Annotated in this window: 55 protein-coding genes and 1 riboswitch (2 of these 56 only partly in view); of the genes, 30 read left to right on the top strand and 25 right to left on the bottom strand. The window is 73.5% G+C overall.

The genetic code is table 11. From position 1 onward, the window contains the following. From ACI789_RS11845 to uvrB, 3 genes are all read right to left on the bottom strand, one after another. Positions 1-309, bottom strand: partial view of a TerC family protein gene (locus ACI789_RS11845; RefSeq protein WP_457009192.1) — the start only. The gene continues 819 nt to the left of window position 1, outside the view; only the first 309 of its 1,128 coding nucleotides appear in the window; its start codon is at positions 307-309; its stop codon lies beyond the left edge, outside the window. 321 nt (positions 310-630) lie between these two features. Next, entirely contained in the window at positions 631-984 is a 354-nt protein-coding gene (locus ACI789_RS11840) for an MmcQ/YjbR family DNA-binding protein (protein ID WP_457009190.1), read from the bottom strand. Between the two features lie 86 nt (positions 985-1,070). After that, the gene (uvrB, locus tag ACI789_RS11835; RefSeq protein ID WP_456917233.1) at positions 1,071-3,188 is read right to left on the bottom strand and encodes an excinuclease ABC subunit UvrB; all 2,118 of its coding nucleotides are present in this window, start codon (positions 3,186-3,188) and stop codon (positions 1,071-1,073) included. Between the two features lie 442 nt (positions 3,189-3,630). Between uvrB and glgX the strand changes: the two genes are divergently transcribed. From glgX to ACI789_RS11820, 3 genes are all read left to right on the top strand, one after another. Beyond that, complete coding sequence (gene glgX / locus ACI789_RS11830) at positions 3,631-5,745, top strand: glycogen debranching protein GlgX (protein WP_457009188.1); 2,115 nt, start codon at positions 3,631-3,633, stop codon at positions 5,743-5,745. Positions 5,746-5,801: 56 nt separating this feature from the next. Continuing rightward, positions 5,802-8,120: a malto-oligosyltrehalose synthase gene (treY, locus tag ACI789_RS11825; protein WP_457009186.1), complete on the top strand. Its 2,319-nt coding sequence runs from the start codon at positions 5,802-5,804 to the stop codon at positions 8,118-8,120. Between the two features lie 319 nt (positions 8,121-8,439). Further along, positions 8,440-8,582, top strand: a riboswitch (cyclic di-AMP (ydaO/yuaA leader). Between the two features lie 2 nt (positions 8,583-8,584). Beyond that, a complete protein-coding gene (locus ACI789_RS11820; RefSeq protein ID WP_457009184.1) occupies positions 8,585-9,163 on the top strand; it encodes a transglycosylase family protein in 579 nt (192 codons plus the stop codon). 20 nt (positions 9,164-9,183) lie between these two features. Here ACI789_RS11820 and ACI789_RS11815 read toward each other — a convergent pair whose 3' ends face one another. Beyond that, entirely contained in the window at positions 9,184-11,592 is a 2,409-nt protein-coding gene (locus ACI789_RS11815; RefSeq protein WP_457009182.1) for a hypothetical protein, read from the bottom strand. Positions 11,593-11,713: 121 nt separating this feature from the next. Here ACI789_RS11815 and treZ point away from each other — a divergent pair, with 121 nt between their 5' ends. Both treZ and ACI789_RS11805 read left to right on the top strand, forming a co-directional pair. Next, entirely contained in the window at positions 11,714-13,465 is a 1,752-nt protein-coding gene (gene treZ / locus ACI789_RS11810) for a malto-oligosyltrehalose trehalohydrolase (RefSeq protein WP_457009180.1), read from the top strand. Position 13,466: 1 nt separating this feature from the next. Next, positions 13,467-14,219, top strand: coding sequence for a dihydrofolate reductase family protein (locus ACI789_RS11805; RefSeq protein WP_457009178.1), 753 nt, complete (start codon positions 13,467-13,469; stop codon positions 14,217-14,219). On the opposite strand, the gene ACI789_RS11800 is transcribed toward ACI789_RS11805, so the two are convergent. Further along, positions 14,189-14,542 carry a type II toxin-antitoxin system VapC family toxin gene (locus tag ACI789_RS11800; protein ID WP_457009176.1) on the bottom strand — a complete coding sequence of 118 codons (354 nt, stop codon included), beginning with the start codon at positions 14,540-14,542 and terminating at the stop codon, positions 14,189-14,191. The genes ACI789_RS11805 and ACI789_RS11800 overlap by 31 nt on opposite strands. A 236-nt stretch (positions 14,543-14,778) precedes the next feature. Between ACI789_RS11800 and ACI789_RS11795 the strand changes: the two genes are divergently transcribed. From ACI789_RS11795 to ACI789_RS11775, 5 genes are all read left to right on the top strand, one after another. Further along, a complete protein-coding gene (locus ACI789_RS11795; protein WP_457009174.1) occupies positions 14,779-15,141 on the top strand; it encodes a peroxiredoxin in 363 nt (120 codons plus the stop codon). 86 nt (positions 15,142-15,227) lie between these two features. After that, entirely contained in the window at positions 15,228-16,307 is a 1,080-nt protein-coding gene (locus ACI789_RS11790; protein WP_457009172.1) for an ATP-dependent DNA ligase, read from the top strand. A 233-nt stretch (positions 16,308-16,540) separates the two neighbouring features. After that, the gene (locus ACI789_RS11785; protein ID WP_457009170.1) at positions 16,541-18,097 is read left to right on the top strand and encodes an alpha/beta hydrolase; all 1,557 of its coding nucleotides are present in this window, start codon (positions 16,541-16,543) and stop codon (positions 18,095-18,097) included. Between the two features lie 48 nt (positions 18,098-18,145). Beyond that, on the top strand, positions 18,146-19,213 hold the full coding sequence (locus tag ACI789_RS11780; RefSeq protein WP_457009168.1) for a DNA polymerase domain-containing protein: 1,068 nt from the start codon (positions 18,146-18,148) through the stop codon (positions 19,211-19,213). A gap of 678 nt (positions 19,214-19,891) precedes the next feature. Continuing rightward, positions 19,892-20,725, top strand: a complete 834-nt coding sequence (locus tag ACI789_RS11775; protein ID WP_457009166.1) for a mycofactocin-coupled SDR family oxidoreductase — start codon at positions 19,892-19,894, stop codon at positions 20,723-20,725. Between the two features lie 302 nt (positions 20,726-21,027). Here the strand turns inward: ACI789_RS11775 and fahA are convergent, their stop codons facing one another. The 7 genes from fahA to ACI789_RS11740 all read right to left on the bottom strand — a co-directional run bounded on the left by fahA (position 21,028) and on the right by ACI789_RS11740 (position 29,083). Next, a complete protein-coding gene (fahA, locus tag ACI789_RS11770; protein ID WP_457009165.1) occupies positions 21,028-22,212 on the bottom strand; it encodes a fumarylacetoacetase in 1,185 nt (394 codons plus the stop codon). Further along, positions 22,209-23,432 (bottom strand): cupin domain-containing protein, encoded by a 1,224-nt coding sequence (locus ACI789_RS11765; RefSeq protein ID WP_457009164.1) that lies wholly within the window; start codon positions 23,430-23,432, stop codon positions 22,209-22,211. Before ACI789_RS11765 ends, fahA begins: the two co-directional genes overlap by 4 nt. 56 nt (positions 23,433-23,488) lie before the next feature. Next, complete coding sequence (locus tag ACI789_RS11760) at positions 23,489-25,372, bottom strand: FAD-dependent monooxygenase (protein ID WP_457009162.1); 1,884 nt, start codon at positions 25,370-25,372, stop codon at positions 23,489-23,491. Between the two features lies 1 nt (position 25,373). Then, positions 25,374-26,720 carry an MFS transporter gene (locus ACI789_RS11755; RefSeq protein ID WP_457009160.1) on the bottom strand — a complete coding sequence of 449 codons (1,347 nt, stop codon included), beginning with the start codon at positions 26,718-26,720 and terminating at the stop codon, positions 25,374-25,376. Positions 26,721-26,820: 100 nt separating this feature from the next. Next, entirely contained in the window at positions 26,821-27,771 is a 951-nt protein-coding gene (locus ACI789_RS11750) for a LysR substrate-binding domain-containing protein (RefSeq protein WP_457009158.1), read from the bottom strand. A 209-nt stretch (positions 27,772-27,980) separates the two neighbouring features. After that, positions 27,981-28,151 carry a hypothetical protein gene (locus ACI789_RS11745; protein WP_457009156.1) on the bottom strand — a complete coding sequence of 57 codons (171 nt, stop codon included), beginning with the start codon at positions 28,149-28,151 and terminating at the stop codon, positions 27,981-27,983. A gap of 353 nt (positions 28,152-28,504) precedes the next feature. After that, on the bottom strand, positions 28,505-29,083 hold the full coding sequence (locus ACI789_RS11740) for a TetR/AcrR family transcriptional regulator (RefSeq protein WP_457009154.1): 579 nt from the start codon (positions 29,081-29,083) through the stop codon (positions 28,505-28,507). 270 nt (positions 29,084-29,353) lie between these two features. On the opposite strand from ACI789_RS11740, the gene ACI789_RS11735 reads away from it, so the two are divergent. From ACI789_RS11735 to dacB, 8 genes are all read left to right on the top strand, one after another. After that, entirely contained in the window at positions 29,354-30,703 is a 1,350-nt protein-coding gene (locus tag ACI789_RS11735; protein WP_457009152.1) for a flavin monoamine oxidase family protein, read from the top strand. Positions 30,704-30,731: 28 nt separating this feature from the next. Beyond that, entirely contained in the window at positions 30,732-31,028 is a 297-nt protein-coding gene (locus ACI789_RS11730; protein WP_457009150.1) for a hypothetical protein, read from the top strand. 86 nt (positions 31,029-31,114) lie between these two features. Then, a complete protein-coding gene (locus ACI789_RS11725) occupies positions 31,115-32,617 on the top strand; it encodes an APC family permease (protein ID WP_457009148.1) in 1,503 nt (500 codons plus the stop codon). 88 nt (positions 32,618-32,705) lie between these two features. Beyond that, positions 32,706-33,536 carry an SDR family NAD(P)-dependent oxidoreductase gene (locus ACI789_RS11720; protein WP_457009146.1) on the top strand — a complete coding sequence of 277 codons (831 nt, stop codon included), beginning with the start codon at positions 32,706-32,708 and terminating at the stop codon, positions 33,534-33,536. A 27-nt stretch (positions 33,537-33,563) separates the two neighbouring features. Beyond that, positions 33,564-34,334 (top strand): SDR family NAD(P)-dependent oxidoreductase, encoded by a 771-nt coding sequence (locus ACI789_RS11715; RefSeq protein WP_457009144.1) that lies wholly within the window; start codon positions 33,564-33,566, stop codon positions 34,332-34,334. A 32-nt stretch (positions 34,335-34,366) separates the two neighbouring features. After that, the gene (locus tag ACI789_RS11710) at positions 34,367-35,203 is read left to right on the top strand and encodes a MoaF C-terminal domain-containing protein (protein ID WP_457009142.1); all 837 of its coding nucleotides are present in this window, start codon (positions 34,367-34,369) and stop codon (positions 35,201-35,203) included. Positions 35,204-35,409: 206 nt separating this feature from the next. Then, positions 35,410-35,763, top strand: a complete 354-nt coding sequence (locus tag ACI789_RS11705; RefSeq protein WP_457009140.1) for a hypothetical protein — start codon at positions 35,410-35,412, stop codon at positions 35,761-35,763. Positions 35,764-36,792: 1,029 nt separating this feature from the next. Further along, complete coding sequence (gene dacB / locus ACI789_RS11700; protein WP_457009138.1) at positions 36,793-38,325, top strand: D-alanyl-D-alanine carboxypeptidase/D-alanyl-D-alanine endopeptidase; 1,533 nt, start codon at positions 36,793-36,795, stop codon at positions 38,323-38,325. Positions 38,326-38,399: 74 nt separating this feature from the next. On the opposite strand, the gene ACI789_RS11695 is transcribed toward dacB, so the two are convergent. Beyond that, positions 38,400-39,761: an FAD-dependent oxidoreductase gene (locus ACI789_RS11695; protein WP_457009136.1), complete on the bottom strand. Its 1,362-nt coding sequence runs from the start codon at positions 39,759-39,761 to the stop codon at positions 38,400-38,402. Between the two features lie 85 nt (positions 39,762-39,846). On the opposite strand from ACI789_RS11695, the gene ACI789_RS11690 reads away from it, so the two are divergent. Beyond that, positions 39,847-40,485, top strand: a complete 639-nt coding sequence (locus tag ACI789_RS11690) for a TetR/AcrR family transcriptional regulator (RefSeq protein ID WP_457009134.1) — start codon at positions 39,847-39,849, stop codon at positions 40,483-40,485. Positions 40,486-40,639: 154 nt separating this feature from the next. Here ACI789_RS11690 and ACI789_RS11685 read toward each other — a convergent pair whose 3' ends face one another. The 9 genes from ACI789_RS11685 to ACI789_RS11645 all read right to left on the bottom strand — a co-directional run bounded on the left by ACI789_RS11685 (position 40,640) and on the right by ACI789_RS11645 (position 46,844). Further along, positions 40,640-41,167 carry an anthrone oxygenase family protein gene (locus ACI789_RS11685; RefSeq protein WP_457009132.1) on the bottom strand — a complete coding sequence of 176 codons (528 nt, stop codon included), beginning with the start codon at positions 41,165-41,167 and terminating at the stop codon, positions 40,640-40,642. 8 nt (positions 41,168-41,175) lie between these two features. Beyond that, on the bottom strand, positions 41,176-41,670 hold the full coding sequence (locus ACI789_RS11680) for an SgcJ/EcaC family oxidoreductase (RefSeq protein ID WP_457009130.1): 495 nt from the start codon (positions 41,668-41,670) through the stop codon (positions 41,176-41,178). Between the two features lie 253 nt (positions 41,671-41,923). Continuing rightward, positions 41,924-42,403, bottom strand: coding sequence for a DoxX family protein (locus ACI789_RS11675; RefSeq protein WP_457009128.1), 480 nt, complete (start codon positions 42,401-42,403; stop codon positions 41,924-41,926). After that, complete coding sequence (locus ACI789_RS11670) at positions 42,400-42,630, bottom strand: DUF7455 domain-containing protein (RefSeq protein WP_457009126.1); 231 nt, start codon at positions 42,628-42,630, stop codon at positions 42,400-42,402. The genes ACI789_RS11675 and ACI789_RS11670 overlap by 4 nt, the downstream gene beginning before the upstream one ends. Positions 42,631-43,104: 474 nt before the next feature. Further along, entirely contained in the window at positions 43,105-43,743 is a 639-nt protein-coding gene (locus ACI789_RS11665) for an isochorismatase family cysteine hydrolase (protein WP_457009124.1), read from the bottom strand. A 155-nt stretch (positions 43,744-43,898) separates the two neighbouring features. Further along, a complete protein-coding gene (locus ACI789_RS11660; protein WP_457009122.1) occupies positions 43,899-44,735 on the bottom strand; it encodes a DUF2382 domain-containing protein in 837 nt (278 codons plus the stop codon). Between the two features lie 124 nt (positions 44,736-44,859). After that, positions 44,860-45,195 (bottom strand): STAS domain-containing protein, encoded by a 336-nt coding sequence (locus ACI789_RS11655; RefSeq protein ID WP_457009120.1) that lies wholly within the window; start codon positions 45,193-45,195, stop codon positions 44,860-44,862. 109 nt (positions 45,196-45,304) lie between these two features. Further along, positions 45,305-46,081 (bottom strand): TetR/AcrR family transcriptional regulator C-terminal domain-containing protein, encoded by a 777-nt coding sequence (locus ACI789_RS11650; RefSeq protein WP_457009118.1) that lies wholly within the window; start codon positions 46,079-46,081, stop codon positions 45,305-45,307. 175 nt (positions 46,082-46,256) lie between these two features. Further along, positions 46,257-46,844, bottom strand: a complete 588-nt coding sequence (locus tag ACI789_RS11645) for a dihydrofolate reductase family protein (RefSeq protein ID WP_457009116.1) — start codon at positions 46,842-46,844, stop codon at positions 46,257-46,259. A gap of 246 nt (positions 46,845-47,090) precedes the next feature. On the opposite strand from ACI789_RS11645, the gene ACI789_RS11640 reads away from it, so the two are divergent. The 8 genes from ACI789_RS11640 (at position 47,091) to ACI789_RS11605 (ending at position 52,038) form a co-directional block, all read left to right on the top strand. After that, the gene (locus ACI789_RS11640) at positions 47,091-47,261 is read left to right on the top strand and encodes a hypothetical protein (RefSeq protein ID WP_456919153.1); all 171 of its coding nucleotides are present in this window, start codon (positions 47,091-47,093) and stop codon (positions 47,259-47,261) included. A gap of 259 nt (positions 47,262-47,520) precedes the next feature. Further along, positions 47,521-48,465, top strand: coding sequence for a LysR substrate-binding domain-containing protein (locus ACI789_RS11635; RefSeq protein WP_457009114.1), 945 nt, complete (start codon positions 47,521-47,523; stop codon positions 48,463-48,465). Beyond that, entirely contained in the window at positions 48,462-49,562 is a 1,101-nt protein-coding gene (locus ACI789_RS11630; RefSeq protein WP_457009112.1) for a mandelate racemase/muconate lactonizing enzyme family protein, read from the top strand. Before ACI789_RS11635 ends, ACI789_RS11630 begins: the two co-directional genes overlap by 4 nt. 26 nt (positions 49,563-49,588) lie before the next feature. Next, the gene (gene catA, locus ACI789_RS11625; RefSeq protein ID WP_457009110.1) at positions 49,589-50,440 is read left to right on the top strand and encodes a catechol 1,2-dioxygenase; all 852 of its coding nucleotides are present in this window, start codon (positions 49,589-49,591) and stop codon (positions 50,438-50,440) included. Then, entirely contained in the window at positions 50,437-50,736 is a 300-nt protein-coding gene (catC, locus tag ACI789_RS11620; RefSeq protein ID WP_457009108.1) for a muconolactone Delta-isomerase, read from the top strand. The genes catA and catC overlap by 4 nt, the downstream gene beginning before the upstream one ends. Positions 50,737-50,972: 236 nt before the next feature. Continuing rightward, positions 50,973-51,200 (top strand): hypothetical protein, encoded by a 228-nt coding sequence (locus ACI789_RS11615; protein WP_457009106.1) that lies wholly within the window; start codon positions 50,973-50,975, stop codon positions 51,198-51,200. 65 nt (positions 51,201-51,265) lie between these two features. Continuing rightward, complete coding sequence (locus ACI789_RS11610; RefSeq protein WP_457009104.1) at positions 51,266-51,538, top strand: YciI family protein; 273 nt, start codon at positions 51,266-51,268, stop codon at positions 51,536-51,538. Positions 51,539-51,636: 98 nt separating this feature from the next. Then, positions 51,637-52,038, top strand: coding sequence for a hypothetical protein (locus ACI789_RS11605; protein ID WP_457009102.1), 402 nt, complete (start codon positions 51,637-51,639; stop codon positions 52,036-52,038). Between the two features lie 25 nt (positions 52,039-52,063). Here the strand turns inward: ACI789_RS11605 and ACI789_RS11600 are convergent, their stop codons facing one another. Beyond that, complete coding sequence (locus tag ACI789_RS11600; RefSeq protein WP_457009100.1) at positions 52,064-52,279, bottom strand: hypothetical protein; 216 nt, start codon at positions 52,277-52,279, stop codon at positions 52,064-52,066. Positions 52,280-52,529: 250 nt separating this feature from the next. Between ACI789_RS11600 and ACI789_RS11595 the strand changes: the two genes are divergently transcribed. Then, positions 52,530-52,733: a cold-shock protein gene (locus ACI789_RS11595; protein ID WP_012948038.1), complete on the top strand. Its 204-nt coding sequence runs from the start codon at positions 52,530-52,532 to the stop codon at positions 52,731-52,733. Between the two features lie 65 nt (positions 52,734-52,798). Here ACI789_RS11595 and ACI789_RS11590 read toward each other — a convergent pair whose 3' ends face one another. Continuing rightward, positions 52,799-53,260, bottom strand: a complete 462-nt coding sequence (locus ACI789_RS11590) for a hypothetical protein (RefSeq protein WP_457009098.1) — start codon at positions 53,258-53,260, stop codon at positions 52,799-52,801. 83 nt (positions 53,261-53,343) lie between these two features. Then, positions 53,344-53,994 (bottom strand): hypothetical protein, encoded by a 651-nt coding sequence (locus ACI789_RS11585; RefSeq protein WP_457009096.1) that lies wholly within the window; start codon positions 53,992-53,994, stop codon positions 53,344-53,346. Positions 53,995-54,170: 176 nt separating this feature from the next. Between ACI789_RS11585 and ACI789_RS11580 the strand changes: the two genes are divergently transcribed. Together ACI789_RS11580 and ACI789_RS11575 are read left to right on the top strand one after the other, a co-directional pair. Continuing rightward, positions 54,171-56,312 (top strand): histidine kinase, encoded by a 2,142-nt coding sequence (locus ACI789_RS11580; protein WP_457009094.1) that lies wholly within the window; start codon positions 54,171-54,173, stop codon positions 56,310-56,312. Continuing rightward, positions 56,309-56,670, top strand: partial view of a response regulator gene (locus ACI789_RS11575; protein ID WP_457009092.1) — the 5' portion only. The gene runs 334 nt beyond the window's last position; only the first 362 of its 696 coding nucleotides appear in the window; its start codon is at positions 56,309-56,311; the stop codon falls past the right edge of the window. The genes ACI789_RS11580 and ACI789_RS11575 overlap by 4 nt, the downstream gene beginning before the upstream one ends.

Genomic DNA, 56,670 nt, shown 5'->3' with positions numbered 1-56,670 from the left:
CACCTTCTGCTGCAGTTCCCGGGGCACCGCGAAGCTGCTCATGATCAGGACGAAGACGAACAGGTTGTCCACCGAGAGGCTCTTCTCGGTGATGAAGCCGGCGAAGTACTCACCGCCGTACTGGGGTCCGGCGAACCACAGCACGAGCAGCCCGAACACGACGGCGATGCCGACGTAGACCGCCGACCAGGTGGCGGACTCGCGCAGGGTGGGTGCGTGCGGCGTGCGCACGTGGCCGACGAAGTCGAACACGAGCATGCCGACGATGGCGGCGACGGTGATCGCCCAGATCCAGAAAGGGACGTCCACGGGTGATTTCCTCCGGTACTGGCAGACGTGTCAGTGCCGGAGGTCTCTCCCGCCGCGGGCGCGACCGGCAGGACCGGAGATCCCCGAGAGACCCCGTGATGACGACCCCGCCGCGTAGGGATACTCCCCTCCACGTGCGGACCCGGGTCCGGGCAGGCGGCATCGCCGGCTCGCACCGTGGGTCCACACAGGGGACGAACGAGCGGCCGACGGAGTTCCCGTCGCCCGGGGGTGAGCCCGGTCACCGCTCGAGCGCCCACGCCGGCGGGTCCGGGCCTCACGGCGGTCAGGGCACCGTGGGCGTCACCGGTCCCGCGGGTGTCAGGGTGCGATGGGCCGCCGGCTCCGGGGCAGCGCGGCGACGACCGCGTCGTACGACGTGTCGACGAGCTCCCGGACCTCGTCGTCAGGGACCGTGCCGGTCCAGTCGACGGCGTTCCAGCCGTAGCGCCCGATGTAGGAGCTGGCCACGATCGCGCCCGGATGGCGCTCCCGCCACTCCGCCGCCTCGGCGGCGTCGCGGCCGCACTTCACCCCGACGGTGCCGGTGTCCAGGCCGATGAAGGCGAAGGCCTTGCCGCCCACCTTGGCGACCAGCTCCGCCTCGCCCCAGGGGTAGGTCTCCTCCGCCCCCGGCTTGGCCAGGCAGTACTCGACCAGCTCGTCGCGCTCCACGGCGTCCCCTCGTGACGGACTGGAACGGTCCCACTTCAGGGTCCCGCGCCGAGCTCGCGAGGCGTGGGGGGAAGCGGGGTCCCTCTTCAGGCGTGCGCGGCGTCGAGCTGCCGCAGCTCCTTCTTCAGCTCGGCGAGCTCGTCGCGCAGCCGGGCGGCGACCTCGAACTGCAGTTCGCGGGCGGCGGCCAGCATCTGGTCGTTCACCTGGGCGATGAGGTCGGCCAGCTCGTTGCGCGGCAGGCCCTGGACGTCGATCGACCCCGCCTTGGCCTTGCCCTTCTTCGAGGACAGGCCCGGCACCGGCGACTTGCCGCGGGACTGCTGCCGGCCGGAGCCGCCGATGAGCTCGGCAGCCTCCGCGTCCTCGGCCTCGCGGTAGATGCCGTCGAGGATGTCGACGATCTTCTTCCGCAGCGGCTGGGGGTCGATGCCCCGCTCGGTGTTGTAGGCGATCTGCTTCTCCCGCCGGCGGTTGGTCTCGTCGATCGCGTGCGCCATGGACGGGGTGATCGAGTCCGCGTACATGTGCACCTGCCCCGAGACGTTGCGGGCGGCGCGGCCGATGGTCTGGATGAGCGAGGTGCCCGACCGGAGGAAGCCCTCCTTGTCGGCGTCCAGGATCGCCACCAGCGACACCTCGGGCAGGTCGAGGCCCTCGCGCAGCAGGTTGATGCCGACCAGGACGTCGTACTCACCCTGCCGCAGCTCGCGCAGCAGCTCCACCCGGCGCAGGGTGTCGACCTCGGAGTGCAGGTACCGGACCTTGATGCCGAGCTCGAGCAGGTAGTCGGTGAGGTCCTCGGCCATCTTCTTGGTCAGCGTGGTGACCAGCACCCGCTCGTCGCGCTCGGTGCGCAGGCGGATCTCGTGCACCAGGTCGTCGATCTGGCCCTTGGTCGGCTTGATGACCACCTCGGGGTCGACCAGCCCGGTCGGCCGGATGACCTGCTCGACGAACTCGCCCTGGGTGCGGCCGAGCTCGTAGGGCCCCGGCGTGGCCGACAGGTAGACGGTCTGGCCGATCCGGTCGGTGAACTCCTCCCACTTCAGCGGGCGGTTGTCCATCGCCGAGGGGAGCCGGAAGCCGTGCTCGACCAGCGTGCGCTTGCGGCTCATGTCGCCCTCGTACATGCCGCCGATCTGCGGCACGGTCACGTGCGACTCGTCGATGACCAGCAGGAAGTCGTCGGGGAAGTAGTCGATGAGACAGGCGCCGGCGCTGCCGGGGGCGCGGCCGTCGATGTGCCGCGAGTAGTTCTCGATGCCGGAGCAGAAGCCGACCTGGCGCATCATCTCGATGTCGTAGGTGGTGCGCATGCGCAGCCGCTGCGCCTCCAGCAGCTTGCCCTGCCGCTCCAGCTCCGCCAGCCGCTGCTCGAGCTCGGCCTCGATCGAGGCGATCGCCCGCTCCATGCGGTCGGGGCCGGCCACGTAGTGGGTGGCCGGGAAGACGAACAGCTCCTGGACCTCGCGCACCACCTCGCCGGTCAGCGGGTGCAGGTAGTACAGCCGCTCCACCTCGTCGCCGAACATCTCGATGCGGACGGCGAGCTCCTCGTACACCGGGAAGACCTCGATGGTGTCGCCGCGCACCCGGAACGTGCCGCGGGTGAAGCTGAGGTCGTTGCGGGTGTACTGCTCGGTGACCAGCGTGCGCAGCAGCTCGTCGCGGTCGCGCTCCTCCCCCACCGAGATCTTCAGCGCGCGGTCGACGTACTCCTCGGGCGTGCCCAGGCCGTAGATGCACGAGACGGTGGCGACCACGACGACGTCGCGCCGGGTGAGCAGCGCCTGCGTGGCCGAGTGCCGCAGCCGCTCGACCTCCTCGTTGATCGAGGAGTCCTTCTCGATGTAGGTGTCGGTCTGCGGGACGTACGCCTCGGGCTGGTAGTAGTCGTAGTACGAGACGAAGTACTCGACGGCGTTGTCGGGCAGCAGCTCCCGGAACTCGTTGGCCAGCTGCGCGGCCAGCGTCTTGTTCGGCGCCATCACCAGCGTGGGCCGCTGCACCTGCTCGATCAACCAGGCCGTGGTGGCCGACTTGCCCGTGCCGGTGGCGCCGAGGAGGACGACGTCCTGCTCTCCGGCGTTCACCTTCTGGGCGAGCGCCTTGATGGCGGCCGGCTGGTCGCCCGAGGGCTGGAACTCGCTGACGACGCGGAAGCGCCCCTGGGTGGGACGGAGGTCGGTGGCTGCGCGCACGCCGACGACGGTACGACGGGGGTGTGACAGGACGGGGCCGCTGCGACGGCGGAGGACTCCTGGGGCTGCCGGGTCCGACCGGGTGGCCGACGGTGCTTGCCCTGGGGTACGGCCGCCCCTAGCGTCCCCGTTCGCAGGAGCGGTCAGCGTCGAGGACCAGCGCCACCCGAGGCCACTGCCCGGGCGAGGTCGGACCCCGGCGTCGCTGCCCCGGCCGGACCTGCGCACGACGGCCCCCGTGGGATCCCCCGCGGGGGCCGTCGTCGTCCCGGGGTGGCGGTGAGCGATATCTCCACCCCCGCCGGCAACCGGAGGGTTGGGCGGCCTCGGGGCAGGGCAACGGGGACGGCGGAGCAGCACGCACCGACCTCCCCGCCGACGCCCCGCGGCCGGGAGGCCACCGGCCCCCGTCCCCGGGGACCCACGCAGGAGGACCTCGTTGATGAACCAGGTGTGGCCCGGCACCGCCTACCCCCTCGGCGCCACGTTCGACGGCACCGGCACCAACTTCGCGATCTTCAGCGAGGTGGCCGAGAAGGTCGAGCTGTGCCTGTTCGACGACGCCGGCACCGAGACCCGCATCCGGTTGCCGGAGATGGACGGATACGTCTGGCACGCCTTCCTGCCCGGCATCCAGCCCGGGCAGCGCTACGGCTACCGGATCCACGGGCCGTACGACCCGTCGCAGGGGCTGCGCTGCAACCCCAACAAGCTGCTGCTGGACCCGTACGCCAAGGCCATCGACGGCCAGGTGGACTGGGACCCGTCGGTGTTCGGCTACGACTTCGACAGCGGTGAGCGCAACGACGAGGACTCGGCGGTGCACATGCCGAAGTCCGTCGTCGTCAACCCGTACTTCGACTGGGGCGTGGACCGGCCGCCGAAGACGCCGTACCACAAGACCGTCATCTACGAGGCCCACGTCAAGGGCCTGACGATGACCCACCCGGACGTGCCCGAGGAGCTGCGCGGCACCTACGCCGGCATCGCCCACCCGGCCGTCATCGGGCACCTGCAGGGCCTCGGCGTCACGGCGATCGAGCTCATGCCGGTGCACCAGTTCGTGCAGGACGACACCCTCCAGCAGAAGGGCCTGCGCAACTACTGGGGCTACAACACGATCGGCTTCTTCGCGCCGCACAACGAGTACGCCAGCAACACCGACAACGGCATGCAGGTGCAGGAGTTCAAGGGGATGGTCCGGACCCTGCACGAGGCGGGGATCGAGGTCATCCTCGACGTGGTCTACAACCACACGGCCGAGGGCAACCACCTGGGCCCCACGCTGTCGTTCAAGGGGATCGACAACCGGGCCTACTACCGCCTGGTCGAGGACGACCCGCAGTACTACATGGACTACACCGGCACCGGGAACTCGCTCAACGCCCGCACCCCCCAGGCGCTGCAGCTGATCATGGACTCGCTGCGCTACTGGGTCACCGAGATGCACGTCGACGGGTTCCGGTTCGACCTCGCCTCGACGCTGGCCCGCGAGCTGCACGCCGTCGACCGCCTGTCGGCCTTCTTCGACCTGGTGCACCAGGACCCGGTGGTCAGCCAGGTGAAGCTGATCGCGGAGCCGTGGGACGTCGGCGAGGGCGGCTACCAGGTCGGCAACTTCCCCGCCCTGTGGACCGAGTGGAACGGCAAGTACCGCGACACCGTCCGCGACTTCTGGCGCGGGGAGCCGGCGACCATCGGGGAGTTCGCCAGCCGGATCACCGGGTCCTCGGACCTCTACCAGCACTCCGGCCGCCGCCCGGTGGCCAGCATCAACTTCGTCACCGCCCACGACGGGTTCACCCTCAACGACCTGGTCTCGTACAACGAGAAGCACAACGAGGCCAACGGCGAGGGCAACAACGACGGCGAGAGCCACAACCGCAGCTGGAACTGCGGGGTCGAGGGCCCGACCGTCGACAAGAAGGTGCTCGCCCTCCGGGCCCGGCAGCGGCGCAACTTCATCGCCACGCTGATGCTCAGCCAGGGCGTGCCGATGCTGCTGCACGGCGACGAGCTCGGCCGCACGCAGGAGGGCAACAACAACGGCTACTGCCAGGACTCGCCGCTGACCTGGATCCACTGGGACGACGTGGACGAGGGCCTGCTGGAGTTCACCAAGCTGGCGACCCGCATCCGCACCGAGCACCCGACGTTCCGCCGCCGCCGGTTCTTCCACGGCCGGCCGGTGCGCCGGGAGGCGGGGGCCCCGGTGCAGGACGTCGCCTGGCTGACCCCTGCCGGCGACCTCATGACCGAGGACGACTGGGACGCCGGCTTCAGCAAGTCGATCGCCATGTACCTCAACGGGCACGGCATCCGGGAGACCGACGAGCGCGGCGAGGACGTCGTCGACGACCACTTCTACCTGGCCTTCAACGCCTCGCACGAGCCGATGGACTTCTGCCTGCCGTCGGAGGAGTACGCGCAGTCCTGGACCGTCCGCCTCGACACCGCCGAGCTGGGCGACGTCGAGCCGCGCGAGCTCAAGCCGGGCGAGACGATCACCGTGCAGGACCGGTCCATGGTCGTGCTCAGCGCGGCGCGGCGGGCGTGACCGTGGGCGAGCCGACCCCGGGGGGCGAGCCGCTGAGCGAGGAGCGCCGCCGAGACGTGCCGACGGCGACCTACCGGCTGCAGGTCACCGCCGACTTCCCGCTCGACGACGCCGCGGCGGTGGCGGACTACCTGGCCGACCTCGGGGTGAGCCACGCCTACTCGTCGCCGCTGCTGCGGGCGGCCGCGGGCAGCACCCACGGCTACGACACGGTCGACCACGCCCACGTCGACGAGTCGCGCGGCGGTCGGGAGGGGTTCGACCGGCTGGTCGCCGCCCTGCACGAGCGCGGCCTGGGCCTGGTGCTGGACCTGGTGCCCAACCACATGGGCGTGGCCGACCCGGCGGAGGCCCCCTGGTGGTGGGACGTGCTGCGGCACGGCCGGGACAGCGCGCACGCCGCGGCGTTCGACATCGACTGGGACTTCGGCGGCGGGAAGGTGCGGATCCCGGTCCTGGGGTCTGCGGACGACGTCGAGAAGCTCGAGGTCGTCGACACCCCCGACGGCCCGGAGCTGCGGTACTACGACAACCGCTTCCCGGTCGCCCCCGGGACCGGCGAGGGCACCCCGCAGGAGGTGCACGCCCGCCAGCACTACGAGCTGGTCGACTGGCGGCGGGCCGACACCGACCTCAACTACCGGCGGTTCTTCGCGATCAACACCCTCGCCGGCCTGCGCGCCGAGGACCCGGCGGTCTTCGAGGCCACCCACCGGCTGGTCCTGGAGCTGGTGGACGCCGGTGCGGTCGACGGCCTGCGGATCGACCACCCGGACGGGCTGGCCGACCCCAAGGGCTACCTGGACCGGCTGGCCGAGGCGTCCGGCAACCGGTGGACGGTGGTCGAGAAGATCCTCGAGCCCGGCGAGGACCTGCCGGAGAACTGGGCGACCGCGGGGACGACCGGCTACGACGCCCTCGCCGAGGTCGACGACGTGCTGGTGGACCCGGCCGGCGAGGCGGCGCTGACCGCGCTGGACACCGAGCTGTCGGGCCGGGCGGTCGACTACGGCGAGCTGGTGCACGACTGCAAGCGCGAGGTCACCGACGGGATGCTCGGCTCGGAGGTGGCCCGCCTGGTGCGGGTGATCGGCGAGCTGCCCGGCATCTCGCGGGAGCAGCAGACCGAGACCCTCGCCGAGCTGCTGGCGAGCTTCCCGGTCTACCGCACCTACCTGCCCGACGGCCGGGAGCACCTGGCCGCGACGGTGACCGCGGTCCGGGAGCGCCGTCCCGACCTGGCCGGTGCGGTCGACGCGCTGTACCCGGTGCTGGCGCAGGCCGGCACCGAGGCGGCCACCCGCTTCGAGCAGACCAGCGGCCCGGTCATGGCCAAGGGCGTGGAGGACAGCGCGTACTACCGCTGGGCCCGGTTCGTCGCGCTCAACGAGGTGGGCGGCGACCCGGCCCGCTTCGGCAGCACGGTCGCGGAGTTCCACGAGGCGCAGCGCCGGCGGCTGGAGCGCAAGCCGGCGTCGATGACGACCCTGTCGACGCACGACACCAAGCGCAGCGAGGACGTGCGGGCGCGGCTGGCGGTGCTCGCCGAGCTCCCCACCGAGTGGGCGCGGCTGGTGCGCCGGCTGCTCGACCTGCACCCGCTCGCCGACCGGCCGATGGCGCACCTGGTGTGGCAGAACCTGGTCGGCGCGTGGCCGTTGTCCCGGGAGCGGGCGCACGCCTACGCGGAGAAGGCGGCGCGCGAGGCCGGGACGTCGACGACCTGGACCGATCCGGACGAGCAGTTCGAGGCGCAGCTGCACGCGCTGGTCGACGCCGCGTACGACGACCGGGCGACGCAGGCCGAGATCGAGGAGGTCGTCGCGCGCATCGCGCCGCTCGGCCGGTCGAACTCGCTGTCGCAGAAGCTCCTGCAGCTGTCCATGCCCGGTGTCCCGGACGTCTACCAGGGCACCGAGCTGTGGGACCTCTCCCTGGTCGACCCGGACAACCGCCGTCCGGTCGACTACGACCTGCGCCGCCGGCTGCTGGCCCGGCTCGACGAGGGCTGGGTGCCGCCGGTCGAGGAGGAGGGCGCGGCGAAGCTGCTCGTGGTCTCCCGGACGCTGCGCGCCCGCCGCGAGCACCCGGAGTGGTTCGCCGGGTACGAGCCGGTCGAGGTCACCGGGTCCGCCGCCGAGCACGTCGTCGCATTCGACCGGGGGTCCGGGGAGCAGGACGGGGTGGTGGCCGTCGCGACCCGGCTCCCCGCCGGGCTGGCCGCCGCCGGCGGCTGGGGCGACACCGCGCTGCAGCTGCCGAACGGCGCCTGGCGGGACCTGCTCACCGGCGGCCGGCACGTCTCGGACGCGGCCGGGCTGCCGGTCGGCGCGGCGCTGGAGCGGCTGCCGGTCGCGCTCCTCGTCCGGGACTGAAGAAGGACCCCTCTGCCCCCCCGTCACTCGCAGGCTCGTGGCGGGACCCTGCAGAGGGGCCATGGAGGGTGGCCGCTCCGGCGCGTCACCAGGCTCGTGGCGGGACCCTGCAGAGGGGCCTAGAACGACGTCACGGGACTCACGACGGAGAGTCGTCGGCCGGGGGCGGTGCGCCGCCCCCGGCCCGGCCTGTCGCGCCACGCCGGGGCGGCACGCCGGTGCCCGCGCGCGGACCGGGACGTCCGCCCCTAGCGTCCCGCGCGTGCTCCGGCTGTCCGGCCGGGCACGGCGCCGTCCCGCCCAACCCCGTCCGGCGGCGTCCGCCTCTGCACCAACCGTGGACGGGGGTGGGGGACCCACCTACGGCGCTGCGCGCGCCTGGGGGTGAAGCCGCGTTCCGCGGCCGGGCACCGATCGCCCGAACCCGACAGCTAACCCCGCCGGCGGTCGATCGGAGGACCTCCATGCCCCAGCACGACCGATCCCGCACGCCCTCTCGCGCCCTGCGCCGCGGCGCCGTCGTCCTCGCCGGCGCGGCCGCCGTCTCCGCCCTCGCCCTCCCCGGATCCGCCTCGGCCGCGGAGCACAACTGGGACGGCGTCGCGCAGTGCGAGTCCAGCGGGAACTGGCACATCAACACCGGCAACGGCTACTACGGCGGGCTGCAGTTCAGCGCGAGCACCTGGGCGGCCTACGGCGGCCGGGAGTTCGCGTCCAACGCCCACCTGGCCAGCAAGGCGCAGCAGATCGTGGTCGCCGAGCGCACCCTCGACGGGCAGGGCATCGGCGCCTGGCCGAACTGCGGGCGGTACCTGACCGGCGGCTCGTCGGCGCAGGCGGCCGCACCGGCGCAGGCGGCGGCACCGGAGCGGGCGTCGCGCGCCGACCGGGCGGCGTCCGGGAGCTACGTCGTCCAGGCCGGGGACACGCTCGGCACCATCGCCGCCCGGCACGGCATGGGCTGGCGCGAGCTGTACGCGCAGAACCGCGACCGGGTGGCCGACCCCGACGTGATCCGCGTGGGCCAGTCGCTGGTCGTCTGAGCCCGCCGTCCGCGCGCAGGTCACGGGGGGCCGGGCCGGCCCCCCGTGACCTGGCCGGCGCCGCGCAGCGGCAGCGGTCGTCGAGCCGTGGCCGCGCCCCGGGCGACGCCGACCGCCAGCGGCCAGTCCGGGTCGGCCCAGTAGCGGCTGTGTGCGTACAGCGGCGGCTCCGGCGCGGACTGGTTGGTCGGGTCCGAGGCCACCGGGTCGAGCAGGCGCCATTCGCCGCCGCAGACCCGGCGCAGGGTGCGGGGATCGCGCCAGTCGTCCTCCGGACCCTCGTCCCAGAGCCGACGTGACCGCAGCGGTCCGGTCTCCGGCGTCCGCTCCCAGCTCCGGACCGGCCCGGCGACCGGGTCGGTCTCGCGGAACAGGCTCACCCAGCGCTCCCCCCAGGTGTCGCTCAGCCAGCGGAGCACGTCCGGGCCGACGTGCGCGGGGAACGCGCGGCAGAACTGCATGCGCAACTGGGAGCCGAAGGTCACCAACCCGACCCTCGGGTAGAGCTCGGGTGCGATCGAGCGCAGCGCGGCCAGGCCGATCAGGCTCCCCTGGCTGTGCGCGGCCACGACCACCTGCTCGGCGTCCCCCTCCGCGGACAGCAGCCACTCGATGCGGTCGACCAGCGCCGGGACCGCCACCTGGGAGTACGCCGCGGGTACGAACGGGTGCGCTGCCCGGGGCCAGAACGCGATCACGTCCCAGACGACGTTGACCCTGCGCCGCCACTGCGCGCCCTCCGGCGCCGACCCGAACGCGCGGGACCCCATGACGGCGACCGCGACGGCGAACAGGAACAGGACACCGGAGCCGAGGCCGACCAGCCCCCGCGCCCAGGGCCCGTCAGTGGTGACCGCGCTGGCCCAGCCCCACGGTGGAGGCAGGTCCCCGGGAGCGCACGCGGCACGGTCGCACCCGCCCCGCACCTGCTCGGCGACGGCGGCGAGCGACAGGGCCCACGCGACGACGGCCGCGACGACGAACGCCGGCGCGAGGGCGTTCTTCACCCGGGCGGCGGACACCGCGCGTGCCACCCGGTCGAGCCCGGCGTCCGACAGGCGCGGGCGGTCGGCGCCGTCGGGGGTGTACATGGCCACCACGACGTCGCGGCGTCGCCGGGCGGCGGGGGTGCGGCGCGACCACGCGAGGACGCCGACGACGGCCAGGAGCGCCACCGCCACGCCCCAGCCGTAGGCGATCCGCTGCAGGTACGTCGGGACCTCCACGCCCGCCGCCAGCACCGCGTTCAGGGCGACCTGCGCCAGGTACGCCGTCCCGGCGGCCAGGCCGATGGCGAGGAAGGAGCCCACGGTCGCGGCCAGCCCGCCGGCCCAGCCGCCGGCCAGTCGCCGCAGCCGGGCCGGGGTCGCCGGGTCCTCGGGCGTCAAGGCGGCCAGGACCAGCACGGTGCCGGCGAGGCAGGCCAGGGCGAGCAGGACGGCGGCGGAGAGGCCCGCGGTCGTTCCGTCCGCCCAGGGCAGGGACCGGCCGGACGCGGCCGACGTCGGGCCGGACCGCCAGACGGTGCCCCCGCCGGCCACGAGGAGCAGGCCCGAGGCGGCCAGCACCAGCAGGCTCAGCCAGCGGGCGACGCGTCCCCACGCACTGCCGGCGACGTCCAGCTCCGTGCGGCTGGCGCCCGGCGCGTCACCGAGCAACGCGACCAGTGCCACGGCGACGGCCAGCACGCCGGTCGACCACCGCGCCCACCCCACCTCCCCCGCCGCCGCGAACCCGAAGCAGGCCAGGAGCGCGAGGGAGGCGGCCACGTGCAGCCGCCGCAGGACCGGGGCGTCGGGGTCGCCGCGGAAGAAGTCCGGCGAGGAGAACCCCGGTCGCGGCCCGCGGGTGCGCTGGTGCCGGCCCGGGTCGGCGAACGGGCTGTCCGGCGCCGCAGGCCCGGCACGGTCGGTGCCCAGACGGGAGAGCACGAGGACCACGACGGCGGTTCCGGCGAGGCCGAGGACGACCGGCTCGGGGCGCCCGCCCCCGAGCGGGAGATCGGCCCGCTGCCCCAGCGCCTGCCAGGCCAGGAGGTCGACGACGCCGATGACCACCGACAGGACGAACACGAGGGTCAGCAGGAGGCCCAGGACCCGCAGGACACCGCCCACCAGCGCCCGGGCGATCCGCCCGGCCCGACCCTGCGCCGCCGGGAGCATGAACTGCGCCGCGTTGACGATGCCGAACGGGACGAGCAGCAGCCAGAGCGCCCGCCAGCGGGAACCCGAGGTCAGGCGCCCCCAGTGGAAGGCCTCGAGCACCCGCCCGTCGTCCTCGGGTGGCAGCGGGGTGTGGTCGGGCCCGGTCCGGCGCACGTGCGCCACGGAGCCGTCGCCTCCGGTGGCCGCGACGTGGTCGGTCTCGAGCATCTCGCTCTCCGGCGTCCCACTGACGCCGTGCACGCGCAGCTCCACCCACGTCGCCATGGCGGTCCCCCAGCCCGGCGCACCGGTGGACGTTCCGCGGTTGACCGCCGGGTTGGCGGGAATGCTGGACCTGCCTCCCCACGAGGGGAAGGCAGATCCGTGCGCTCCCGGAGGTCCCCGTATGTCTGCACCCGTCGAGTTCTCCGTCTGGGCACCGGTGCCGAAGCGGGTCCGGCTCCAGGTCGACGGCACGGTGCACGAGATGCGCCGGGACGACGGCGGCTGGTGGCGCGCCGAGGTCGAGGCCGGGCCGGAGGCCGACTACGGGTTCCTGCTCGACGACGACGAGAAGGTCTACCCGGACCCGCGCTCGCGGCGTCAGCCCCAGGGCGTGCACGGGCCCTCCCGCCGGTTCGACCCGTCGGCCTACCGGTGGGTCGACTCGGCCTGGACCGGGCGGCCCCTGGCCGGCGGCGTCGTCTACGAGCTGCACGTCGGCACGTTCACGCCGGAGGGCACGCTCGACGCCGCGATCGCCCGGCTGGACCACCTGGTGGAGCTCGGCGTCGACTTCGTCGAGCTGCTGCCGGTCAACGGCTTCAACGGCACCCACAACTGGGGCTACGACGGCGTCCTCTGGTACACGGTGCAGGAGGAGTACGGCGGCCCGGCCGCCTACCAGCGCTTCGTCGACGCCTGCCACCAGCGGGGCCTCGCGGTGATCCAGGACGTCGTCTACAACCACCTCGGGCCGTCGGGGAACTACCTGCCGCTGTTCATGCCGATCTTCAGCGAGGGCGCGAACACGTGGGGCAACTCGATCAACCTGTCGGGGCCGGACTCCGACGAGGTGCGGCGCTACGTCATCGACAACGCGCTGATGTGGCTGCGCGACATGCACGTCGACGGGCTGCGGCTGGACGCCGTCCACGCGCTGGTCGACGAGCGGGCCACCCACGTGCTCGAGGAGATGGCGCAGGAGGTCGACCGGCTCTCGGTCGCCGAGGGCCGGCCGCTGACGCTGATCGCCGAGAGCGACCTCAACGACCCCCGCCTGGTCACCCCGCGGGTCGCCGGCGGCATGGGGCTGACCGCGCAGTGGAGCGACGACTTCCACCACGCGCTGCACGCGACGCTGACCGGCGAGGGGCAGGGCTACTACGCCGACTTCGCCGCCGCGGGGGTGGCCGGCCTGGCCAAGACGCTGACCGGCGCCTACTTCCACGACGGCGCGTGGTCCAGCTTCCGCCGGCGGCACCACGGCCGGCCGGTCGACACCGCGCTGCTGCCCGGCTGGAAGTTCCTCGGCTACCTGCAGGACCACGACCAGATCGGCAACCGGGCCGTCGGTGACCGCATCTCGGCGTCCCTCTCCCCCGGGCTGCTCGCCGTCGGGGCCACCATCGTGCTCACCAGCCCGTTCACCCCGATGCTGTTCATGGGCGAGGAGTGGGGCGCCGGCACCCCGTGGCAGTTCTTCACCAGCCACCCGGAACCGGAGCTGGGCAAGGCCACGGCGGAGGGCCGGATCGGGGAGTTCGCCGAGCACGGGTGGGACGCCGAGGTCGTGCCCGACCCGCAGGACCCGGAGACGTTCACCCGCTCCACGCTCGACTGGTCCGAGCCGGAGCGGGAGCCGCACGCCCGTCTGCTCGCCGTCCACCGGGCCCTGCTGGCGCTGCGCCGCGCCCACCCGGACCTCGTCGACCCCGACCTGTCGCGGGTCGAGGTCAGCTGGGACGACGCCGACCGCTGGCTGGTCCTGCACCGCGGCTCCCTGCGCATCGCCGCCAACCTCGCCGGCGAGCCCCGCGAGATCACCCTCGACCGCCCCGCGGTCGACGTCCTCTTCGCCACCGGTGAGGTCCCCCACCTGGACGGTGCGACGGTGACGCTGCCGCCGGAGAGCGCGGCCGTGCTCACCACCGCCTGACGTGCGCCGGCTGGTCCCGGGGCCGGCGGAGGACCTGGACGACGCCGCCCTGGCCGAGGCCTACCGGCTGCCGGCCGGGCGGTCGCTGCGGGTGGACTTCGTGGCCTCGCTGGACGGCGCGATCACCGTCGGCGGGCGCAGCGCGGGGCTGGGCTCGCCCGGCGACAAGCGGGTGTTCCGGACGCTGCGGGCCCTGGCCGACGTGGTGCTGGTCGGGGCCGGGACGGCCGCGACCGAGGGCTACCGGCCGGTCGCCGCGGACCCCGCGGTCACGGCGTTGCGGACCGCGCTCGGGCGGTCCACGTCCGCGCCGATCGCGGTGGTCTCGCGGCGGGCGTCGCTGGCCCCGGGCGACCGGCTGGCGGTGCCGTCCACGCTGCTGGTCACCTGCGCGGCCGCCGATCCCGGCCGCCGCGCCGCGCTGGCCGACGCCGGGGTGACCGTGCTGGTCTGCGGGGAGGACGACGTGGACCTGCCGCTGGCGCTCGACGAGCTGGCCGGGCGCGGGCTGGAGCAGGTGGTGTGCGAGGGCGGCCCGGCGCTGCTGTCCTCCGCGCTGGCCGCGGGGGTGGTCGACGAGCTGGACCTCACCGTGGCCCCGGCCCTCGTGGGCGCCGGCGAGCCGCACCTGCTGCCCGGCCCGCTCCCCGACGCCGTCCGGCTGGAGCTGCGGCAGGTCCTCGAGGAGGACGGCGTCCTGTTCACCCGGTACGGGGTGACCCCTCAGCCCACGAGCCGCACCACGTCCCCGTAGCCGAGGAGTCGCTCGTCGGCGGTCAGGAGGACGGCACCCTCGGCGACGGCCTGGGCGACGAGCAGCCGGTCGAAGGGGTCCCGGTGCACGTCGGGCAGCGTCTCGACCGCCGCGGCGTGGTCCGCCGTGACCGGCAGGTGGTCGAGCGCCAACTCGGTCGTGGCGCGGCGGGACCACGTCCGGACGTCGGACCCGAGCGAGAGCTCGCGCAGGTGCCGCTTGATCGCCAGCTCCCAGATGCTCACGGCCGACACCAGCCGACGGTCGGCGTCCGCGAGAGGCGCTCCGCCGGCCCGAGCCTCTCGGGGGTCGTCGCGGCCCACACGAGCACGAGGGTGTCGAGGAGGACCCTCACCCGTCGCCCTCGAACGCCCGCTGCAGGTCGTCTACTCGCGGCGCAGGGTGCCGCTCCTGCTTCGATCCGACCCGGGCGCGACGCCGCCCGGGCAGCGGACACCCCCGAGCTCGGGACTTCCGACCTCGGCCCGGCCTCCTCCGCTCTCCTAGCGTCGCCGCAACCGGACCACGCCGGTCCGGTTCCGCGACCGGGAGGAACGACATGGGCAAGGCAGTGGTGAGCCTCAGCACCGGCCTCGAGGACCCCGAGAAGGTCACCGTGGCCCTGCTGATGGCGGTGGGTGCGGCGGAGTCGGGTCGCCCGACGGTGGTGTTCCTCGCGAAGGAGGCCGTGCGGCTCGCGATCGACGGCATCGCCACGGGCACCGCCTGCGAGGGGTGTCCCCCACTGCCGAGCCTGGTCGAGCGCTACGCCGCCGCGGGCGGGCGGTGGTTCGTCTGCCCCATCTGCTTCAACGCGAAGGGGCTGGACCAGGGCGCGCTCATCAAGGGCGCCGAGCTCGCCGGGACCGTGCCGCTGTGGGAGTGGATCGGCGACGAGGGGGCCACCACCTTCAGCTACTGACGCGACCGGCCGCCGTCCGGTACCCGTCCGGGTCGTCCTCGGCCCGGTCGGCTGCCGGCGTGGGCTCCGGCTGCTTGACTGCGCGCATGGAGCTGCCCGTTCTGCCACCCGTCAAGCCGATGCTGGCCAAGGCCGTGACGAAGGTGCCCACCGCCGAGGGCATGTACTACGAGCCCAAGTGGGACGGCTTCCGCTGTATCGTCTTCCGTGACGGCGACGAGGTGGAGCTGGGCAGCCGCAACGAGCGCCCGCTGACCCGGTACTTCCCGGAGGTCGTGGCCGCGGTGAAGGCCGCGCTGCCGGACAGGTGCGTGGTGGACGGCGAGATCATCGTGCCGCAGGGCGACCGGCTGCACTTCGAGGCGCTGCTGCAGCGGATCCACCCCGCGAAGTCGCGGGTGGACCTGCTCGCCGAGCAGACCCCGGCGTCCTTCGTCGCCTTCGACCTGCTCGCGGTCGGCGACGAGTCGCTGATGGAGACCCCCTTCGCCGAGCGCCAGGCGCGGCTGCGCGAGGTGATCGGCGCCGGCACCGAGTCGGTGCACGTCACCGCGATCACCCAGGACGCCGCCACCGCCCAGCGCTGGTTCCAGGAGTTCGAGGGCGCCGGGCTGGACGGCGTCGTCGCCAAGCCGGGCGACCTGCCCTACGGCCCCGACCAGCGGCTGATGACCAAGGTCAAGCACGTGCGGACCGCCGACTGCGTCGTGGCCGGCTTCCGGTGGCACAAGAGCGGGCCGATCGTCGGCTCCCTGCTGCTGGGTCTGTACGACGACGCCGGCACCCTGCAGTCCATCGGCGTGGCGGCGTCCTTCCCCATGGCCCGGCGGGCGGAGCTGGTCGAGGAGCTGGCGCCCTACCGCGCCGACGCCCTCGAGGGGCACCCCTGGCAGGACTGGGCCAACGCCGACACGGGCAACGGCAACGGGAACGGGGACCGGATGCCCGGGGCGCAGAGCCGGTGGAACGCCGGCAAGGACCTCTCCTGGGTGCCGCTGCGCCCGGAGCTCGTCGTCGAGATCAAGTACGACCAGCTGGAGGGTCGCCGGCTGCGGCACACCGGGCAGTTCCTGCGCTGGCGGCACGACCGGGAGCCGCGCAGCTGCACCTACGAGCAGCTGGAGGTGCCGGTGCGCTACGACCTCGCCGAGGTCCTCGCCGGCTGACGGCGCGGGGCGGCCGGTCCCGGCGCCGACGGTGTGCGCGGATCGGCCGGCCAGGGACACCGCCGGCTGACTCCCGGCCGGACGGTGTGCGCGGACCGGCGGGTTCCCGAGGGTGACCTGCCGATCGGCGCACAGCGTGCCGCCCAGGGCGGGGAGGCGGGTGTCGTCCAAGGCACATCGCCGTCCGACGGCCGTCTCTGCGGGCTCGCCGGAAGGCCCATAGGCTCGTGATCATGCGCCTGTCCCACGGCCTGGTCGCCGCCGTCTCCGGAGTGCTCCTGGCCGTCTCCGGCTGCACCTCGTTCTCCGACTCGACGTCCGCGGACCCCTCGCCGTCCCCCACGACCCCGGCCGAGCCGGAGGCGCAGGACATCGCCTGGTCCGACTGCGACGAGCAGATCTCGGGCCTGATCGCCGGCAGCCCCGGCAGCGAACGGGACATCCTGTTCGAGTGCGGCCGCACCGAGGTGCCGATCAGCTACGACGAGCCGCAGGGCGCGACGATGCCGATCTTCCTGGTGCGGGCTCGGCTGGCCGGCCAGACCGACCGGATCGGCTCGCTGGTGATGAACCCCGGCGGCCCGGGCGCGTCCGGCTCCGACGCGGCGATCGGGCGGGCGCTGACCATGCCGGAGGACGTGCTGCGCCGCTTCGACCTCGTCGGCTTCGACCCGCGCGGGGTGGGTCTGTCCACGCCGGTGGAGTGCATCCCCGGCGAGCTGAAGGACCGGATCGTGGCCGCCGAGCCGCGCCCGGTCAGCGACGAGCAGCTCGACTCGGTCTTCACGCTGGCCGAGGAGGCCGCCGCCGGTTGCGAGGAGGAGTACGGCGACGCCCTCGGCACCTTCAACACCGTGGCGACCGCGCGGGACATGGACCTGCTCCGCCAGTCCCTGGGTGACGAGCAGCTGACCTTCCTCGGCTACTCCTACGGCACCACGCTCGGCTCCACCTACGCCGAGCTCTTCCCCGACCGGGTCCGCGCGATGGTCCTGGACGCCGCCGTCGACCCCGACACCGATCCGCGGGCGGACGCCGAGGCGAGCGCGGCCGGCTTCGAGGCGGGGTTCGACGCCTTCGCCGCCAACTGCACCGGGCTGGTCGCCGGGTGCCCCCTCGGCGGGGACCCGCGGCGGTTCGTCACCGACCTGCTGGCCCAGGCCGGGCAGACCCCGATCCCCAGCGCGCGCCAGGGCGAGACCCGGCAGGCCACGCCCGGCGTGGTGATGACCGCGATCCAGGCCGCGCTGTACACGACGAGCGCGTGGCCGCAGCTGGCACAGGGGCTGGCCGCGGCGCAGAAGGGCGACTCCCAGCAGCTGTTCTCGCTGGCCGACTCCTACTACGGCCGGCTCCAGGACGGCACCTACTCCAACCTCATCGACGCCAACCTGGCGATCAACTGCGCCGACAGCGACCCCGACCAGCAGGTGCCCGAGGAGGAGGTCCGCAGGCTCGCCGCCGACTGGGGCCAGCGCTACCCGCTGTTCGGCGCGGGCTCGGCGACCGGCCTCTACACCTGCTCGGTCTGGGACGCCGAGCGCACCCCCGTGCCCGAGCGCGACGCCGAGGGCAGTGCGCCGATCCTCGTGGTGGGCAACTCCGGCGACCCGGTGACGCCGCTGCCCGGCGCCCAGGACATGGCCGAGGACCTCACCTCCGGCGTCCTGCTGACCTGGCAGGGCCAGGGGCACACCTCGTACCCGAAGACCGACTGTGTCACCCAGGCGGTGGATGCGTACCTCATCGACCTGACGGTTCCGCAGGACGGCCTGACGTGCCCGGCCTGAGCCCCCTAGGGTGCGCCGGGTGAAGACGAGCCCCGGGGTGGTGCGGTGATGGCCGCGGCGAAGGACGCCGTCGTCCTGCAGGTGGACGGGCACGAGGTGCGGGTCTCCAACCCGGAGAAGCCGTACTTCGCCGAGCGCGGCATCCGCAAGATCGACGTCGTCGAGTACTTCATCTCCGTGGGCGGCGGCATCCTCCACGCGCTGAGGGACCGGCCGACCACGCTGGAGCGCTGGCCCGGCGGGGTGTTCGAGGGCGCCCGGATCTCCACGCGCGTGGACAACACCGGCGACGCCTTCTACCAGAAGCGGGTCCCCAAGAACGCCCCTGACTGGGTGCCGACCGCGCACATCACCTTCCCCAGCGGCCGCACCGCCGACGAGATCGCCCCCGACTCGGTCGCCGTCGTCGCCTGGTGCGCCAACCTCGGCACGCTGACCTTCCACCCGTGGCCGGTGTCGAAGACCGACGTCGAGTCGCCGGACCAGATCCGCATCGACCTGGACCCGCAGCCGGGCACCGACTTCTCCGACGCGGCGTGGGTGGCGCCGCACGTGCGTGAACTGCTGGCGGAGTTCGGCATGCAGGGGTGGCCGAAGACCTCCGGCGGCCGCGGGGTGCACGTGTACGTGCCGATCCAGCCGCGCTGGACCTTCCCCGAGGTGCGCCGCGCGGTGATCGCGTTCGGCCGCGAGCTGGAGCGCCGCCTGCCCGACCGCGTGACCATGTCGTGGTGGAAGGAGGAGCGCGGCGAGAAGATCTTCATCGACTACAACCAGATGGCCCGGGACCGCACGATCGCCTCGGCCTACTCCATCCGGCCCAAGCCGCACGCCCCGGTGTCGGCCCCCGTGGACTGGGACGAGCTGCCCGACGTCCACCCCACCGACTTCGACGTCCTGACGATGCCGGCCCGCTTCCAGGAGGTCGGCGACAAGCACGCCGGCCTGTCCGACCACGCCTTCGGCATCGAGCCGCTGCTGGAGCTGGCCGAGCGGCAGGCCAAGGACGAGGGGTTGGGCGACCTGCCCTATCCCCCGGACTACCCGAAGATGCCGGGCGAGCCGATGCGGGTGCAGCCCAGCCGCGCCAGGCGTCCTGCCGGCGCGGACGGGTGATCCGGCGCTCGACGCCAGGGAAGCACAGCGCTCACTCGACGGACGACCCCCGTCCTCCAGGAATGTCGCGCTCCTCCGGTCGCCCTTCCGGGCGGCTGGGGCCGCTCACGCAGCACCGCCAACGATCGAGCTCTGCTGTTCGCCCCGTGGCTGCTCGAGGGGGGATCCCCGCGCCGCCGGATCGATGGGACCCGGCGCTCGCCTACGACCAGATCGCCGTCCCGGTACGGCCCGCGCCACGTAGAACACGAGGTCCGGTGTCTCTCACGGTCGCCGCGGCGAGACTCGACCCTGCGAGCTGATCACCACGTCATCGGACGCCGCTGAGAATGGTCGAGAGCGGGAGCCCGACGACGGTCATCTCGTGGGCTTCGGCCGGCGAGGGGACCATCGCCGGGGTTGTTGGTCGTTGGGTGGGCGCGTTCATTCCTAGGCGTATCGCCACGCGACCGGAGGTGCAGGGCGAGCGGATGCGGGTGACCCGGCGGTTCGACGGGCCGCCCACACCCGGCTCGAGGACTCCCGCCGCAGGACGAGCTCTGCCGTGAGCGCAGTACGAGCGGCCCCCGGCAGACAGCGTCCGCACCGGCGTCCGCCACCTCGACGTCCCGGCCCGGACGGGCCCCGGGGAGCGACCCGTACTGTGACGCGGGACACACCCCAGCGGAGGGAGACGTCATGGGCAGGCTCGAGGGCAAGGTCGCCCTGGTCACCGGAGCGGCCCAGGGGCAGGGACGCAGCCACGCGATCGAGCTCGCCCGGGAGGGTGCCGACGTCATCGCCGTCGACATCTGCGAGCAGGTCCCGGGGATGCCCTACCCGACAGGAACCTGGGAGAAGCTGCAGGAGACCGTCCGCGAGGTCGAGGCGCTGGACCGCCGGATCGTGGCGGCGAAGGCCGACGTCCGGGACTACGACGCCCTCGCCGCCGCGGTCGACGACGGGGTGGCCCAGCTCGGCCGGCTGGACATCGTGGCCGCCAACGCCGGGATCGGGTCGCTGCCGCACGCCTCCCACGAGCTGCCGCTCGACGTCTGGCAGCAGATGATCGACGTCAACCTCACCGGCGTGTGGCAGACCTGCAAGGCCGCGATCCCGCACATCCTCGCCGGCGGCCAGGGCGGCGCGATCGTGCTGACCAGCTCCGCGGCCGGGCTGCAGGCCTACTCGCACATCTCGCACTACGTGTCGGCCAAGCACGGCGTGGTCGGCCTGATGCGCACCCTCGCGGTGGAGTACGGGCCGGAGCGGATCCGGGTGAACAGCATCCACCCCACCCAGGTCGAGACCGACATGATCATGAACGACGAGACGATGAAGGTCTTCGTCCCCGACGTGCCCAACCCCACCCGCGCGGACTTCGAACCGAGGTCGCAGGCCATGCACACCCTGCCGATCCCGTGGGTCCAGCCGATCGACATCAGCCGGGCGCTGGTGTTCCTGGCGTCCGACGACGCCCGCTACATCACGGGTGTGCCGCTGCCGGTCGACGCCGGCGCCCTGGTCAAGTGACGTCCCGCGGACCGGCCCGGCACCCCCGGGCCGGTCCGCGGGGCACGAGGACGGACGACGCGGCCCGGCCGGCCGGTCCGACGTGCCGGAGCGCCCTCAGTGCTCACCCTCTACCACGAAGGAGTAGCCGCGGATCGTGCCGGCGAGCGTGGACTCCTGCCTCGGAACCCGGAGCGGGAGGCGAGTTCCTCGGGGACCTCCGTGCCCTCGGACAGCTTGGCACCCCGCAGCCCGTCGACCTCGAAGGTCGTCGCCTCGAGCGGCGTGGCCGAGCTGGTGCTCGTCGACGTCCGCGGCGCCGCTCAGCGGCCTCCGGTCGCGGGCACGATCCGGCCGCGGGCCTCGCCGAAGCCGAGCCGGGTGCCGTCGGGCCCCGGGGCCGTCCCGGAGAGGACCACCTCGTCGCCGTCCTCCAGGAAGGTCCGCTGCTGCCCGCTCACGGTCACCGGCTCGGCTCCGCCCCAGGTGAGCTCGATGAACGCGCCGCGCTGGTCCTTGGCCGGCCCGCTGATCGTCCCGGAGGCGAAGACGTCGCCGGTGCGCGACGGGGCGCCGTTGACCGTGAGGTGCGCCAGCATCTGCGCCGGTGACCAGTACATCTCCCGGTAGGGCGGACGGCTGACCTCCTGCCCGTTCCACTGCACCGACAGCTCGACGTCCAGCCCCCAGGGCTGCTCCATCGCCAGGTAGGGCAACGGCTCGGGGTCCTGCCGCGGCGTGGGCACCCGGGCCGGCTGCAGCGCGAGGAGCGGCACCACCCACGGGGAGATCGTCGAGGCGAACGACTTGCCGAGGTTGGGGCCGAGCGGGACGTACTCCCAGGCCTGGATGTCGCGCGCCGACCAGTCGTTGAAGAGCACCACGCCGAACACGTGCCGCTCGGCCTCCTCGACGGGAACGGTCTCGCCCATCGCCGTCCCCGTGCCGACGACGAAGCCGAGCTCGGCCTCGATGTCCAGCCGGACCGACGGGCCGAACACCGGTGCGGGACCGTCCTCGCCCTTGCGCTGACCGCACGGTCGGACGATGTCGGTACCCGAGACCACGATGGAGCTCGCCCGCCCGTGGTAGCCCACGGGCAGGTGCTTCCAGTTCGGCATCAGCGGATCGGGGTTGTCGGGCCGGAACAGCCGCCCGAGGTTGGCGGCGTGGTGCTCGGAGGCGTAGAAGTCGACGTAGTCGGCGACCTCGATCGGTAGGTGCAGGGCGACCTCGTCGAGCGCGTGCACCGCCTCGTCGGGGACCTCCCCCCTCACCCGTTCCCCGATCTCCCCGCGCACCGCGACCCAGCGGTCGTACCCCTGTGCCATGAAGTCGTTGAGCGTCGGCCGCGCGAACACCTCGTCCCCCAGCAGGACGGCGAGGTCGATCACCGCGTCGCCCAGCCGGGTGCCGACCCGGGGCGCGGAGCCGCGCACCGAGAAGACGCCGTAGGGCAGGTTGTGCACGCCGAACAACGAGTCGGCGGGGACGGGAAGGGTGGTCATCGCTGCACCTCCGCCCGCTCCGAGGGCCCCCGGCCGGACCAGGTCCAGGCGTACTTCCCGTCGTCGGCGGCGGTGCCGGCCTCGCCGAGGTCCAGCGGCCGGAAGGTGTCGACCATGACGGCGAGCTCGTCGAAGTACTCCACGCCGAGGGAGTTCTCGACTGCGCCGGGCTGCGGGCCGTGGGAGTGGCCGCCCGGGTGCAGGCTGATCGAGCCCTTGCCGATGCCCGAGCCCTTGCGCGCCTCGTAGTCGCCGTCGACGTAGAACATGACCTCGTCGGAGTCGACGTTGGAGTGGTAGTAGGGCACCGGGACCGCCAGCGGGTGGTAGTCGACCTTGCGCGGCACGAAGTTGCAGATCACGAAGTTGTCGCCCTCGAAGACCTGGTGCACCGGCGGCGGCTGGTGGACCCGGCCGGTGATCGGCTCGAAGTCGCGGACGTTGAACGCGTAGGGGTAGAGGTGCCCGTCCCAGCCGACGACGTCGAACGGGTGCTCCGGGACGACGTGCACGGTGCCGGCCAGCCCGCCGGGGCCGGGCCCGCGGTGCTTGACGTAGACCTCGACGTCGGTGCCCTCGGCCAGCAGCGGCTCGGCCGGGCCGCGCAGGTCCCGCTCGCAGTAGGGCGCGTGCTCGAGGAACTGCCCGTACTTGCTCAGGTAGCGCCTGGGCGGCGCGATGTGGCTGTTGGCCTCGACGGCGTAGGTGCGCAGCGGCTCGGGACCGGTCGGGATCCAGCGGTGGGTGGTGGTCCGCGGGATGACCACGTAGTCGCCGGCGCCCACCTCCAGCGCGCCGAAGACCGTCTCCACCGTCGCCGCGCCCCGCTCGACGTAGACGCACTCGTCGCCGGTCGCGTTGCGGTAGTACGGGCTGGTCAGGGACGACACCGCGTAGGAGATGCGGACGTCGCCGTTGCCCAGCACCAGCCGGCGGCCGGTGACCGGGTCGACGGCCTTGTGCTCCTCGCCGGGGAACAGGTCGTGCAGCTTCAGGTGCCGGGGCACCAGCGGGCTGTTGGGGGTCAGCGTCTGGTCGGGCAGCTCCCACGGGCGGGCGGCGACGATCGCCGACGGGACGCCGCGGTGGTAGAGCAGCGAGGAGTCCGACGAGAAGCCCTCCTCACCGACCAGTTCCTCGTAGTACAGGCCGCCGTCGGGACGCCGGTGCTGGGTGTGCCGCTTCGGCGGGACGCTGCCCACCTGCCGGTAGAACGCCATGGGATGCCTCCTGCGGTGAGGGGGCAGAGACGGCCACCTCTGCCCTGGGGGGTGGGTCAGCGGACGGACGCCGCGGTGGCCACGGCGGTCCGGAGGTCGTCGGTGTCGAGCCGGTCGGCGAGGAGCAGGGCCAGCCTGGCGAGGAAGCCCTCCCGGTCGTCGGCGGGCACGGCGTCGATCCCGCCGGAGAGCGCCAGCCAGGCGGCCTCGCGCCGGGCCTCGTCCTCCGGCACCTCGACGACCGCACCCTCGGCCTGGGCAGCGGCGGCCTCGGACGCGCCGCCGGCGAGCACGTGGCGCGGCAGGTCGGCGAGCTCCTCGGCCGACCCACGGGCGAGCAGCAGGCCGTCCGGGCGGAGGACGAAGAGCTCACCCGGCCGTGCGCCCCACGCCGCGGCCAGGTCGCCGGCGTCGAGCACGGTCACCAGCGACGGCGCCGGGGCCTCTCGGCACGTCACGGCCAGCGTCACGGCCTCGGGGGCCACGGCGGTGGCGAGGGCGTCGGCCAGCCCGGTCGCGGCCGCCAGCCCGGCGGCATCCAGGCCCATCCCGACGACGGCGAACCCCGTGCCGCGGACCTCGCACAGCGAGGTCTGCTTGCCGTCGGCCAGCTGCACCCGCCGGTCGGCGACCGGGTCGCCCGGCTGCAGTCCCGGGGTCCCCGGAGCGGCGGGCACGGTCAGCGGCGAGCGGCGGGCGTGGGTGGCGCTGCTCTGGCGCGGGTTGAGCAGGTGGCTGAACTCCGGGCGCGCCGTGGCGAGGGCCAGCACCGCGTCACGGGTGGTCCGGTGGCCGTGGGTGCCCGGCGTCATGACCAGCGTCGACTTGCCGGCGTTGGCCACGTTCTGCTGCCAGGCGTGGTGCCGCTCGGCGGAGTAGGCGTCCAGCAGGGTGCGGTCCGCGGCTCCACCGACGACGGCCGCCAGCATCCAGGCCAGCGTCTCGGCGTCCTCCAGGCCGGAGTTCAGCCCGCGCACGCCGAAGATCGGGACCAGGTGGGCCGCGTCGCCGGCGAACAGCACCCGGTCGTGGACGAAGCTGTCCAGCGCCAGGGCGTGGGCCTTGTAGAACCCGTGCCACTCCAGGGTCCACGGGCGCTCGTTCTGCAGCCACGCCAGGTGGCTGGCGATACGCGTGCGGATCCGGTGCTCCTGGGTCTCGACCTCGGCGTCCTCCTCCGGGTCGAGCTGGTAGTCGACGCGCCAGATGTCGCCCGGCTGGCGGTGCATGATCACCGTCGAGCCGGGGTTGCTGGGCGGGTCGAACCAGACCATCCGCTCGGTGGGCAGGTCCGACTGCCAGTGGATGTCGGCGATGACGTACCGACCCTCGTAGCTGGTCCCCTGCAGGCGGACGCCGGTGAGCTCGCGCATGCGGCTGCGGCCGCCGTCGGCCGCGACCACCCAGGAGGCCCGCAGGTGCCGGGCGCCCTCGGCGGTCTCGACCTCGAGGTCCACCTCGTTCCCGGCCGCGGTGTACCGGGCGACGGGTGCGCCCCAGTGCAGCGTGATCAGGGGGTGCGCGGCCACGGCGTCGGCCATGACCTGCTCCAGCTCGGACTGCGAGACGTTCACCATGGGCGGCCGGACGGCGTGCGGCTCGTTCGGCATGCGGAAGTGCAGCACCTCGACGTCCCGGTGGAAGCTCCGCCCGCCCTCCCAGGCCAGCGCGCGGCGGGCCAGCTCCTCACCGACGCCCAGCCGGTCGGCGACCTCGAGGCTGTGCCGGGAGATGCAGATGGCCCGGCTGCCGAAGGACACCTGGGTGGCCGCCTCCAGGACGGTGACCGGGACGCCGCGTCGCGCCAGGCCGAGGGCCACGGCCATGCCGACCGGACCGGCGCCGACCACCACGACCGGGAGGGTCGGGTCGGCCGCCGTCATCGACCCGATGCGCGCGGGCTCGTAGGAGCAGGGCTGGTAGTACGGGGAGGTCGTCATGTCAGCGAACCGCCTCGGCGAGCAGGGCAGGCCGGGAGTCCCCAGCCGGCGTGGGGGTGGCCGGCTCCGCCTCGTGGGGCCGGCGCAGGAGGACGAGGGTGCAGGCGAGGCTCACCAGGCTGACCACGACGAAGTACGCCGAGATGGCCAGCGTGCTGCCGAAGCGGGCGTACAGCCAGGTCGCCGTGAACGGGGCGATGCCGCCGCCGAGGATCGCTCCGACCTGGTACCCGAGCGAGGCGCCGCTGTAGCGCAGGTGCGCCGGGAACAGCTCCGCGAACAGCGCGGACTGCGGGCCGACCGTGCAGCCGAGGACGAACGCCAGGGCCAGCATGGCCACGAGCACGACCGGGATCGACCGGGTGTCGACGAGGGTGAAGAACACCGCGGACACGGCCAGCAGCGCCACGGTGGAGGTGACGTAGACACGGCGCCGGCCGAGGAGGTCGGACAGGTGGGCGGACAGCCCCATGCCGAGCATCCAGACCGGGCAGCTGGCGATGAGCAGGGTCAGCATCGTGCTGCGGTGGAAGCCGAGCTCCGTCGTCCCGTAGCTGAGCACGTAGACCATGAAGACGTAGGCGATGCCGTTGGTCGCGATGAAGGTGCCGCCCGCCAGCAGCACGGTCCGCCAGCTCTTGGTGACGACGTCGAGGAGCGGCACCCGGGTGATGCGCTGCTCGGCGGCGGCCGCCCGGAACGCCGGGCTCTCCATGACGCCCAGCCGGATCCACAGCGCCACGGCGACGAGGGTGATGCTGAGCAGGAACGGGACCCGCCAGCCCCAGGCGAGGAACTGCTGCTCGCTCATCAGGTTGCTGCACAGCAGGAAGACGACGTTGGCCAGGACGACCCCGGCGGGAACCCCCATCTGCGGCGCCGAGCCGTAGAGACCGGCCTTGCCCCGCGGCGCGTGCTCGGTGGCCATGAGGACCGCGCCGCCCCACTCGCCGCCGACCCCGATGCCCTGGATGAAGCGCAGGACCACCAGGAGGATCGGCGCCCAGACGCCGATGGTCGCGTAGGTGGGCAGGAGGCCGATGCCGACCGTCGCCGACCCCATGAGCAGCATCGACACGACGAGCATGGACTTGCGGCCGGACCGGTCACCGAAGTGACCCATGATCGCCCCGCCGAAGGGCCGGGCGAGGAAACCGACGGCCAGGGTGGCGAAGGCGGCGAGGGTGCCGGCCAGGTCGGACTCGCTGGGGAAGAACTGCGGGCCGAGCACCAGCGCGGCGGCCGTGCCGTAGATGAAGAAGTCGTACCACTCGATGGCCGTGCCGACGAAGCTGCCGGCGACCGCCCGCCGCACGCTCCGCTGGCTGGGAGAGACCGCTCTCGCCATGGGGGGACCTTCCGCTCGGGGTGAGGCGGCTTCCTCGCCGCGGCATCCAGAGTGGGCGCGGTCACGTCACCGGAAAAGCAGAGGTTCCGGGTGAGGAACCTCAGCATTTCCGCGGTGGCCCGAGGACCCCCTCCTGCGCCATGCGGACGGCGTGGGTGATGAAGGTGCGGGATGCCCGGCTGAGCAGGGAGTCCGGGGACCAGACCACCGTCACCGCCACCGCGGGCAGCACCGGAGCGGCGATGTCCTTGACCGCCACCGGCCGGCCCTCGTAGGTCACGTCGGCGCTGGGCCGCTGCAGGAGGAGCGTCCAGCCCAGGCCCCGGCCGACGAAGGCGCGCGCCGTCTCGTAGGTGCGCGCCCGGTAGACCACGCGGGGCGCGAACCCCGCCCGTGCGCAGCAGGCGAAGGCGTGCCCGGAACTGGGCGGGGCGTCGAGCAGCACCATGGGGTCGTCGCGCAGGTGCCCGAGGTCGATCGGGCCCTCCGTCTCAGCCAGCCGGTGCTCCGCGGGCAGCACGACGCGCGGCGGGAGGTGGGCCAGGGCGGCCGACCGCCACGCCGGGTCCAGGTCCAGGTCGTACACGATGGCCAGGTCGAGCTCTCCGCTGTCCAGCCCCCGGCTGAGCTGGTCCTGCGTGTTCTCGTGGACCTCGAGCCGCGCATCGGGGTGCGCCTGCGTGAAGTCGCTGATCAGCGCGGGGAGCACGGTCGGGGCGAGCGAGGGGTAGCAGCCCAGCCGGACCAGCCCGGTGACACCGCGCTCGTCCCCCCGGGCATCGGCCTCGAGCTCGGAGGCCTGGTGCAGCAGGAACCGGGCTCTCGACAGCACCGCCTCACCGGTCGGCGTGAGGCTCACCCCCTTGGCCTTCCGCCGCCGGAGCAGCTGGGACTGCAGCGCCCGCTCCAGCTCGCTCACCGCCGCCGAGAGGGCCGACGGCGAGACGTGCAGCCGCTCGGCGGCCCCGCTGATGGTCCCCGCCTCCGCCACCGCGACGAAGGCGGCGAGCTGGTTCATCGTGAACGCGGGAGCGCCCCCGGCCCTGGCCACGCGCGCGACGCTAGCGCCCGGACCGCCCGCCTCGGCCGGGACAGCGCAGGCGGTCACGAGCCCGTCGAGGACGACGTGCGACGGACGGACGCCTCGGTGGCGCGCGCCTCGATGGAGCTCGAGGACCGGGGCCGCCGTCGCCTGCCTACGGCGGGGCCCACCGTCGGCGGACCGGGTTGCGCCGGCGGCCGGGCGTTCCCCTCCTGCGGTCAGCCGGCGGCGGCCTGCTCCTCGGTCCGGGGCTCCTCGTAGCGGGTGTGGGTCGCGGCCATCGACCCGGTCGGGTCGAGTCGGGCGAGCAGCGCGTCGCCGATGGCGGCGAGCTGGTCGATCTGCTCGTCGGTGAGCGCATCGATGACGTGCCGGCGGACGTTGGCCACGTGGGCGGGGGCGGCGTCCTGCAGCTTTCCCCATCCCGCCTGGGTGAGCCGGGCGTTGGTCGCCCGGCGGTCCTCCGGGCACGGGGAAGCGCCCCACCACGCCGCGCGCCTCCAGGCGGCTGACGACGTGCGACAGGCAGGGCAGCGTGGCGTTGGGCTGCCGGGCGAGGGTCACATCCTCACGCCGTCGTGGCCATCGGAGCCACGTTCCTCGGTCAACCGCTGACCGTCTGGCAGGTCCTGGGGGCGTGCGGGTGGCCGGTGGCGTGGTGCTGCTCGACCTCAGCGGTGCCGCGCACTGACGGCGCTCGCCGCAGCCGGCGCCACCGGCGTCCAGCCCTGCGGTGGCCGGCTCAGCGCAACCGACCCAGCAGCCCTCGCAGCCGGTCGATCGCCGCCTCGGTTGCCGCGGTCTCCCCGAGGCAGACCTGTTGGAACACCAGGCCGTCCAGAGCCGCGAACACCAGGTGCACCAGGTCCGGGTCATCGGGCAGGCTGCAGGCCTTCAGCTCCGTTCGCAGAGCCTCCCGGTACGCCTCGTAGAGGCGCACCACATGGGGCCGCAGCTCCGGTCGCCGGCGTGACTCCAGGATCAGCTCGTACTGGAAGACCGCGTCGTCGGTGTCCTCCTCGAACCAGGCGCTCACGCCCACGAACAGCGCATCGACGTCCCCGCTGCCGGGCGCCGAGCTGAGTGATGCGACGCCGTGCTCGAGGGAGAACTGCAGGGCCTCCTCGAGCAGTGCGTCCCGGGAGCCGAAGTGGTGCGCGACGAGGCCGTGCGCCACGCCCGCCTCGGCAGCTACGGCGCGGTAGGTCAGGTGCCGCAGCCCCCGCCTCGCACCGACGCGCACCGCGGCCGCCAGGAGGGCACTGCGGCCTTCGCCGTAGCGGGGTGTCCCGCGATCCCGGCCGGCCTCGACGACGGTCATGTTCCTCGCTCCTCCCCCGTGGCGCTGGGTCTTCGTCCACCGCCTCGGCCGTCCCAGGCTGACGCATCTCGGCTCCGCTCGTGCGCCGACTCCAGGATCCCGCAGAGATCCTCGCACTGTCCACTTGACCAGTTCGCCCGCGGTACGGCATCTTCTGTGCCATCGATCACAACTGTCCACATGGACAACCCGGGCGCCCTGCGGCATCGCTCCCCCGGCCGACCGATGCCCGAGCTCCCGCAGGACCCAGGACTTCTCGAGGAGATCCCCGTGACCACCAGCCATGACGCCGACGTGATCGTGGTGGGCGCCGGCTTCGCCGGCGTCACCGCGGCCCGTGAGCTGCACCGGCAGGGAGACCGTGTGCTCATCGTCGAGGCGCGCGACCGCATCGGCGGCCGCACGTGGACCGACTCCCGCCTCGGCCGCGACCTCGAGCTGGGCGGCACCTGGGTCCACTGGGTCCAACCGCACACCTGGGCCGAGCTCAGCCGCTACGGCATGGCCGTCGTCCCCTCCCCGACGCCCGTCCACGGCTACTGGATCACCGAGGGCGAGCTGCACAGCGGCACCGCGGACGACCTGCTGGCGCTCATCGACCGCGGGATGTCGGCGAGCACCGCGGAGGCCCTCACGTACTTCCCCCGCCCCTATGAGCCGCTCCTGCTCGGCGAGCAGCTGGCGGGCATCGATCGGATGTCCATCCGGCAGGAGCTGGAGTCGCTGGGGCTCACCCCCGGTGAGTTCGAGGCCGTCGAGGGCATGTGGGCGACGAACTTCAACGGCCCCACGGCGGACGGCGGTTACGCACAGGCCCTCCGGTGGTGCGCGCTCGCCGGTGGCAGCTGGCAGCTCATGTTCGAGGCATGCGCCACCTACAAGGTCGTCGGTGGGACCCGCCGCCTGATCGAGGCAATGCTGGCCGACGCCGGCGCCGAGCTCCGACTGGGTGCGCAGGTCACCGCCGTGGCGCAGGACGGCGACACGGCCACCGTGACGCTCGCCGATGGGACCACCCTGACCGCGGCCGCCGTCGTCGTCACCCTGCCGCTCAACGTCTTGGACAGCATCGCCTTCGACCCGCCGCTGTCGGACATCAAGCGCCGCGCCGCCCAGCAGGGCCAGACGTCGACGGGGACCAAGGTCTGGGCACGCCTGCGCGGCGAGTACGAGCCCTTCGTCGCCCTGGCCCGTGGCTCGGCGTCCTTCACCCTCTGCCAGGTCGAGTACGTGGAGGACGGCACCACGGTGGTGGTGGCCTTCGGACCGGACAGCGCCCGCATCGACGGCTCCGACCGGGAGGCCGTGCAGGACGCCCTCCGCAGCTGGCTGCCCGACGTCGAGGTCCTCGAGGTCGCCTGCCACGACTGGGTGGCCGACCCGTTCTCCGGTGAGACCTGGCCGATGCAGCGTGTCGGCCAGCTGACCGGAGCTCTCGCGGAGCTGCAGCGGCCCGAGGGCCGTGTGGCCCTGGCCGGCGCCGACTACGCCAACGGCTGGGCCGGCTTCATCGACGGCGCGATCGAGAGCGGCATGCGGGCGGCCCGCGACGTGCACGCGCTGCTGACCGGCGACGCACCCGCGGCCGCCCTGACCACCCCGGCACTGGCCGGGCCCTGACCCACCCCGAAGCCCGAAGGAGACCGTCATGCCGCAGCACCTGGTCGAGTTCGTCCACGTCCGCGTCCACGAGGGACAGGAGGAGGAGTTCCTCGCCAGCCGACCCGGCGCCGTGGCCGCCGTCGCGGCCGCCGTTCCCGGCTTCGTCGCCGCCCCGGTCATCGCCAAGGGCGAGGACGGCCTCTGGACCGACGTGTGGATCTACGACAGCACCGAGCAGGCGGAGGCGGCCAACGCCAAGGCCGCTGACATGCCCGAGTTCGCCCGGATGGCGGCCGTCAGCGAGGTCGTCTCCATCGACATGGCGTGGATGCCGGTCCCCTGAACGGTCCGCGTGACCCACCGGCGCCCCGCTCGCCCACCCCACGAGGACTCCGTCCGCACCCCTCCCACTCCTCGAAGGACGCAACCATGAGCCACACACACGACGAGGTGGACACCACGCCCCACCTCCACAAGACGTTGACCTGGAAGGACGGCCTGGCGCTGTCCATCGTCAGCGTGAACGGCCTGTTCGTCGCCCTCGGCTTCGCGGTCGGGATCCTCGGTGCCTGGACGGCGATCGCCATCTGGGTCGGCGCCACCGTGATCGGGCTGCTGCAGAACCGCCTCTTCGCGGAACTCGCATCGATGTTCCCCGGCAAGTCCGGCGGTGTCGCCCGCTACGCGATCGAGGGCTGGAAGCGGTACTTCGCCCCGCTCGGCGCGATCGCCTCGTTCGGGTACTGGATCGGCTGGTCCCTGGCGATCGCGGTGACCGCCTCCGCCCTCGGCGGCATCATCCAGGCGGAGTGGTTCGCCGACTCGACGTCGACGGTGTCCTTCCTCGGCAACGAACTCGGCCTCGGGCACGTCTTCGCGATCATCTCCGTCTGGGCCGCCTGGGCCGTGAACTACGTCGGCATCCGGCTCGCCGCCACGGTGAACAAGGTCGTCGGGGTCATGGTCACCGTCGCCCTGACCGTCGTCGTCGTGGCCGCGCTGGTGCAGGGCCAGTGGGACGCCGGCAATCTCACCTGGGGTCCCGGCGCCACGTTCAGCACGGTGATCGTCTGGTTCTACATCACCGCGTGGACCACCTACGGCGTGGAGATCGCCGCGTCCTTCGCACCGGAGTACAGGGACACCGTCCGCGACACCGCCAAGGCGTTGAAGGCGACGTCCACCTTCATGCTGATCGCCTTCATCGCCATCCCGATCGGGGTCACCGGCACCGTCGGTGAGCGCACGCTCACCGAGAACCCCGTCGGCTACATCACCGTGGCTTTCGAGCAGCTGTTCGGCGGCCAGGGCTGGATCGGGACCCTCGTCCTCGTCCTCTCCCTGTGGCTGGCGATGGTCTCCACCACGGCCGACGGCGGCCGAGCGCTCTACGGGCTGGCTCAGGAGGGCATGACCATCCGGCAGCTCGACTGGCTGAACCGCTGGGGCGTCCCGGGTCGCTCCCTCACCATCGACGCGGTCATCAACACCGCCCACCTGCTCCTGCTGTCCTCCCCCGTGGCGATCCTGCTGGCCAGCAACCTGGGCTACATGACGGCGATCACCCTCGGGGTCGGCGCCTTCCTCCTGCTGCGCAAGGACCGGCCCCACTGGCCCCGGCCCATCCGCCGCGGCCGCATCTGGATCCCCATCGCGACGGCCATCTTCGCCCTCAACGTCTTCGTCACCGTCTGGGGCGCGACGCACCCGTCCGACGCCGGCTACGGCGGACTGAAGGAGACCTTGATCGGCGTCGGGATCCTCGCCCTGTCGGTGGTGCTGTTCGTCTACCGGCAGGTGGTGCAGGACAAGCGCCCGCTGCAGTGGCGGGACCTCAGCGAGGACGTCCCGAGCCCCGAGGCGAGCGCAGCGGCCGCCTCCTCGGCCGCGCCCACCGTCCGCGACGTCCCTCCGGTCACGCCGCGCTCGTGACCCCGGCACAGGCCTGGTGGACCGCGCCTGCCGTCCACCAGGTCTGCCGGCCGACCCGCCGCACCGACACTCGAGAAGGGCCCGAGGCATGACCACATCCGCATTGCCGACCCACCGCCCCCCGGTCGCCCTCGTCACCGGCGGCGGGACCGGGATCGGGGCGGCCACCGCCGCGGCCCTCACCGCGGCCGGCTGGTCCGTGGCGATCTGCGGACGCCGGGCGTCCGCCCTGCAGCGGGTCGCCGAGGCGACCGGGGCCCATCCGGTTCCAGCGGACGTGACCGGCTCCGGTGAGGCCGACCGTCTCGTCGCCGAGACCGTCCAGCGCCACGGCCGACTCGACGGGCTGGTGCTCAACGCCGGCATCGTCCGACCCGGCCCCGTCGGCGAACTGGCTGACGCTGACTGGGAGTCGATGGTCACCACCAACCTGACCGCTCCCTACCGGCTGCTGCGCGCCGCACTCCCCCACCTGGTCGACAGCCGCGGCTCCGTCGTCGGCATCGCGTCGGTCAGCGCGCTGCGGGCCTCCGGAGGCACCGCCGGCTACAACGCCACGAAGGCCGGCCTGACCATGCTCCTGCAGTCGGTCGCCGTGGACTACGGCCCACAGGGTGTCCGGGCCAACGTCGTCTGCCCCGGGTGGACCCGCACCGAGATGGCCGACGAGGAGATGGCCGCCCTCGGCCAGGCGCGCGGCCTCGACGCCGAGGACGCCTACCGGTCGGCCACGGCGCTCGTGCCGCTCCATCGCCCCGCCGAGGCCGACGAGGTCGCCGCGGTGATCACGCACCTGCTCTCCCCCGCCGCGTCCTACGTCAACGCCGCGGTGATCCCGGTCGACGGGGGCCACTCGGCCGTCGACGCCGGCACCGTCGCGTTCGACCCCCGCTTCACCGTCGCCCTCCAGCCGGCCTGAGCCGGCCCACCCGACAGGAGCCCACCCGTGGACCTGCACCTCCGCGACCGCGTCGCCCTCGTCACCGGGGGCGCCTCGGGGATCGGTCGCGCCTGCGTCGACGCCCTGCTCGCCGAGGGCGCGCGCGTGGCGGTCCTCGACCGCGACCCCGAAGGCACGGCCGTGGTGGACGGCCTGCGCAGGGAGAGCCACGCTGTCGAGTTCGTCCGGGCCGACGTCACCGTCGACGCCCAGGTCGAGGAGGCGGTCACCCGGGTCGTCGAGACTTTCGGCCGGCTGGACACCGTGCTCGGCTGCGCCGGCATCTCCGGTCCCGTCGGGACGCTCGCGGCCGACGTGCCCGAGCAGGACTGGGACCGCGTCATGGCGGTCAACGTCAAGGGCAACTTCCTCGTCGCCAAGCACACGGTGCCCCGGCTGACCGGCAGCGACGTGGCGACGATCGTCTTCATCGCCTCGGACGCCGCCCTCGTCGCCTTCGAGGGCATGACCCCGTACAGCACCTCCAAGGGCGCGGTGCTGATGCTCACCCGGTCTCTGTCCGTCGACCACCCGGGGGTCAGGGTGAACTGCCTGTGCCCCGGGGTCGTGGACACCCCGATGTCCCGGGTCGACCTCGGACGCCCGCAGGGCTTCGCCGGTACCGATCTGCCGGTCATGCAGCCCCGGCAGATCGCCGGCCACGCCGTCTTCCTCGCCTCACCGGTGAGCGCGCCGATCAACGGCACCCCGCTCGTCGCCGACTTCGGCTACGTCGCCCGCTCCGCTCTCCCCCCGCTCGACTTCGCCACCGACTGACCAACCCACCCTGATCCGACATGGAGGACCCCGTGACCACATCCGCCAGCACCTTCAGCTGGAACAAGGACGACTGGGCCGCACTCACCGAGATGGCCGACGGCTTCGACGAGTACCGCCCGCCGCTCTCGGCAGCGCTGGAGGGGCAGCGCCAGGAGCTGCGGTGCCGGTTCCCCGAGCAGCCCGGCTCGGAAGCCACGTTGGTGCACGAGTTCGGGGACGGATCCCTGCGGTGGACGCTGCAGGACAGCAACGGCACTCGGGAGGGCACCGAGACCTACGAGCTGTTCGAGATGCAGCCCGGCCTGTTCTTCCTGCACTACCGACGGAGCGGCGAGGACCACCCCGTCGTGGTGACGATGGCGCTCGACACGCACAGCGGCCAGGCCACCGGTGCCGTCGGTGAGCTGGGCCTGCAGCCCGACCCGCACCTCGCGCGGCAGCACTGGTTCCAGGGGCAGTTGGTGGGCTCCGGCGCCACCGCCGACGGCGCGCACCCTCACACCACCGACCTGCTCGGCCACCGGATCCGCTACGCCTACAGCAGCGACGACGTCTACGACCACGTCTACCTGAACCAGCACCTCTTCACCTGGATCTGCGTCGGCGGCGCCGAGGCCGGCCTGGGCGACACCGACCGCGCGACCTACTGGAAGCTGCGTGAGCAGGCCTACCTGTTCTCGTGGCTGGAGAAGAACGTCGGCGTCGAGGGCATGGTCCTCATCGACCTGGCCGCACTCCGCACCGTCGGCATCCAGTTCGGCCTCGATCAGCAGACCGGCGAACTGGTGAACATCACGATGGGCGCATACGCCCTCGACCTGGGCCGGGTCCCCGGCGTGGACGAGAGCCGGCCGGGACCGGCATGACCGACGCCGCACAGGCAGCCAGCGACATCGCAGGCGGTCCAGGTGACGATCACGAGTCCCTGTCGACCTGGGCGTACGAAGGCGAGGTCTGCGGCGCCGTCCTCCTGGAGGACCTCCTGACCCGGCGGGCCCTCCCGGAGCAGGACCTCGCGTTGCGACGGCTGCTCAGGCCGGAGTCGGAGACGCGAGACGTACTCCGTCCGCTGGTGGACTGGACAGGCCTCGAGCTCGACGAGGAGGCCGTACGTCGGTCCGGGCTCGACTTCGCGGCCGCCGCGGCGACCGAGTCGTGGAGTCGGTTCCTCGACAGCACCCAGCGGATCGCCCTCGACGCCCTGCCGAGCTCCCGCCGACTGCTCGAGGTCAGCCCAACAGACGCACGGCCCGTCCTGCACCGGGTCCTGGAGCACGAGGAGACGCTTCTCGCCTCTGCTCAGCACACGTCCGCGGGCCGGGACGCCGACGCCCTCAGCTGCCTCGACGGGCACCTCCAGACGCAGCCGGTGTCAGGTGAGGAGTCGACCGACTGGGTTCGGGCCGGCCGCCAGGCTTGCGACTGAAGCGGCGCCCGGGTCCACCCAGGACCCGGGCGTCGCTGGTCGCCAGCAGTCGAGAGCTCCGAGGCACTGCGCGCGGCGCGCTGCGTGCCCCTCTCACATCGGATCAACGGCACGTCGACGCGGCGGTCGTAGCCCGGGGGGATGACACGGTCGCAAAGCGGAAGCGGGACGGTCATCGGGCGCGCTCCGAGCGCCCAGTTTCCCTCAACCGACGATGGCCCCGTCGACCGTCCGGCCGCGCGAGCACGGCTACCGTGCACGGGGACTGAGTGGCACCGGCAGCACCATCAGGCGCGAGAACTCGCCCGACAACTCGCCCTCCTACGCTGGTGCGGGACCTGCGATCTCGCCTCCGTGAACAGCGCTCCCGGGTGCCGCTCCCCCGAAGGTGCCGGGAGAGCCGATGGGGGTGCAGCCCACCCGCGCCAGGCGTCCTGCCAGCGCGGACGGGTGATCGGACGCCGGACTGCGCACACGTCCAGCGCTCTTCCGCCGGGCAACCACGAGCCTGCGCGGGAGTCTCCTGTTCCTCTCGAGTCGTCTCCAGTCGTGCGCTCAGCCAGACCCTCACGCTGACGGACTGCCCATGGCCAAGACGCCACAGCGCACCGAGCCCCTCCCGGCGCGGTGAGACGGCTCCCGTGTCGCGGTGCCCCAGTCCCCTCGGACACGGCCTTCCCCGGTGTGTTCTGCAGGCCAGGAACCAGGGTGTGTCACTGCAGGGCCTGTGAGCCCTCGTGACACCTCGCGCCGCTGAGTGGCTCTCGGCACGTCTGGGCGATGGACGGGGGCGTGGCGGGCTGCCACTGATCGGACCGGTCGCTGCGCCGCCGCGTCGACGACCGCTGTTTGCTCCCGGGGACCATCGGCCCTGTGCGGTTCCGGAGGGCCGCAGCCAGGCTGAGCCCCGCGCAGCGGTTCGGCTGCCGAGTCTTCCGCTCGGGCCTCCGCGGGCCGGTCGACAGGGGGTGCACTGTGCGCCTGGCGCGTTCCTCGCGACGGTCGGGGCTCGTGGTCGCGGTGGTCGCGGTGACCGCTGTCCTGGGCGGGCCCACCGCCACCGCCTCCGCGACTGATGACCCCGATCCGCGGATCACGGCCGTGATGGACAAGCCCGCCTATGCGACCGCGCAGTGGGGGCTGCTCCAGGTCGATCCGTCCAGCGGTCGGGTCGCCCGGTCGCAGTTCCCCGACCAGTCGTTCCTGCCCGGATCGGTGACCAAGCTGTTCAGCGTCTCGGCGGCGTGGGGGACGCTGGGCGCAGACCATCGGTTCGAGACGCCGGTCTACGCCGTGGGCGGGCAGGACGGGTCGACGTTGACCGGCGACCTGGTGCTGGTCGCCCAGGGTGACCTGACGATGGGTGGCCGCACCGGACCGGACGGCTCGGTCGCCTTCACCGACATCGACCACACGTACGCGAACGACCTCCCGGGGGCGACGCTGACGCCGGAGGATCCCCTCGCCGGACTGGACTCCATCGCCGACCAGGTGAGCGCCGCGGGCATCACCCGGGTCGCCGGCGACGTGGTCATCGACGACCGGGCCTTCTCCGCGGTCGGCGAACTCGATCCCACGCCCACCCCGCTGATCATCAACGACAACCTCATCGACCTGCTGACGACACCGACCAGTCCCGGGCAGCCGGCCGACTTCTCGTGGCGGCCACAGGTCAGCACGTTCCAGGTGACCTCCGACGTCCGCACGGTCGCGGCGGACGGCCCGACCGACATCGAGGTCACGACCTCCCCCGACGGTCACCAGATCTCGGTCAGCGGCACCATCGCCGCCGGCTCACAGCCGCAGCTCCGGGTGGCACAGGTCGAGGACCCGTCCGCGTTCGGCCGGACCGCGCTCATCGAGGCCCTCGGCCGCGCCGGCGTCACCGTCGACGCTCCGGCCGGCGGCCCCAACCCGGTGGACCAGGCACCCGAGTCGTACACGTCCGCCCGGACGGTGGCCGCCTACGTCTCCCCGGTGTTCGCCGAGTACGCGAAGCTGATCCTGAAGGTCAGCCACAACCTCGGTGCCAACCTGACCCTCTGCCTCATGGCCGTGCACGCCGGGTCGACCGACTGCATGGCCGGGTTCCCGGTCGAGAAGGCCTTCCTCCAGGGAGCCGGCGTGGACACCAACGCGGTCAGCTTCTCCGACGGCCGCGGCGGCACCCCTGAAGACCGCGTGACCCCTCGAGCGGTCACCCAGATCCTCGAGTACTGGCTGGGCACGCCGGACGCGGAGCGGTTCCGCACCTCGCTGCCCGTCCTCGGGGTGGACGGCTCGCTGGGCGAGTTCTGCACCTCCTGCCCGGCCCAGGGCAAGGTGTTCGCCAAGACCGGCACGGTCGCCGGCCCCGATGACCTGAACCAGCGTCTCCAGATCGGCGCCATGACCCTCGGCGGGTACCTCGAAGCGGGCGACGGCCGCTACGAGGTGTTCTACGTCGGGGTGACCGGCGCGATGGCGACGACGATCGAGGAGCTCGTCGACGTCCTCCGGGACGTCGCATCCATCGGAGCCTTCATGCAGGAGGACGCCGCCGCATCGGCGACCGCCGAATGACCTGTGGGTGTGCGGGGCACGTGCCCGACCGGGCGGAACGGCGGGCAGCGTCGCGATCGGAGGACCGCGGCCGTTCACGATGCGGTCCTCTCGAGATGGCCGGGGATCGGCGGCACCGCCGTCTCCAGCCGGGCCCCCGAGCCGGCTCGCGCCCTCTCGGCGATCGAGACGAGCTCGTCGCGCGTGGGGCCTTCGGCCGTCGGCTGACGCCAGCCGGTCTCGTAGACGGCGCGGGCCAGCGGCTCGGCGACAGCCAGCGACGCCGGCAACACGGTCATGGCCAGGAAGCCGGCGACGTGGGGTCCGATCCGGGGGTCGGCTCGAGCGGCCGCGACGATGGCGGCCGAGGTCAGGGGCTGGGTGAGGTCGAGGTCGTGACCTTGCCAGCGGCGTACCGACTCGGCGTCGAAGGCGAGGTGGTCCTCGACCCACGGGAGGATCCAGGTGTCACACCAGGCGCGGAACGGAGCTGCGATGCCGACGGGGTCGGCGCCCGTGTCGAGCAGCTGCAGGAGTGCGCCGATCTGCATGCTGGCCATGGCGAGCCCTCGGCCCGCCGTGGGCGCCGTGGTCGCGACCGCGTCACCCACGGCAACCAGACCGGGCCGGCAGAGCTGCCGCCGGTAGACGTTGAGCAGACCGCCACCGACGATGACGCCGCTGGTGGGCGTGGCGACGCGGGCGTCGGTCCACTCGGCCAGCCCCGGGATCGCACGGCACGCGGACTCGAAGGCGCTCAGGTGACGGAGGGCGCCCAGGCCGGCGTCCGCCCTGGGTCGGATGATCACGATCGAGACGTGGCCGTGTTCGTGGGGGAAGGCGTAGCAGTCGTACCCCTGGAACCGGGCGCTCCAGGCGAACGGGGTGGTCACGGCACCCGACGTCGCGCCCAGGTGCCGGCGGTAGGTCCGCGACACATAGGCCATGCCGACGTCGCCGCGAACGAGCGGCGGCGGCGTCAGCCGGGAGAGACGGCCGCTTGCATCGACGACCAGGTCGGCGCTCACCGTCGACCCGTCCACGACTGCGCCCACGACCTGACTGCCCCGCTCGACGAGGCCGTCGACGTGGCCGACCGCGACGGTCAGCCCGTCGACCTCTGCCGCCGCCCGGCGGAGGGCTCGCTCGTACGTGACGCGACGGGACCGCACCCCGACCGCCGGCGTCCGAGCGCCGGGGACGGGCAGGTCGATCGGTTGCGCACCGAGATCGAGCCATGCACGCCACGCCTCGGGCCACTCGGCGATCAGCAGGTCGCGCACCTGCGGGCGGAACCCGTGCGCCTGCTCGAACTGCATGACACCACGGCGCCGCCACGAGCCGTCGGGAGCAGGGCCGGGGTCCCGGTCGATGGCTGCGACCCGATGGCCGCGCCGGGCCAGGACTGCGCCGAGGGTCAGACCTGTGGGCCCGGCACCGACGATGATGACGTCCATGGTCTCACCTTCGTTACACTGCTGAGGTGTTGATTACACTAGTGGTGCTGTCAAGCCGGACGACGCGGCGCGCGGAGCTGCGCGCATGACGGACGACCGCCGCCCGTACCGCTCCGCTCTGCGCGACGAGCAGTCGCGGGCCACGCGCCGACGGATCGTCGACGCCGGAGCCGCGCTGTTCGTCGAGAGCGGCTATGTCCCGACCACAATCGACGCCATCGCCGAGCACGCAGGGGTCAGCCGCAGGACCGTCTTCACCGCGGTCGGCGCAAAGGCCGCCGTGCTCAAGCTCGCCTTCGACTGGACGCTGGCCGGCGACGACGAACCGGTGGCCATCGCAGACCGGCCCGAGGTGCAGCGGATGATGCAGGGCGGCGACCCCGCGGAGCTGCTCGCCGCGTGGATGGCCATGAACGCCGCCATCAACAGGCGGCTCGCCACGCTCCACCACGTCCTCGTGGTGGCAGCCGACGCCGACCCGGACGCAGCAGCCGTCCTCGCCACGACCGACGACCAGCGGGCCGAGGGCGCCCGAGCCGTCGTCGGCCGCGTCGCCGACCTCGGCGGGCTCCGGCCCGACCTCGATGTCGAACGCGCTGCCGCCATCGCCGACGTCCTGATCGATCCGACGCTCCACCAACGCCTGGTCGGGACATGGGGCTGGACGTTCGAGACCTACGTCGAGCACCTGCAACGGATGGCGGCGGCGTCACTGCTGGGGTAGCAGTACGAGCGACGGGAGGCGCCGCCCGGAGACAGCGCGCCTCCCCAGCCGTAGGCCGCGGGCCCGCAGGCGTCCACCGCGGTGGCAGCGGCTCGGACGGGATCGGAGACCAGCGTCTGCTCGACGCCCGGGTGGTCCAGCGGCGGTCAGTCGGTCACGGCTGCTCGCGAGGTGGACGACACTGCGTCAGCGCCAGCGATGCCGCGCCCGTGGCAACGAGCCCGAGGACGACGCGGACGTGGTGCCAGCGCGTCCACCTGCCCAGCAGTTGCGTCGTCTCCGGCCCTGTCAGCTCGCCCGCCACGAACCGGTGGTTGGCCGGCTCGTTGACCGCCGCGGTGATCGCGACGACGCCCGCCACGGCACCCGCGGCCACCACGGCGGCCGGGGCGCTCCGACGGTGTGCGGTGACCTGGGCCACCGCCGAGGCCGCACCGGAGAGGACGGCGCCGGCACCCAGCGGGACCATGAGCGCGCGGATCCGGCCCGAGTGCGCGGTGAACCACTCCCGGAACTCGGCCGGTGAGGTAGCCCGCCAGAACGGGACGAGGACGACCTCGATCAGCAGCATCCCGCCCGCCAGCAGCCCCGCCATGACCGCCGTGAGGAACGCGAGCGGCCGCGACCAGGTGTCCCCCGCCGCCCGCGTCGGGTGCACCGACCGCGCGCGACGGAGCCTCACCGGCGTGGTCAGCGCATCCTCCCGACGTGGAGGGCCCGGGCGGCGCGCGTCATGGCCCGGGAGGCCCGCGCGGGCAGCGAGTCGGGGGCAGGGATCGTCACCGGCCGGATCCGGCCGTTGTGCAGCGCGGCGATCCGCCAGCCGTCGTCCCCTCTGACCGCCACGATCGTCTGCCGAGACGACCGCCGCTTCGGCAGGCTCGCGCGCCAGGGCATCTGGACCGAACCCGTCGCGTGCACCACCGCCACGTCGTCCCGCAGGAAGCGAACGGACTCGACCTCCCCCACCAGCGCCGAGTGGCTGAGGACGCCGTGGAAGAGCCGGTCGTGGTTCTCGACCATGGTCCGCCGTCCCCGGGCGTGCGTGCCGTCGTAGGAGACGTAGTCGCTGTCCTCGGTGAAGCAGGCGCCGTAGCCGGCGGCGTCTCCCGCCGTCCAGGCGGAACACATGCGCGCGAAGAGGTCGACGAGTTCGGCGTGTGTGGCGTGATCCGTACGAGTCATCGTTGCCTCCGGTCGCCGATGGTGCTGGAACGAGCCGGGCCCAGTGGGGTCCTTCCTACGCCCGCCGGCACTCCAGCGGTACTCCCCGCCGGCCTCGAGAGTCCCGAGTCTGGCTCGCGCGGGCGCGTCTGCGGACACCAGGCCGGCGTCATCGCGACGGAGTCGTGCAGCCATGCTCCAGCACGCTCGACCGGCGCCCGCGAGGCGCGTCGGCCCGCGAAGGCTCGTGCACCGTCGGAGACGGCGGAGCGCCTCAGGTCGCCGTCCGCGACGTCCGGTGCAGGCGCTGAGCGATCCGCTGGTCGAGCCCGAACCGGCCCGCGCCGGTCACGGCCAGCACGAGGCTGAGCAGGCCGAGGGCGATGACCAGCTCGGGGCCGTTGTGGTCCATGGCGAACAGGCCGCTGGTGTGCACGAAGACCCAGGCGCCGACCATGTTCAGCGCCATCAGGACGCCGACGATCCGGACCGCGACGCCGAGGATCATCGCGATGCCACCGACGAGCTCGAACAGCACGTTGGCCGGCCCCGTGATCGCAGCCAGGGGCACGCCCGCCTCGTCGAAGAGCCGCCCGACACCGGCCAGGCTGCCGCCGCCGAAGTCGTACTCCAGCTTGGCGTGCGCCACCATCAGCACGCCCAGGCCGATGCGGGCGACGAGCAGGACGACGTCCGAGGCCGTCCGGACGAGGGCGGCGTTCCGGCCGGAGCCGGTCAGGTGCGTGGTGGTCATGCTGGTCGTCCTTTCTCGGGGACGGGCCCGCTGGGAACGGGGCTCAGCTCGGCCCCGATCTCGAGCAGGCGGGCCCGGTGCTCGCGGGCGTGGTGGCCGCAGAACAGCAGCGCACCGCTGGAGAGCACCGCCCGGTACCGAGCCACGGCAGGGCAGCGGTCGCAACGGTCGCCGACGGCCACGGGAGGGACCGCGAGGTGGGGACGTCGGCTGAGGTCGGTGGGCATGGGGGGCTCCCCTCCGAGGGGTGGCTTCGGGCCGGTCTCCCGGGCTTGCCCGGGTCGATGCCCGCCTGCCGATATGACGCCATCACGAGACCGAAGTCATCGGCCGTGTCGAGTGCACTCGTGGCGGTGGAACGGACCCGACGCTAGAACCTCAACCGGACTTGAGATCAAGGGTGCGCGTGCGATCCGGTTCGACGGGAGCAGGCGCCGGCTTCCGCGTGCGCGCGCAGGCCGTCGGGCGGTCGCCGTGGCCGGAGACGTCGCGACGCGCACCTCGCGAGTCGACGCGAGCAGCGGCTCCGCTGCTGGGGAGGGATCCAGCGGGGGGCGGCACTCCGTCGGAGCCGGGTCGCTGCCGAAGCCCGACCGGAACACGGAAGCCGGGCAACGGACCGCCGACTCAGCGGCAGCGGAGGACCCGGGGCGGCCGACGACGGAGGCCGCAGCGGTGGGCCGCCGCTCCGGGTTGGCAGGTCACTGCCGGAGGGCGTCGACGACGTCCTCGCTGCGGCAGCGGTAGGTCAGCAGGCTGTAGTCGAGGCTGTCCAGCGACCGCTGGGCGGCCTCGTGGTCGACGACGCCGCAGGCGTCCTCGACCACGACGGGGAGGAAGCCGAGGTCGGCGGCATGCCGCGCGGTGGGTTCGATCCCGATCTCGAGCACCGCGCCGACCAGCACCAGCGTCGTCACCCCCCGGTCGCGCAACACGGCCTCCAGCGGCGTGCCGACCAGCGCCGACATGCCGAGCTTGTCGAACACCGGCTCATCGGCGGTGGGAGCGAGCTCCGCCACGATCCCCGCGTGGGCGGCGCCCGGCGGGAAGGCCGACGTGACCTCCTCGGCCCGGCTCACCCGCTGCCAGGCCATCGCGGTGCGCAGTGCAGCCACGCCCATGTGGGACGGCGGCAGGGAGACGTGTCGGACGTAGAGCACGGGCACACCGGCTGTCCGCGCCGCCCGCAGGACGGCGGTGATCCGCTGGACCAGGCCGTCGCGGTCGCGGACGTGGGCCAGGATGCCCTCCTGCGCGTCGTAGACCAGCACCGCGGTCGTGTGAGGTCGGCACATCTCGACCACTGTGTCCGGGACCGTCATGCCGAAGGCCTGTTGCATGGCCGGAGCCTGGCAGGGCCACGGACGGTTCGGCTACCGCGGCGCCGCTGCCCGTGAGGATGGACCCGTCCGACGCCGACCCCCTGGACCCGGCCGCGACGCGGCGCCCCCAGCCCGGAACCGGAACCCGGAGTGGGGGCCGCCGCAGGCGCAGGTCAGCGACGATCCGTCGCGCCCTCGTCGAGCTCGATGTGCTCCTTGCGGACGGAGTCGGTCACCGTCTCATGGTCGGTCACGGTCTGCGTGTCCAGGCGGACCCGCTCGACCGGGACGGCCTCCTTGTCCACGACCGGGCGCTCGGCGTGCAGCGTGACCTCGTGCTCCTCCTCGGAGATCGCGGGGCCGTCCAGCGCGTTGCCGACGTTCGCGTCGGTGATGGGCTCGCGCTCGACGCGGATCTGCTCGCGGGACACCGGCACCGTCTCGGTGACGTTCTCGGTGACGACGTACTTGCGCAGCCGGGCGCGGCCGACCTCCTCGGTGCGGGTGCCGACGTTGAGGCGCTCCTCCGAGCGGGTCATGGCGTTGTCGGTCGTCGGGCCGGAGGTGTCGCGGCCCACCGCGGGGGTGGTGTCGGTGTGCTCGGTCCGGCCTGCGGCGCCCGTCCCGGCCAGGTCGCGGTCGGTCGTGCCGGTCGTCGCCGTGCCGTTGGTCCCGGCGACCTGCCGGCCGCCGTTGCCGAGGTCCAGGCCGTAGTACCGGTAGAGCTCCTGCTCCTCCTGTGGCGAGAGGTGCCCGTCGGTGTCGACCTTCGGAGCGCCCTTGACCTGGTCCTTGGTCACCGGTACGCGCACGCCGTCGTCGGTCAGGTCGGCCTGGCCGATGGGGACGAAGGACTCCTTGGTGCCGAACAGGCCGGTGCGCACGGTCGCCCACTCCGGCCGCCCGGTCTCGTCGTCGAGGTACACCTCCGACGCCGAACCGATCTTCTGCCCGGATGCGTCGTAGACGTCGCTGCCGATCACGCGACTGATGGACTCGGTGCCGATCATCTGTCCTCCTGGGAAGGCTGCGAGACGGATGCCCCGTGACGGGGTCGAAGGTGACCTCCACGGGATTGCCGACAGCGCCTACCCGCCCGTTTACAACGTAAACAAGCGCGACCTCGGACGGGGCTCAGTCCAGACGGTCGAAGAGCTGCTCGAGTCCGGTCATGGTCAGCACCTGCAACGCCGACCTCGACGGGCGACGGAGGCAGGGACGCAGCCCGGCCTTCCGGGCCGGCTGGGTCAGCTGCAGCAGCAGCCTGGCGCCGACCGAGTTCATGAAGGTGACCGCCGAGGCGTCGACGACCATGACCTCGACGAGGCTCCCGTTCGCGGCGGGTACCGCGGCCTCGAAGGCGGCGACGGTGGCCGTGTCGATCTCCCCGGTCAGGTAGAGCACGGTGTCGTCGCCCTCGAGCCCGAACCGGACCTCACCGGGCGCGCGCGGCAGCGATGGATGGAGCATGCTGCGTCGATCCGCCTCCTCGTGCGACTCGGCGCAACGGCGCCCGGTCGTTTACAGCGTAAAGTGGCTGCGCACGGAAGGAAAGACGGCGGAGGGGAGACGACAGCCGTCAGGAGCGCGGACCACGGCGCGACTCGCGCAGCAGCCGGCCCAGTCGGTCGAGCAGGTTCTCCAGTGACTCCTCGAACTCCGCCGCGGACTCGTCCTCGCGCAGCAGCGGCTCGAGTCGGACCACCATCGGGTACTGGCGCAGGTCGGCGTCCCCCTCGGTGGCCGGATCGGTGTCGTCCCGGGAACTGATCGGCACCCCGCGCTGGGAGATCTCCAGCAGCAGGTGCCCCAGCAGGAAGCTGGTGTAGGCGCGGTACGCGCCGACGGCCGTCTCGTCGGTGAAGCCGTGGCCGGTCAGCGCGGTCAGGAACGACTCCACCCAGCGCAGGCTGCGCAGCGGAGGCCGGATCCACGGCGCAGCCGGCGGCCTGGTCGCCACCAGCGGGAAGACGGCGGGGTGCGCGAGGGCGATCCGCCGCACCCCGTGGGCCAGTCGCTGCAGGTAGTCCTGCCAGCCGGCGGAGGCCTCCATGTGCACGTCGGGGTCGCCGTAGAGCTCGTCGATGACGGTCTCCACCACCCCGTCCAGGAGGTGCTCGCGGCTGGGCACGTAGCGGTAGAGCGCCATCGCCTCGACCCCGAGGTGGGCGCCGAGCCGCCGCATGGTGAGCGCGTCGATGCCGTGCTCGTCGATGAACTCCACCGCCGCACCGAGCACCCGCCGGCGGTCCAGGCTGCCGCGCGCCGTCCCCGGAGCGGCCGCAGGCACCACCATCGCCGCCCCACCGCGCGCCTCGGGCTCGTCGGGGTCGTCGGGTGCGCCGTTGCGGGCCATCCCGACCTCCTCCGACACCGCCCCCGTGCACGCTCCGCGCGCTCCCGGTCGATCATCGCGCGCCCACCCCCGCGCGAGCGACACGAACCCTCCGATCGGGTGGCCGCGTCGCACCGCGGGTGACCGCGTGCCCGTCGTCCCGGAGGGAACCGCGTGCGGGCGGTCGCCGACGGGGTCAGTGGACGTCGGGGGCGCGGACCACGCGGTAGCGCAGGTGGGTGGCGTCGCGGCCCTCGACGGTGCGCACGAGCTCCAGCTCGAGGGGTTCGACGAGGTGGTCGAGGTGGTCGAACAGCCGGCGTCCGGCACCGAGCAGCACGGGCACGAGGTGCACCTCGATCTCGTCGAGCTCGCCGGCACGGAGCAGCGCCTGACCGGCGCCCGCGCCCGCGACCAGCACGTCCCTGCCGCCCGCGCCCGCTCTCGCGTCGGCCGCGCACGCCGCGACATCGGTGTAGAACCGCGCGCTGCCGGGCGGCACGTCACCGTCGTCCACGTGGCTGGTCAGCACCAGGATCGGGACGCCCGAGTGGTGGTCACCGTTCCAGCGGCCGGCCAGCTCGAAGGTCCGCCGACCCGTGATGATCGCGCCGGTGGCCAGGCTGTCGGCGAAGACCTCGCCGTTGGGGCCGGGCTCGTCGCGGTCGTCGAGCCAGTTGAACAGCCGGAAGCCGCCGCGGCCCATCTCCTGACCCGGCCGGTCGTCGGGGCCGGCGACGAAGCCGTCGAGCGACGTGGTCATGTCGAGGCGGATCGAGGTCACCTCGGACTCCTCCCTCCCGGGGCCGGCCCCTGCAGGAGCTCCACCGGATCGCCCGGGTGCAGGGCCGGCACGGAAGTGCCGACCCGAGCGGCGCGCCGAACTCATCGGTGCGTCCGGTCGGCCAGGCCGGGGTCGCGCCGAGGAGGGCACGGTCCCGGCCGGTGGGCGGGCCGGCGCACCGGGACCCGTCGCATCGCGCGCTGCCGCGGAGCGGTGGACGGCGGCACGCGCTGGTTGACTCGTCGCATGGTCGCGCCACTGCCCGAACCGGACCCGATCATCGACCCGGATCAGCCGGTGCCCGACGATCCGGGTGAGCTGCTGCCCGACGCACCCGACCCGCTGCCGCCCGCACCGATCGAACCGCAACCGGATGACCCGGGCGGCGATCCCGGGGGCGTGCCGGAGCCCGCCTGATCGGAGAGCCGGCCGCACCGATCAGGCGGTCGCGCGACCCGCCCCTGGTCCCGGAACGGGGCACCGACGTAGGGCGGCGGCACGTCGGCGCCGGGCACCCTCCCAGCCCGGAGCCAGGCACGATCCAGATGCGCGACGTCTGGATCAGGCCGAAATAGGTCTTTGTGCGTCCACCTGGAGCGGGCTTACGTTGCCCCCGTCACAACGACCAGCCCACCGGGAGCCCGGTGGACGGCGCGGGACGGGCGGAGGAGGGCGCGTGGAGATCCGGCAGCTGCACTACTTCGTCACCGTGGCGCGGACCCGTCACTTCGGGCGGGCGGCCGAGCAGCTGCACATGGCCCAGTCCCCCCTGTCCCAGGCGATCCGCCAGCTGGAGTCGCAACTGGGTGCCACGTTGTTCCACCGGACGACGCGGCGGGTCGAGCTCACGGCTGCCGGCGAGGCCCTGCTGCGCGACGCCGAGCGGGTCCTCGAGTCGGTCGAGGCTGCGCAGTCCCGCGTCCGCCTGGTGGCGGCCGGCAGCACCGGGCTGCTCCGGGTCGGTGCCACCGGCCTCGCGGCGTTCCGGCAGCTGCCCCAGCTGGCCAGGATCGCCGGCCGCGAGCTGCCCGGGCTGGTGCTGCGGTTCCAGCCGGACCTGCTGACCCCCGCGCAGGAGCGCGCGCTGGAGGAGGACCGGATCGACCTCGCCGTCCTCCGGCCGCCGCTGCGCAGCGCCCGCCTGGCCTCCCGCCTGATCGCCCGGGAGCGACTGGTCCTGGCGGTCGCGGCCGATCACCGCCTGGCCGGGGAGGAGCCGGTGACCCTGGCCGCGCTCCGCGACGAGGACTTCGTGACCTACGGCGTCCCGGACTCGGTCGTCGACACCGCGGTGGCCCAGGCCTGCCTCTCAGCCGGCTTCCTGCCGCGGCGGGCGCACCAGGCCGGGCAGACGTCGATCGTGCTGACCCTGGTCGCCGCCGGACTGGGCGTCGCGGTGCTGCCGGAGTCGGTCGAGGCCCTGCGCGTCGAGGGCGTCCGGCTGGTGCCCGTCGCCGACGACGTCTCCATCGACCTGGCGCTGGCCTGGCGCCGCGAGGACGACTCCCCCGCCCTGGCCCGCCTGCTCCGGGCCCTGGAGGCCAACGGCTTCATCACCCCGGACGTGGACCTCCCCCCTCCGGCCGCAGACCTCGACGTCCCTCTGGGAGGTACCCGGTGAAGATCGTCCGGATCGAGGCGATCCCGTTAGCCATCCCGTACGCGAAGCCGCTGCGCTTCGCCAGCGGCGAGGTGCACGTCGCCGACCACGTGCTGGTCCGCGTGCACACCGACGACGGCGTGGTCGGGATCGCGGAGGCGCCGCCGCGCCCGTACACCTACGGCGAGACCCAGCAGTCGATCGTCGCGGTGGTCGACACGGTGTTCGCCCCGCAGCTGGCCGGGCTCACCCTGCTCGACCGGGAGGCCGTGCACGCGCGGCTGGACCGCACCATCGGCAACCCCGCCGCCAAGGCGGCGATCGACATGGCGCTGTGGGACGCCCTGGGCCGCACGCTCGGCCTGTCGGTGTCGCAACTGCTCGGCGGCTGGACCGACCGCATGAGGGTCGCCCACATGGTCGGGTTCGCCCCCGACGCGGAGATGGTCGCCGAGGCCGAGCGGGTCCGGGACACGTATGGCATCCGCACGTTCAAGGTGAAGGTCGGCCGGCGTCCGGTCGAGCTCGACGTCGGCGCCGTGCGGGCGCTGCGGACCGCCCTCGGCGCCGACGTGGAGCTCTACGTCGACGGTAACCGCGGCTGGACCGCGTCGGAGGCCGCCCGTGCCCTCGACGCGATGGCCGACCTCGGTCTGACGATGTCCGAGGAGCTCTGCCCCGCCGACGACGTCCTGGGACGGCGCTGGCTGACCTCCCGGACGTCGGTGCCCACCGTGGCCGACGAGAGCGCGACGACGCCGGGCCAGGTGACCCGCGAGCTGCTCGACGGCGCGGCGACCATGATCAGCATCAAGACGGCCCGCACCGGGTTCAGCACCTCGCAGCGGATCCTGCACCAGTGCGAGGGCCTCGGGGCCGAGGTCGTCATGGGCAACCAGATCGACGGCCAGGTCGGCACCGCCTGCTCCGTCGCCTTCGGCGCCGCCCACCGCACCTCGTCGCGCCGCGCGGGCGAGCTCTCCAACTTCCTGGACATGCGCGACGACCTGCTCACCGAGCCGCTGGAGATCTCCGGCGGCGAGCTCGCCGTCCGTCCCGGACCGGGGATCGGCATCGACATCGACCCCGACAAGCTCGCCCGCTACCGCCAGGACTGAACCACCCCGCCACCGAGGAGGACACCGTGAGTGCGCCCACCGCCCCCAACCCCACCGCGGCCGGCTCCGGTCGCAACGCCACCGAGCGCTTCGCGCGAAAGGAGCGCAGCGCCGCCGCCGTCGACCAGGCCCGCGTCTCGGCGATCGCGACCGACGCCCTCACCGCCCTGCACGGGGTCATCCGCAAGCACGGGGTGACCTACGCCGAGTACGACGCGCTCAAGGCGTGGCTGATCCGGGTCGGCGAGGACGGCGAGTGGCCGCTGTTCCTGGACGTGTGGGTCGAGCACGTCGTGGAGGAGGTCGCCAACGCCGACCGCCGGGGCGCCGTCGGCACCATCGAGGGCCCGTACCACATCCCCGGCTCGCCCGAGTTCCACGGCGAGGCCACCCTGCCGATGCGCGACGACGAGAAGGGCACCCCGTTCCTCTTCCAGGGCACGGTGACCGACCTCGACGGCAACCCCATCGAGGGTGCGCGAGTCGAGCTGTGGCACGCCGACGACGACGGCTACTACTCGCAGTTCGCGCCGGGCATCCCGGAGTGGAACCTGCGCGGCACGATCCTGACCGGCCCAGACGGCCGCTACGCGTTCCACACGATCAAGCCCGCGCCGTACCAGATCCCCACCGACGGCTCCTGCGGCGCGCTGATCGCCGCGGCCGGCTGGCACGCCTGGCGTCCGGCCCACCTGCACCTGAAGGTGTCCGCGCCCGGCAAGCAGCTGGTCACCACGCAGCTGTACTTCGAGGGCGGGGAGCACGTGGTCGACGACGTGGCCCAGGCGGTGAAGCCGGAGCTGATCCTGCGACCCACGCCGGCCGCCTCGGGGAACGGCGAGGAGGTCACCTACGACTTCGCGCTCGACCCCGCGTGACCCAGCTGTACGCGGTACGGATGGACGTCGCGCTGCCGCCGGACATGGACCCGGCGGCACGCGACGACCTCCTCGCCCGGGAGAAGGCCTACTCCCAGCAGTGGCAGCGCTCCGGCCACTGGCCGCACATCTGGCGCTGCGTCGGGCAGTACGCCAACCTCAGCGTCTTCGCCGTGGACAGCAACGAGCAGCTGCACCAGATCCTCTGGGGACTGCCGCTGTTCCCGTACATGACCATCACGGTCACGCCGCTGGCCCCGCACCGGTCGGACATCGCGCAGGACCCGGCGCAGTGAGCACCGCGCAGGCCCCGGCGCGGCGAGACCTCGCGAGCCCCACCGACCCGTAGCCCGGTCGACCGGCGCCGGCGCCGTCCCTCCGACGTGCCGGTGAAGACGGTCCGGATCCGAACGCTTCGGTTCCGGTAACCCACGGCGACGACGCGCCCGTCCGCGTTTGCCGGGTCCTCCCGTCGGCGCTTGCCTGGCAGCGAGCGCTGAGAAGCGGTGGCTCGAGACGGGAGAACGTCGGCATGCCGATCTGGACGGTGGAGCTCACGGGGGAACAGGACGAGAGGATCGAGGCCGACGTCCTCGCCACCGATGGCGGAGCACTGGTCGCCTTCTCCGGCGAGGGGCTGATGGTGCGCGCCTGGGCGCCGGGCCACTGGCGGACGGTGCGGCAGTACGCGGGGCGGGACGCCCACCCGGCCGGCCAGGCCGAGAGGAGCACCGTCCTGACCGCGCTGCCGCGCCGCTGACCGCGGCGTCGAGGGCACGCCGTGGAGCGGTCCGGATGTCGGCGGGACAGGCCAGGATGCCGGCCGTGAAGTACGTGATGACCTACCGCGCCGTCGAGGACTTCCTGCCCCTGGCCCGGCAGCACGGCCCGGACCACGTGGCCCGGCTGCACGAGTTCCGCGACCGGGGGCTGCTGCTCATGGTCGGCACCTTCGACGAGCCGATGAACGGCGACGCGATGGGCGTCTTCACCACCCGCGAGGCGGCCGAGGAGTTCGTCGCCGGCGACCCGTTCGTGCGGCACGGGGTGGTCGCCACCTGGTCGGTGCGCCCGTGGAACGAGGTCCTGCAGCCCTGAGCACTCACCCGGGAGGGTGACCGCGGGGCGTCCAGCCGACGCCCGGGAACCGGACCTGCCGTTGAGAGGGGGTCGGGTCCGGGACGGAGGTGTGTGCGGTGCGGGTGTCGTTCCTCGTGTACGGCGTGCTCTACGTCGTCGTCGAGATCGTCGGGCACCAGCTCGAGAGCATCGGGTGGCCGCAGCTGACCCCGCTGGACGTCGCCACCGCGGTGACCAACGCCTGCCTGACCGTGGCGGTGGGCATCGCCGTGCTCGTCGGGTTGGACGTCGGTGGCCGTCGCTGGCGGCGCGCCGTCCAGGAGTGGCGCGCGGAGCGGCTCCAGACCGCCGAGGCGTACTGGGCCGAGCAGCCGCCGATCGAGGTCTCCTCGTGGCGGGCCGAGCCCCTGGCGCTGCCGGCGGGCCGCGGGCCGTCGCCCGGCCTGCCGAGCCCGGACTACTCCCCTGCGCCGTCGTCCGGCCGGCCCTTCCCCGAGGAGCCCGGCCGGCTGCTCTGACGCCGGCCCTGCTCGGTGGTGCCGGTCAGCCCAGCAGGTCGCGCGCCCGGGCGCCGAGGGCGTGGGCGGCGAGCGCGGCCGCACCGATCGTCGCGGCCAGCGCCCGGGCCTCGGCCGGGGCGCCCGGCACCCGGCCCGCCTCGTCCAGCCGCTCGGCCAGGTGGGCGTCCAGGTCGGCCTCGGCGAGGTCCTCGACGTCGCGCAGGGCGAAGGGGGCGGTGGTGAGCAGCGCGGCGGTCATGGCGGGAGTCCGTTCCTCGTGGTCGTCCGCCGGGTCGTTCCCGGCACCGAGGACTCTCCGGTCCCAACCGCACGTCCATGACCGGGAAAGCGCACGAGATCCGCAAGACCGGGGGACGGCGACCCGCCCGGGCCCGTCCGCATCGCGCCCACTGCCCCGCAGGCGGTGATCGACGGCTATGGTCGTCCCCGTCGGGAAGGCCCTGCGCTATGGCAGGACCCCGATGCACCACCTCAGCTAGGAGCGAGCAATGCCCGAAGGAACTGTCAAGTGGTTCAACGCGGAGAAGGGGTTCGGCTTCGCCACCCCTGACGGTGGCGGACCGGATGTGTTCGTCCACTACTCGGCCATCCAGACCAGCGGGTACCGCTCGCTCGACGAAGGCCAGCGGATCTCGTTCGACATCGAGCAGGGCCAGAAGGGCCCGCAGGCTGCGAACGTCAACCCGCTCTGATCGCCTGATCAGCGCACAGCGCCCCCGCCCGGTCCGCCGGGCGGGGGCGCTGTCGTTTCATCCGGTCACCGGGCCCGCGGCACGTAGCCCCCGATGAGCGCCGACATGAGCAGCGCCCCGTCGTGCGGACCGATCGCGGCCGCGGCGTCGGCGAGGGCCCGCCAGCGGCCGCGCTCGACGTCGGTCGGCGCGTTCTGCGCCCGCACCGTGAGCTGCTCCAGCAGCCGGTCCCACTCCCCCTGCGGGGTCGGCCACAGCCCCGCCAGCCGGCGCGCCTCCGGCGAGATCCCGGTGAACCGCACGATCTCGCCGGCGTAGGTGGTCAGCGCCTCGACGTAGCCCGCCGACACCAGCGCCCGGGCCGCCGCGGCCACCTCGGGCTTGGGCAGTCCACTCGCCGGCACGACCTGCCCGAGGTAGGGGTTGCCGCCGTGCTTCGGCTCGTCGACCAGCCGGGCGATGGCCCGCAGCACGGGCAGGTCGCGGGTGAACCAGACGTCGGGCAGCGGGGCGTCGGTCGAGGTCACCGCCCCAGTCTCCGCCGCACGCGGAGGCGCCCCGCCACCCGGGGTCACGGGGTGGCGGGGCGCTGGAGCCCGGCGGTCCTCGTTCAGTCGCGGGCGCCGGTCAGCTCCGGCCGGCGGGCCAGGATCAGGCCGAGGGCGACGTAACCGACCATCAGGTGCGCCGCCCCGGCGAGACCGGCGGCCGCGGGCACGATGGCGTTGAGCGGGACGACGACCGGAGCCCAGCTCTCGGCCACCAGCGGCCAGAAGCGCGCGGCGCCCCGCCACCGGCCGGCGATCGCGATCCGGACGCCGATGGCGGCCATGCCGAGCATCGACAGCGGCCAGAAGGCGTCCAGCAGCAGGAACCAGGTGGCCCCGTCGTACTGCCGCAGGAAGATCCAGGTCAGCGTGGAGACGATCGCCAGGGCGAGGAGCACGTGCTCGACGTGCAGGAAGAAGCGCGCCAGCCGGCCGGTACCCGTCGCCCCGGTGCGCAGCTGGAGGGTCACGAGCGCGACCAGGCCGAGCTGGAACAGCAGCGACGTCAGGTTGTAGACCGTGTCCCCCCAGCCCGGGTCCGGGTTCGGGCCGAAGACGAGCAGCCCGGCCGCCCACGCCGCGGAGCCGGTGGCCACCGCGACGCCGGTGGCGCGGGCGAACCGGGTGGTGGCGGCCGGCCGGGTGCCGGACGGCGTCGAGGAGGCCGCAGCCAGGTCGGTGCGGGCGCTGGCGGGGGTGGTGCTGAGGGACATCTCGTCTCCCTGGTCGTGGTGGCGGTGCCCTGTGCACCGACTGGGAGAACCGTCTCGGGGCGGCGTCCCGGGCAGCCAGGGCGCGCCGCCCTCGATCCGGTCCCCGTCGCCGTCCCGGGCGACACGGGACACCTGCCTCGTGACGCGCGGGACGGCGGTCGGCGAGGATCGCCCCCGTGCAGGCAGGAGCCCCGGTCGCCGGGTCGATCCCCACGGCGCCGGAGCCCCCTCCCGCGCCGCGACCGGAGCGTCCCGGCGAGCGCCCGACAGCAGGGCTGCGGCTGGTCGGCTGGCTGCTCGTCGCCGTCACCGGGGCGTTCGCGCTGGGCGCCACCGTGCTCGACGTCCTCACCCCGGCCGCCGCCCGCGAGGCGGCCCACGCCACGCCCGGCTGGGTCATCGGGCTGCCCGGGATCGGGCTCGCCGTGCCGGCCGCCCTGCTGCTGCGCCGCGCTCCGCGGAACGCCGTGTCCTGGGTGGTCGGCGGGACGGGCCTGCTGTGGGCGCTCGACGGGATCGCGCAGTCCTGGCTGACCCACGTCCTGCAGTCCGACCCGCCCCTGCCCGGCGGGACGGCCGCCTTCTGGATCGTCAACCGCTTCGGCGCCTGGCTGCTGCTCGGGCTGCCCCTGCTGCTCCTGCTCTACCCCGACGGGCGGATGCCGACCGGGCGGTGGCGCCCCGTCGCGATCCTGAGCCTGGCCTCCACCGCGCTGCTCCCGACGCTGCTCCTGGTGGTGCCGTCGGAGATCGCCGATGCCCGCGCCGGCTCCGAGACGCCCGCGATCTACCGCTCGCTCGACCTGGACCCGACCAGCCTGCCGCTGCCGGAGCCGATCGTCCTGCCGCTGCTGCGACTGGCCTTCCCCGCCGCCGTCCTGGGCGTGGTCGTGCCCGTCGCCGTCGTCGTCGCCCGGTACCGGCGGTCCACCGGCGAGGGCCGCCGCCGGATGCGGTGGCTGCTGTGGGCGGCCGTCGTCGACCTGCTGGTCATGGTCGCCGCCCTGGTCTTCCCGGGGGACGAGGCGTCGTTCGCGCTGTCGATCGCCGTCACGCTCACCGGCGCGGCGATCGCGGTCGGCATCCTGCGCCCGCAGGCGGTCGACATCGACCGGCTGCTCGGCGGCACCCTGGTCTACGGCGGGCTCGCCGTCGCCGTCGTCCTGCTCGACCTCGCGGTGATCGCCGGGGCCGGCGCCCTGCTCGGCGACCGGCTGGGCGACCGCGACGCCACGCTGCTGGCGCTGCTCGTGGTCACCGGGCTCTACGTGCCGCTGCGCGCCCAGGCCTGGCGGCTGGTGCGCCGGTGGGTGCTCGGCGAGCGGGAGGACCCCTACCGCGTCGTCTCCGGCCTGGCCGAGCGGCTCGAGCGCACCGACGGCGCCGAGGAGCAGCTCATGGCGGTCGCCGCCGGGATCGCGGAGGCCTTCCGCTCGCCGTACGTGGGGGTCGAGGTCGACCAGCCCGGCGGCCAGCAGCTGCTCGCCGAGTCCGGCCGCCGCCCGGCCGGCGTGCAGTCCCTGCCGATCGCCTACCGCGGCGAGGAGGTCGGCCGGCTCCTGCTCCCGCGGGACGGCGTCCGCGCGCAGCTGGTCACCCGGGACGAGCGGCTGCTCGCCGACGTCGTCCGGCAGGCCGCCGCGGCGGCGCGGGCCAGCGCCCTGGCCGCCGAGCTGCAGGCCAGCCGCGAGCAGCTGGTCGCCGCGCGCGAGGAGGAGCGCCGCCGGCTGCGCCGGGACCTGCACGACGGGCTGGGGCCCTCCCTCGGCGCGGTCGTCCTGCGCATCGACACCGCGCGCAACCTGGCCGCGTCCCGCCCCGAGGACGCCGACCGGCTGCTCCGCCAGGCCCGGGACGACGTCTCCGCTGCACTCGCCGACGTCCGACGGCTGGTGCACGACCTGCGCCCACCGGCGCTGGACGACCTGGGCCTGGCCGGTGCGGTGCGCCAGCAGGCCGAGCGGCTGCTCGTCCCGCGGGTCGAGGTGACCGTGGCGGCCGAGGAGCTCGCCCCGCTGCCCGCGGCGGTCGAGGTGGCCGCCTACCGGATCGCGTCGGAGGCGCTGGCCAACGTCGCCAAGCACGCCGCGGCGACCCGGGTGCGGGTGTCGCTGGCCTGCGACGACGACGGCGCACTGGTGGTCGACGTGGCCGACGACGGCGTGGGCATCGACCCGGCCGCGCCCGCCGGGGTGGGGCTGGTGTCGCTGCGCGAGCGCGCGGCGGAACTGGGCGGCCGCTGCTCGGTGAGCTGCCCACCCGAGGGCGGCACGGTGGTGCGGGCGGTGCTGCCCGCGGACGGGAGGGGGTCGGCGTGAGCGGAGCGGCCCACGGGAGCGAACGGGAGGGCATGGTGACCGAGCCGGAGGAACCGCTGCGGATCGCGGTGGTGGACGACCACCCGGTCTACCGCGACGGGCTGGCGGTCCTGCTCGGCTCGGTGCCCGGGCTGACCGTCGTGGGCACCGCCGCCGACGGCGCGGCGGCGGTCGTGCTGGCCCGCGAGGAGCAGCCCGACGTCGTGGTGATGGACGTGCAGATGCCGGTCCTGGACGGGATCGAGGCCACCCGGCGGATCACCGCCGAGTCGCCGTCCGTGGGGGTCGTGGTGCTGACCATGAGCGAGGACGACGGCACCGTGTTCGCCGCCGTCCGCGCCGGGGCCCGCGGCTACCT

This window comes from Geodermatophilus sp. SYSU D00965, from assembly GCF_054050075.1.
Note: the sequence above shows the minus strand (reverse complement) of the source record. Positions and strands in the feature narration are given on the sequence as shown.

Excerpts from the sequence above, each read along its gene's own strand:
- ACI789_RS11585 (WP_457009096.1), bottom strand. The coding sequence starts at position 53,994 with ATGTCCCTCAGCACCACCCCCGCCAGCGCCCGCACCGACCTGGCTGCG.
- treZ (WP_457009180.1), top strand. The coding sequence starts at position 11,714 with ATGTCTGCACCCGTCGAGTTCTCCGTCTGGGCACCGGTGCCGAAGCGG.
- ACI789_RS11765 (WP_457009164.1), bottom strand. The coding sequence starts at position 23,432 with ATGGCGTTCTACCGGCAGGTGGGCAGCGTCCCGCCGAAGCGGCACACC.
- ACI789_RS11615 (WP_457009106.1), top strand. The coding sequence starts at position 50,973 with ATGCCGATCTGGACGGTGGAGCTCACGGGGGAACAGGACGAGAGGATC.
- ACI789_RS11595 (WP_012948038.1), top strand. The coding sequence starts at position 52,530 with ATGCCCGAAGGAACTGTCAAGTGGTTCAACGCGGAGAAGGGGTTCGGC.
- ACI789_RS11775 (WP_457009166.1), top strand. The coding sequence starts at position 19,892 with ATGGGCAGGCTCGAGGGCAAGGTCGCCCTGGTCACCGGAGCGGCCCAG.
- ACI789_RS11600 (WP_457009100.1), bottom strand. The coding sequence starts at position 52,279 with ATGACCGCCGCGCTGCTCACCACCGCCCCCTTCGCCCTGCGCGACGTC.
- ACI789_RS11655 (WP_457009120.1), bottom strand. The coding sequence starts at position 45,195 with ATGCTCCATCCATCGCTGCCGCGCGCGCCCGGTGAGGTCCGGTTCGGG.
- ACI789_RS11650 (WP_457009118.1), bottom strand. The coding sequence starts at position 46,081 with ATGGCCCGCAACGGCGCACCCGACGACCCCGACGAGCCCGAGGCGCGC.
- ACI789_RS11695 (WP_457009136.1), bottom strand. The coding sequence starts at position 39,761 with ATGGACGTCATCATCGTCGGTGCCGGGCCCACAGGTCTGACCCTCGGC.
- ACI789_RS11640 (WP_456919153.1), top strand. The coding sequence starts at position 47,091 with ATGGTCGCGCCACTGCCCGAACCGGACCCGATCATCGACCCGGATCAG.
- ACI789_RS11665 (WP_457009124.1), bottom strand. The coding sequence starts at position 43,743 with ATGCAACAGGCCTTCGGCATGACGGTCCCGGACACAGTGGTCGAGATG.
- ACI789_RS11680 (WP_457009130.1), bottom strand. The coding sequence starts at position 41,670 with ATGACTCGTACGGATCACGCCACACACGCCGAACTCGTCGACCTCTTC.
- ACI789_RS11755 (WP_457009160.1), bottom strand. The coding sequence starts at position 26,720 with ATGGCGAGAGCGGTCTCTCCCAGCCAGCGGAGCGTGCGGCGGGCGGTC.
- ACI789_RS11760 (WP_457009162.1), bottom strand. The coding sequence starts at position 25,372 with ATGACGACCTCCCCGTACTACCAGCCCTGCTCCTACGAGCCCGCGCGC.
- ACI789_RS11725 (WP_457009148.1), top strand. The coding sequence starts at position 31,115 with ATGAGCCACACACACGACGAGGTGGACACCACGCCCCACCTCCACAAG.
- ACI789_RS11675 (WP_457009128.1), bottom strand. The coding sequence starts at position 42,403 with ATGACCACCACGCACCTGACCGGCTCCGGCCGGAACGCCGCCCTCGTC.
- ACI789_RS11815 (WP_457009182.1), bottom strand. The coding sequence starts at position 11,592 with ATGGCGACGTGGGTGGAGCTGCGCGTGCACGGCGTCAGTGGGACGCCG.
- ACI789_RS11780 (WP_457009168.1), top strand. The coding sequence starts at position 18,146 with ATGGCCGCGGCGAAGGACGCCGTCGTCCTGCAGGTGGACGGGCACGAG.
- ACI789_RS11820 (WP_457009184.1), top strand. The coding sequence starts at position 8,585 with ATGCCCCAGCACGACCGATCCCGCACGCCCTCTCGCGCCCTGCGCCGC.
- ACI789_RS11730 (WP_457009150.1), top strand. The coding sequence starts at position 30,732 with ATGCCGCAGCACCTGGTCGAGTTCGTCCACGTCCGCGTCCACGAGGGA.
- ACI789_RS11690 (WP_457009134.1), top strand. The coding sequence starts at position 39,847 with ATGACGGACGACCGCCGCCCGTACCGCTCCGCTCTGCGCGACGAGCAG.
- ACI789_RS11790 (WP_457009172.1), top strand. The coding sequence starts at position 15,228 with ATGGAGCTGCCCGTTCTGCCACCCGTCAAGCCGATGCTGGCCAAGGCC.
- ACI789_RS11670 (WP_457009126.1), bottom strand. The coding sequence starts at position 42,630 with ATGCCCACCGACCTCAGCCGACGTCCCCACCTCGCGGTCCCTCCCGTG.
- ACI789_RS11660 (WP_457009122.1), bottom strand. The coding sequence starts at position 44,735 with ATGATCGGCACCGAGTCCATCAGTCGCGTGATCGGCAGCGACGTCTAC.
- ACI789_RS11740 (WP_457009154.1), bottom strand. The coding sequence starts at position 29,083 with ATGACCGTCGTCGAGGCCGGCCGGGATCGCGGGACACCCCGCTACGGC.
- ACI789_RS11720 (WP_457009146.1), top strand. The coding sequence starts at position 32,706 with ATGACCACATCCGCATTGCCGACCCACCGCCCCCCGGTCGCCCTCGTC.
- fahA (WP_457009165.1), bottom strand. The coding sequence starts at position 22,212 with ATGACCACCCTTCCCGTCCCCGCCGACTCGTTGTTCGGCGTGCACAAC.
- glgX (WP_457009188.1), top strand. The coding sequence starts at position 3,631 with ATGAACCAGGTGTGGCCCGGCACCGCCTACCCCCTCGGCGCCACGTTC.
- ACI789_RS11785 (WP_457009170.1), top strand. The coding sequence starts at position 16,541 with ATGCGCCTGTCCCACGGCCTGGTCGCCGCCGTCTCCGGAGTGCTCCTG.
- ACI789_RS11795 (WP_457009174.1), top strand. The coding sequence starts at position 14,779 with ATGGGCAAGGCAGTGGTGAGCCTCAGCACCGGCCTCGAGGACCCCGAG.